Annotated in this window: 53 protein-coding genes, 1 pseudogene and 1 riboswitch (1 of these 55 running past the window's edge); of the genes and pseudogenes, 17 read left to right on the top strand and 37 right to left on the bottom strand. The window is 73.2% G+C overall.

The genetic code is table 11. From position 1 onward, the window contains the following. Positions 1-197 carry the 3' portion of a pyridoxamine 5'-phosphate oxidase family protein gene (locus ACFQ11_RS08810; protein WP_378297491.1) on the top strand. It extends 232 nt beyond the left edge of the window, so only the last 197 of its 429 coding nucleotides appear in the window; the start codon falls outside the window, past its left edge; the stop codon is at positions 195-197. A 29-nt stretch (positions 198-226) separates the two neighbouring features. Continuing rightward, positions 227-886, top strand: coding sequence for a response regulator transcription factor (locus ACFQ11_RS08805; RefSeq protein ID WP_378297490.1), 660 nt, complete (start codon positions 227-229; stop codon positions 884-886). Position 887: 1 nt separating this feature from the next. Here the strand turns inward: ACFQ11_RS08805 and ACFQ11_RS08800 are convergent, their stop codons facing one another. Further along, positions 888-2,405, bottom strand: coding sequence for an MDR family MFS transporter (locus tag ACFQ11_RS08800; RefSeq protein ID WP_378297489.1), 1,518 nt, complete (start codon positions 2,403-2,405; stop codon positions 888-890). Between the two features lie 90 nt (positions 2,406-2,495). Between ACFQ11_RS08800 and ACFQ11_RS08795 the strand changes: the two genes are divergently transcribed. Further along, entirely contained in the window at positions 2,496-2,951 is a 456-nt protein-coding gene (locus ACFQ11_RS08795; protein WP_378297488.1) for a MarR family winged helix-turn-helix transcriptional regulator, read from the top strand. Between the two features lie 18 nt (positions 2,952-2,969). On the opposite strand, the gene ACFQ11_RS08790 is transcribed toward ACFQ11_RS08795, so the two are convergent. From ACFQ11_RS08790 to ACFQ11_RS08775, 4 genes are read right to left on the bottom strand one after another with little or no spacing between them, the layout of a single operon-like run. Beyond that, positions 2,970-4,337 (bottom strand): acetyl-CoA carboxylase biotin carboxylase subunit, encoded by a 1,368-nt coding sequence (locus tag ACFQ11_RS08790; protein ID WP_378297487.1) that lies wholly within the window; start codon positions 4,335-4,337, stop codon positions 2,970-2,972. A 12-nt stretch (positions 4,338-4,349) separates the two neighbouring features. Further along, positions 4,350-4,850 carry an acetyl-CoA carboxylase biotin carboxyl carrier protein gene (locus ACFQ11_RS08785; RefSeq protein WP_378297486.1) on the bottom strand — a complete coding sequence of 167 codons (501 nt, stop codon included), beginning with the start codon at positions 4,848-4,850 and terminating at the stop codon, positions 4,350-4,352. Further along, positions 4,847-6,589 carry an acetyl-CoA carboxylase, carboxyltransferase subunit beta gene (gene accD / locus ACFQ11_RS08780; protein WP_378297546.1) on the bottom strand — a complete coding sequence of 581 codons (1,743 nt, stop codon included), beginning with the start codon at positions 6,587-6,589 and terminating at the stop codon, positions 4,847-4,849. Before accD ends, ACFQ11_RS08785 begins: the two co-directional genes overlap by 4 nt. 20 nt (positions 6,590-6,609) lie before the next feature. Then, complete coding sequence (locus ACFQ11_RS08775; protein WP_378297485.1) at positions 6,610-7,860, bottom strand: cytochrome P450; 1,251 nt, start codon at positions 7,858-7,860, stop codon at positions 6,610-6,612. Between the two features lie 268 nt (positions 7,861-8,128). On the opposite strand from ACFQ11_RS08775, the gene ACFQ11_RS08770 reads away from it, so the two are divergent. Next, positions 8,129-9,205, top strand: a complete 1,077-nt coding sequence (locus ACFQ11_RS08770; RefSeq protein WP_378297484.1) for an LLM class flavin-dependent oxidoreductase — start codon at positions 8,129-8,131, stop codon at positions 9,203-9,205. Between the two features lie 80 nt (positions 9,206-9,285). Here ACFQ11_RS08770 and ACFQ11_RS08765 read toward each other — a convergent pair whose 3' ends face one another. Both ACFQ11_RS08765 and ACFQ11_RS08760 read right to left on the bottom strand, forming a co-directional pair. After that, entirely contained in the window at positions 9,286-10,056 is a 771-nt protein-coding gene (locus ACFQ11_RS08765; RefSeq protein WP_378297483.1) for an SDR family NAD(P)-dependent oxidoreductase, read from the bottom strand. Positions 10,057-10,167: 111 nt separating this feature from the next. Next, a complete protein-coding gene (locus ACFQ11_RS08760; RefSeq protein ID WP_378297482.1) occupies positions 10,168-12,306 on the bottom strand; it encodes a HelD family protein in 2,139 nt (712 codons plus the stop codon). Positions 12,307-12,501: 195 nt separating this feature from the next. Between ACFQ11_RS08760 and ACFQ11_RS08755 the strand changes: the two genes are divergently transcribed. Then, on the top strand, positions 12,502-13,197 hold the full coding sequence (locus ACFQ11_RS08755; RefSeq protein WP_378297481.1) for a TetR/AcrR family transcriptional regulator: 696 nt from the start codon (positions 12,502-12,504) through the stop codon (positions 13,195-13,197). Positions 13,198-13,414: 217 nt separating this feature from the next. Here ACFQ11_RS08755 and ACFQ11_RS08750 read toward each other — a convergent pair whose 3' ends face one another. The 16 genes from ACFQ11_RS08750 to ACFQ11_RS08675 form a co-directional block, all read right to left on the bottom strand. Then, positions 13,415-14,395 carry an NAD-dependent epimerase/dehydratase family protein gene (locus tag ACFQ11_RS08750; protein ID WP_378297480.1) on the bottom strand — a complete coding sequence of 327 codons (981 nt, stop codon included), beginning with the start codon at positions 14,393-14,395 and terminating at the stop codon, positions 13,415-13,417. Continuing rightward, positions 14,383-15,765: a nucleotide sugar dehydrogenase gene (locus ACFQ11_RS08745; protein ID WP_378297479.1), complete on the bottom strand. Its 1,383-nt coding sequence runs from the start codon at positions 15,763-15,765 to the stop codon at positions 14,383-14,385. Before ACFQ11_RS08745 ends, ACFQ11_RS08750 begins: the two co-directional genes overlap by 13 nt. Next, a complete protein-coding gene (locus ACFQ11_RS08740; RefSeq protein WP_378297478.1) occupies positions 15,762-16,229 on the bottom strand; it encodes a nuclear transport factor 2 family protein in 468 nt (155 codons plus the stop codon). Before ACFQ11_RS08740 ends, ACFQ11_RS08745 begins: the two co-directional genes overlap by 4 nt. 33 nt (positions 16,230-16,262) lie before the next feature. Continuing rightward, positions 16,263-17,150: an MBL fold metallo-hydrolase gene (locus ACFQ11_RS08735; RefSeq protein ID WP_378297477.1), complete on the bottom strand. Its 888-nt coding sequence runs from the start codon at positions 17,148-17,150 to the stop codon at positions 16,263-16,265. 23 nt (positions 17,151-17,173) lie between these two features. Then, on the bottom strand, positions 17,174-18,262 hold the full coding sequence (locus ACFQ11_RS08730) for a methyltransferase (RefSeq protein WP_378297476.1): 1,089 nt from the start codon (positions 18,260-18,262) through the stop codon (positions 17,174-17,176). Positions 18,263-18,326: 64 nt separating this feature from the next. Continuing rightward, positions 18,327-18,617 carry an antibiotic biosynthesis monooxygenase family protein gene (locus ACFQ11_RS08725; protein WP_378297475.1) on the bottom strand — a complete coding sequence of 97 codons (291 nt, stop codon included), beginning with the start codon at positions 18,615-18,617 and terminating at the stop codon, positions 18,327-18,329. Between the two features lie 7 nt (positions 18,618-18,624). Next, positions 18,625-19,560 carry an aromatase/cyclase gene (locus ACFQ11_RS08720; RefSeq protein WP_378297474.1) on the bottom strand — a complete coding sequence of 312 codons (936 nt, stop codon included), beginning with the start codon at positions 19,558-19,560 and terminating at the stop codon, positions 18,625-18,627. 37 nt (positions 19,561-19,597) lie between these two features. Further along, the gene (gene fabG, locus ACFQ11_RS08715) at positions 19,598-20,377 is read right to left on the bottom strand and encodes a 3-oxoacyl-ACP reductase FabG (RefSeq protein ID WP_378297473.1); all 780 of its coding nucleotides are present in this window, start codon (positions 20,375-20,377) and stop codon (positions 19,598-19,600) included. Between the two features lie 26 nt (positions 20,378-20,403). Then, positions 20,404-20,652, bottom strand: coding sequence for an acyl carrier protein (locus ACFQ11_RS08710; protein ID WP_378297472.1), 249 nt, complete (start codon positions 20,650-20,652; stop codon positions 20,404-20,406). Positions 20,653-20,657: 5 nt separating this feature from the next. Next, complete coding sequence (locus ACFQ11_RS08705) at positions 20,658-21,875, bottom strand: ketosynthase chain-length factor (protein ID WP_378297471.1); 1,218 nt, start codon at positions 21,873-21,875, stop codon at positions 20,658-20,660. Further along, the gene (locus tag ACFQ11_RS08700) at positions 21,865-23,133 is read right to left on the bottom strand and encodes a beta-ketoacyl-[acyl-carrier-protein] synthase family protein (protein ID WP_378297470.1); all 1,269 of its coding nucleotides are present in this window, start codon (positions 23,131-23,133) and stop codon (positions 21,865-21,867) included. Before ACFQ11_RS08700 ends, ACFQ11_RS08705 begins: the two co-directional genes overlap by 11 nt. A 40-nt stretch (positions 23,134-23,173) precedes the next feature. Further along, the gene (locus ACFQ11_RS08695; protein WP_378297469.1) at positions 23,174-24,340 is read right to left on the bottom strand and encodes a hypothetical protein; all 1,167 of its coding nucleotides are present in this window, start codon (positions 24,338-24,340) and stop codon (positions 23,174-23,176) included. Between the two features lie 11 nt (positions 24,341-24,351). Then, on the bottom strand, positions 24,352-24,681 hold the full coding sequence (locus tag ACFQ11_RS08690; protein WP_378297468.1) for a muconolactone Delta-isomerase family protein: 330 nt from the start codon (positions 24,679-24,681) through the stop codon (positions 24,352-24,354). A gap of 70 nt (positions 24,682-24,751) precedes the next feature. Then, positions 24,752-26,014 (bottom strand): activator-dependent family glycosyltransferase, encoded by a 1,263-nt coding sequence (locus tag ACFQ11_RS08685; protein WP_378297467.1) that lies wholly within the window; start codon positions 26,012-26,014, stop codon positions 24,752-24,754. Position 26,015: 1 nt separating this feature from the next. After that, positions 26,016-27,107, bottom strand: a complete 1,092-nt coding sequence (locus tag ACFQ11_RS08680; RefSeq protein ID WP_378297466.1) for a cytochrome P450 family protein — start codon at positions 27,105-27,107, stop codon at positions 26,016-26,018. Further along, entirely contained in the window at positions 27,104-28,156 is a 1,053-nt protein-coding gene (locus ACFQ11_RS08675) for a methyltransferase (protein ID WP_378297465.1), read from the bottom strand. The genes ACFQ11_RS08680 and ACFQ11_RS08675 overlap by 4 nt, the downstream gene beginning before the upstream one ends. Before the next feature lie 956 nt (positions 28,157-29,112). Here ACFQ11_RS08675 and ACFQ11_RS08670 point away from each other — a divergent pair. Further along, a complete protein-coding gene (locus ACFQ11_RS08670; protein ID WP_378297464.1) occupies positions 29,113-30,183 on the top strand; it encodes a glucose-1-phosphate thymidylyltransferase in 1,071 nt (356 codons plus the stop codon). A 56-nt stretch (positions 30,184-30,239) separates the two neighbouring features. After that, positions 30,240-31,085: a dTDP-4-dehydrorhamnose reductase gene (rfbD, locus tag ACFQ11_RS08665; protein ID WP_378297463.1), complete on the top strand. Its 846-nt coding sequence runs from the start codon at positions 30,240-30,242 to the stop codon at positions 31,083-31,085. A 51-nt stretch (positions 31,086-31,136) separates the two neighbouring features. Here rfbD and ACFQ11_RS08660 read toward each other — a convergent pair whose 3' ends face one another. Beyond that, on the bottom strand, positions 31,137-31,736 hold the full coding sequence (locus tag ACFQ11_RS08660) for a dTDP-4-dehydrorhamnose 3,5-epimerase family protein (protein ID WP_378297462.1): 600 nt from the start codon (positions 31,734-31,736) through the stop codon (positions 31,137-31,139). A 1,288-nt stretch (positions 31,737-33,024) separates the two neighbouring features. Between ACFQ11_RS08660 and ACFQ11_RS08655 the strand changes: the two genes are divergently transcribed. Then, positions 33,025-33,786 (top strand): AfsR/SARP family transcriptional regulator, encoded by a 762-nt coding sequence (locus ACFQ11_RS08655; protein ID WP_378297461.1) that lies wholly within the window; start codon positions 33,025-33,027, stop codon positions 33,784-33,786. Between the two features lie 126 nt (positions 33,787-33,912). On the opposite strand, the gene ACFQ11_RS08650 is transcribed toward ACFQ11_RS08655, so the two are convergent. After that, positions 33,913-35,382, bottom strand: coding sequence for an MFS transporter (locus ACFQ11_RS08650; protein ID WP_378297460.1), 1,470 nt, complete (start codon positions 35,380-35,382; stop codon positions 33,913-33,915). A 180-nt stretch (positions 35,383-35,562) separates the two neighbouring features. Here ACFQ11_RS08650 and ACFQ11_RS08645 point away from each other — a divergent pair, with 180 nt between their 5' ends. The 6 genes from ACFQ11_RS08645 to ACFQ11_RS08620 all read left to right on the top strand — a co-directional run bounded on the left by ACFQ11_RS08645 (position 35,563) and on the right by ACFQ11_RS08620 (position 41,079). After that, positions 35,563-36,048: a MarR family winged helix-turn-helix transcriptional regulator gene (locus tag ACFQ11_RS08645; protein WP_378297459.1), complete on the top strand. Its 486-nt coding sequence runs from the start codon at positions 35,563-35,565 to the stop codon at positions 36,046-36,048. A 279-nt stretch (positions 36,049-36,327) separates the two neighbouring features. Next, positions 36,328-37,446 carry a sensor histidine kinase gene (locus ACFQ11_RS08640; protein WP_378297458.1) on the top strand — a complete coding sequence of 373 codons (1,119 nt, stop codon included), beginning with the start codon at positions 36,328-36,330 and terminating at the stop codon, positions 37,444-37,446. Continuing rightward, positions 37,443-38,126 carry a response regulator gene (locus ACFQ11_RS08635; RefSeq protein WP_378297457.1) on the top strand — a complete coding sequence of 228 codons (684 nt, stop codon included), beginning with the start codon at positions 37,443-37,445 and terminating at the stop codon, positions 38,124-38,126. Before ACFQ11_RS08640 ends, ACFQ11_RS08635 begins: the two co-directional genes overlap by 4 nt. A gap of 90 nt (positions 38,127-38,216) precedes the next feature. Next, the gene (locus ACFQ11_RS08630; RefSeq protein WP_378297456.1) at positions 38,217-38,459 is read left to right on the top strand and encodes a hypothetical protein; all 243 of its coding nucleotides are present in this window, start codon (positions 38,217-38,219) and stop codon (positions 38,457-38,459) included. Positions 38,460-38,464: 5 nt separating this feature from the next. Beyond that, positions 38,465-40,603, top strand: coding sequence for an MMPL family transporter (locus ACFQ11_RS08625; protein ID WP_378297455.1), 2,139 nt, complete (start codon positions 38,465-38,467; stop codon positions 40,601-40,603). Between the two features lie 62 nt (positions 40,604-40,665). Further along, entirely contained in the window at positions 40,666-41,079 is a 414-nt protein-coding gene (locus ACFQ11_RS08620) for a DUF3592 domain-containing protein (protein ID WP_378297454.1), read from the top strand. A gap of 33 nt (positions 41,080-41,112) precedes the next feature. Here ACFQ11_RS08620 and ACFQ11_RS08615 read toward each other — a convergent pair whose 3' ends face one another. Next, the gene (locus tag ACFQ11_RS08615; protein WP_378297453.1) at positions 41,113-42,063 is read right to left on the bottom strand and encodes an NADP-dependent oxidoreductase; all 951 of its coding nucleotides are present in this window, start codon (positions 42,061-42,063) and stop codon (positions 41,113-41,115) included. A 49-nt stretch (positions 42,064-42,112) separates the two neighbouring features. On the opposite strand from ACFQ11_RS08615, the gene ACFQ11_RS08610 reads away from it, so the two are divergent. Further along, positions 42,113-42,733, top strand: coding sequence for a TetR/AcrR family transcriptional regulator (locus tag ACFQ11_RS08610; RefSeq protein ID WP_378297452.1), 621 nt, complete (start codon positions 42,113-42,115; stop codon positions 42,731-42,733). A gap of 162 nt (positions 42,734-42,895) precedes the next feature. Here ACFQ11_RS08610 and ACFQ11_RS08605 read toward each other — a convergent pair whose 3' ends face one another. Together ACFQ11_RS08605 and ACFQ11_RS08600 are read right to left on the bottom strand one after the other, a co-directional pair. After that, complete coding sequence (locus tag ACFQ11_RS08605) at positions 42,896-43,489, bottom strand: GNAT family N-acetyltransferase (RefSeq protein WP_378297451.1); 594 nt, start codon at positions 43,487-43,489, stop codon at positions 42,896-42,898. After that, entirely contained in the window at positions 43,482-44,150 is a 669-nt protein-coding gene (locus ACFQ11_RS08600) for a carboxymuconolactone decarboxylase family protein (protein ID WP_378297450.1), read from the bottom strand. The genes ACFQ11_RS08605 and ACFQ11_RS08600 overlap by 8 nt, the downstream gene beginning before the upstream one ends. Positions 44,151-44,265: 115 nt before the next feature. Here ACFQ11_RS08600 and ACFQ11_RS08595 point away from each other — a divergent pair, with 115 nt between their 5' ends. Beyond that, positions 44,266-45,093, top strand: a complete 828-nt coding sequence (locus ACFQ11_RS08595; RefSeq protein ID WP_378297449.1) for a class I SAM-dependent methyltransferase — start codon at positions 44,266-44,268, stop codon at positions 45,091-45,093. On the opposite strand, the gene ACFQ11_RS08590 is transcribed toward ACFQ11_RS08595, so the two are convergent. From ACFQ11_RS08590 to ACFQ11_RS08580, 3 genes and pseudogenes are all read right to left on the bottom strand, one after another. Further along, positions 45,060-46,334: a serine hydroxymethyltransferase gene (locus ACFQ11_RS08590; protein WP_378297448.1), complete on the bottom strand. Its 1,275-nt coding sequence runs from the start codon at positions 46,332-46,334 to the stop codon at positions 45,060-45,062. The genes ACFQ11_RS08595 and ACFQ11_RS08590 overlap by 34 nt on opposite strands. 50 nt (positions 46,335-46,384) lie before the next feature. Further along, positions 46,385-46,471: riboswitch (ZMP/ZTP riboswitch) on the bottom strand. A 95-nt stretch (positions 46,472-46,566) separates the two neighbouring features. Continuing rightward, positions 46,567-47,364: pseudogene (locus ACFQ11_RS08585) on the bottom strand (DMT family transporter); the annotation flags it as partial. A gap of 110 nt (positions 47,365-47,474) precedes the next feature. Further along, the gene (locus ACFQ11_RS08580; protein ID WP_378297447.1) at positions 47,475-47,966 is read right to left on the bottom strand and encodes an Lrp/AsnC family transcriptional regulator; all 492 of its coding nucleotides are present in this window, start codon (positions 47,964-47,966) and stop codon (positions 47,475-47,477) included. Positions 47,967-48,435: 469 nt separating this feature from the next. Between ACFQ11_RS08580 and ACFQ11_RS08575 the strand changes: the two genes are divergently transcribed. Then, entirely contained in the window at positions 48,436-50,073 is a 1,638-nt protein-coding gene (locus ACFQ11_RS08575) for a substrate-binding and VWA domain-containing protein (protein WP_378297446.1), read from the top strand. A gap of 61 nt (positions 50,074-50,134) precedes the next feature. On the opposite strand, the gene ACFQ11_RS08570 is transcribed toward ACFQ11_RS08575, so the two are convergent. The 6 genes from ACFQ11_RS08570 to ACFQ11_RS08545 form a co-directional block, all read right to left on the bottom strand. After that, on the bottom strand, positions 50,135-50,509 hold the full coding sequence (locus tag ACFQ11_RS08570; protein ID WP_084551273.1) for an RNA polymerase-binding protein RbpA: 375 nt from the start codon (positions 50,507-50,509) through the stop codon (positions 50,135-50,137). An 81-nt stretch (positions 50,510-50,590) separates the two neighbouring features. After that, a complete protein-coding gene (gene secG, locus ACFQ11_RS08565) occupies positions 50,591-50,830 on the bottom strand; it encodes a preprotein translocase subunit SecG (RefSeq protein ID WP_378297445.1) in 240 nt (79 codons plus the stop codon). Positions 50,831-50,992: 162 nt separating this feature from the next. Next, the gene (gene tpiA / locus ACFQ11_RS08560; RefSeq protein WP_378297444.1) at positions 50,993-51,784 is read right to left on the bottom strand and encodes a triose-phosphate isomerase; all 792 of its coding nucleotides are present in this window, start codon (positions 51,782-51,784) and stop codon (positions 50,993-50,995) included. A gap of 5 nt (positions 51,785-51,789) precedes the next feature. Beyond that, positions 51,790-52,977 carry a phosphoglycerate kinase gene (locus ACFQ11_RS08555; protein WP_378297443.1) on the bottom strand — a complete coding sequence of 396 codons (1,188 nt, stop codon included), beginning with the start codon at positions 52,975-52,977 and terminating at the stop codon, positions 51,790-51,792. Between the two features lie 88 nt (positions 52,978-53,065). After that, positions 53,066-54,064, bottom strand: coding sequence for a type I glyceraldehyde-3-phosphate dehydrogenase (gene gap, locus ACFQ11_RS08550; RefSeq protein ID WP_378297442.1), 999 nt, complete (start codon positions 54,062-54,064; stop codon positions 53,066-53,068). A gap of 205 nt (positions 54,065-54,269) precedes the next feature. Next, on the bottom strand, positions 54,270-54,953 hold a 684-nt coding region (locus ACFQ11_RS08545), incomplete at its 5' end, for a hypothetical protein (protein ID WP_378297441.1).

Genomic DNA, 54,953 nt, shown 5'->3' with positions numbered 1-54,953 from the left:
TCGCCTTCGAGGTCGACCGGATCGACGAGGCCACGCAGCAGGGATGGAGCGTCCTGCTGCGCGGCGGCGCGCACCCGCTGTCGGAGGAGGAGCGCGAGAGCACCGCCCCGGTGGAGCCGTGGCCGGCGGGTCACCGCGGCGCCTGGTTCAGCCTGCACGCGACCGAGATCAGCGGCCGGCGCCTGCACCGTCGCTGAGTCCCCGCCCGGCCCCATAGGGTGACGGGATGGACTCCATCCGCGTGCTCATCGTGGACGACGACGCGCTCGTCCGGGCGGGGCTGTCGATGATGCTGGCGAACGCCGGCGACCTCGACGTGGTCGCGGACGTCGCCGACGGCGCCGAGGTGGTGCCCGCGGTGAACGAGCACCGCCCCGACGTGGTGCTGATGGACATCCGGATGCCGCGGCTGGACGGGCTGGCCGCGACGGAGCTGCTGCGGTCCCGCCGCGAGCCGCCGGAGATCATCATCCTGACGACGTTCGACACCGACGACCACATCGTGCGGGCGATGCGGGCGGGCGCGAGCGGGTTCCTGCTCAAGCACACCCCTCCCCCGGAGATCGTCCGCGCGATCCGGCAGGTCGCCGCCGGGGAGCCGATGATGTCCCCGACGGTGCTGCGGCGGCTCATGTCGTACGCGGCCGGGGCGGGCGTCGACCCGGCCCGCGACCGGGCCCGGGCGCTGCTCGGCCGGCTCAGCGACGGGGAGCGGGCGGTGGCGCTGCTGGTCGGCCGGGGCCGGACGAACGCCGAGATCGGCCGCGAGCTGTCGCTGAGCGTCGCGACGGTCAAGGCGTACGTCTCCCGGCTGCTGACCAAGCTCGAGCTGAACAACCGCGTGCAGATCGCCCTGCTCGTCCACGACGCCGACCTCGACGGGTAGCTCAGCCGCCCCCGCGCGGACTCAGCGGGACGTGCCGCAGCAGGAGCGCGGCCGCGAGCCCCGCGAGCAGCAGCGGCAGCGCGGACAGGAACACGCTCGAGAACGCGTGCGCGAACGCGTCGGCCACGCCGTCGCGGACGGGCGCGGGGAGCGCGTCGAGGACCTCGGGGCGGACGGCGTCCCGCAGCGGCGGCACGTCCCCGGGGACCCGCCCCGCCGCCTCCGCGGCGAACCGGTTCGTCACGATCGCGCCGAACACGGCCGTCCCGGCCGCCGTGCCGAGCATCCGCGTCGCGAACACCCCCGCGCCCGCCGCCCCGAGATCGCGGGGCGGCGCCGCGTTCTGCGCGATCAGCACCACGACCTGCTGCGACAGGCCGGCGCCGAAGCCCAGCACCGCCATGAACAGCCCGGCGGCGAGCATGCTCGTGCCCGCGTCCACGCTCGCCAGCAGCGCGACGCCCGCCGCGCTGACGGCCATGCTCGCGGCGGGCAGCCGGTGGTAGCGGCCGGTCCGCGCGATGTACCGCCCGGCGAGCAGTGAGGACGCGAGCAGGCCGAGCATCATCGGCAGCACGAGCAGCCCCGAGCGGGTGGCGTCCGCTCCCCCGACGACCTGGAAGAACATCGGCAGGTACGTCGCGAGCCCGAAGCCGGTGGCGCCGCCGACGGCCGCGACGGCACAGGCCACCGCGAACGAGCGGTCGCGGAACAGCCGCGGCGGGACGACCGGTTCGGCGGCCCGCCGTTCGGCGAGGAACCAGGCCGCGAACAGGACGGCCGCCCCGGCCCCGAGGGCCGGCACCGCCGGCGACGTCCACGCGTGGTGCGTCCCGGCCCGGCTCGTGAACAGGGTGAAGCAGGTGACGGCCGCGCCGAGCAGCACGATGCCGAGGTAGTCGACGCGCGGTTCGCGGTCCGGTTTCGGCAGCCGGAGGAACGCGACGATCACGATGGCCGCCGCGGCGCCCAGCGGCAGGTTCAGGTAGAACGCCCAGCGCCAGGACGCGTGGTCGGTGAGGAAGCCGCCGAGGAGCGGCCCCGCGACGGTCGCCACCGCGAAGTTGATCGCCGAGTAGCCCTGGTAGCGGGCCCTCTCCCGCGGCTCGAACAGGTCGCCGGTGAGCCCGAACATCGAGCCCGTCAGCAGACCCGCCCCGGCGCCCTGCACCGCCCGGAACGCGATCAGCCAGCCCATGGACGGCGCCGCGCCGCACGCCGCCGAACCGGCGAGGAACGCCAGCAGCCCGATCAGGCAGACGGGCTTGCGGCCGAACAGGTCGCCGAGCCGTCCCGACAGCGGCACCGTCACGCTCGTCGCGAGGATGTACGCGGTCGAGACCCACGCGAGCCGGTCGGCGCCGCCGAGGTCCCCGGCGATCGTGGGCAGCGCCGTCGCGAGCACCGTCGCGTCCAGCGAGGACATCAGGCCCGCGAGCATGAGCCCGCCGAACACCAGCACCCGGCGCCGCCGGGACATGCCCTCCCCCGGCGCCCGTTCGTCCGTCCTCACCGTCATGCGCGCACTCCTTCATTTATGTGCTTAAGTCAGCTAGATGCTAAACGCATATAGATGAGCGACGCAACGGCGGCGTTACACTGGCCTGCCATGGATCAGGAGGCCCTCAACGACGTCGAGCGGGGCATGGTGCGGCTGCGCCGCGGGATGTCCCGGCAGCGGCTCGGCAAGGCGGCGATCCGGGAGCACAACCTCCCCGTGGACGTGCAGGTCCTGCACGTGGTCGACATCGTCGACGAGGGCCCGGAGCGGCCCGGCCAGGAGGTCAGCGTCGGGCTCGTCGCCGCCCGCCTCGGGGTGGACGCCTCGCGCGGCAGCCGCATCGTCGCCGAGGCCGTCAAGTCCGGCTACGTCCGCCGGGTCGCCTCCCAGGAGGACGGGCGCCGCATCCACCTCGAGCTCACCGACGCGGGCCGCGCGGTCGTCGAGGCGACCCGCCGCACCCGCCGGGAGCACTTCGCGAAGGCGATGCGGAACTGGACCGACGCCGAACGCGCCGAGTTCGCCCGCCTGCTGTCCCGTTTCGTCGAGGGCTACGGCGACTGACCCGAGCGCCCGGCCGGGCTAGCCCGCGACGGAGGCCGGGTCGGGGCGCGTCATCTCGTCCACCAGCGTCGTGGAGTGCTCGGCGGCGCGGAACGCCGGATGGTCGAGGATCTCGCCGACGAACCGTTTCGTCGTCCGCACCCCGTCACCGGCGATGACGAACTCGTCCAGCGCGCGCCGCAGTCGCCGGATCGCGCCCGGCCGGTCGGGGGCCCACGCGATCAGCTTGGCGATCAGCGAGTCGTAGTGGGGCGGCACGGTGTGGCCCGGGTGGGCGTGCGTATCGACCCGCACGAAGGGACCGCCGGGCGGCACGAACTCCGCCAGGGTGCCCGGGGCGGGCAGGAAGCCGCGCTCCGGGTCCTCGGCGTTGATCCGGCACTCGATCGCCACCCCCCGCGGGCGGACGTCCTCGGGCCGCAGCGCCAGCCGCTCGCCCGCCGCCACCCTCAGCTGCTCGGCGACCAGATCGACGCCGGTGACCATCTCCGTCACCGGGTGCTCCACCTGGATCCGGCAGTTGACCTCCATGAAATGGTGGCGGCCGTCGGGATCGAGCAGGAACTCGAAGGTCCCCGCCCCGCGGTAGCCCACCGCGCGGGCACCGCGGACCGCGTCGCGCCCGATGCGCTCGGCCAGCTCCGCCGGGACGCCCGGTGCCGGCGCCTCCTCCACCAGCTTCTGGTGGCGGCGCTGCGCGCTGCAGTCGCGCAGCCCCAGATGCAGCGCCGTGCCGTGCTCGTCGCACAGCACCTGGACCTCGACGTGCCGGGCCGTCTCCAGGTACTTCTCCACGTAGACGCGGTCGTCACCGAACAGGGCCTGCGCGGTCGCCCGGGTCCTGCGGAGGGCGCCGTCGAAGTCCGCGCGGTCCCGCACCACCTCCATGCCGCGCCCGCCGCCGCCCGCCGAGGACTTGAGGATCACCGGATAGCCGATCTCGTCGGCCAGCGCGGCGGCCCGCCCGGCGGGCAGCGGGTCGAGCCCGCCGGGCAGCAGCGGCAACCCGGCGTCGGCCATCGCCCGCCGCGCGGATATCTTGCCGCCCAGCCGCGCCATCACCGCGGCGGGCGGCCCGATCAGCGGGGTTCCGGCGGCCCGGCAGGCGTCGGCGAAGTCGGGATCCTCGGACAGGAACCCGTAGCCGGGGTGGATCGCCTCGGCGCCGGTGCGGCGGGCGGCCTCCAGGATCGCCAGGCCGTTCAGGTAGCTTCCCTTCGCGCCCGGCGGCCCTATCTGGACCGCCTCGTCGGCCATCCGGACGACGGCCGAGTCGCGGTCGGCCGTCGAGTGGACCGCCACGACGCGGACGCCCAGCTCGCGGCAGGTCCGCGCCACCCGCAGCGCGATCTCGCCCCGGTTGGCGATGAGTATGGTGCCGAACACCCGTTCCTCCGCTCAGTCCCCCGGCGGGAGCAGCTCGATCAGCCGCTCGCCGTACTCGACCGTCTCGCCGTCCCGCTTGAGGATCGTCCCCACCCGGCCCCGCCGCCCGGCCTCGACCGGGAGCATGAGCTTCATGGCCTCGACGATCGCCACCTGCCGTCCGGGCTCGACCGCGTCGCCCTCCTCGACGAACGGCCGCGCGCCGGGCTCCGGGGCCCGGTAGAACACGCCGACGCTCGGGGCGCAGACCCATTCCGACGCCGTTCCGGTGCCGGCGCCCGGGTCCGCCGCGGAGTCCGCGTCCGCCTCCGGTGCCGGGTCCGCCGCCGGGTCGGATCCGGGGCCGTCCCCGGCCGGCCAGACCACCTCGACCTCGGCCGCGCCGACCCGTACCGAGATCCGTTCGGGGCGGTGCGGGAGCGCCGTGAGCAGGTCGCGGACCGCGGTGACGATCTCCTCCACCCGGCCGTGCCCGCCGCCCGCCGCGAGGTCGGGCTCTTCCAGCATCGTCATCGGATCGCCTCCTCGGGAACCGTCGTCTCCGCCGCGCCGAACCGGCGGAACCGGTCCCGCCGGTCCGCCACCAGCGCGTCCCCGGACAGCGGCGCCAGTTCGTCCAGCGTCTCGGCCAGCGCCGCGCGCAACCGCTCGGCGGCCGCGGCGGGATCCGCGCCCGCGCCGCCCGGGGGTTCGGGCACGACGCCGTCGAGGACCCCGTGCCGCAGCAGGCTCGCCGGGGTGAGGCCGAGCGCCCGCGCCGCGGCCGGAGCGGCGGCCGGGTCCTGCCACAGGATCGCCGCGCAGCCCTCCGGGCTGATCACCGAGTAGGTGGCGCCGGCCAGCCCGAGCACCCGGTTGGCGGTGGCCAGCGCCAGCGCGCCGCCGCTGCCGCCCTCGCCGGTGAGCACCGCGACCACCGGCACCGGCAGCGTGGTCATGTGCCGGATCGTCTCGGCGATCACGGCCGCCTGGCCCTGCTCCTCGGCCGCCGCGCCGGGGTAGGCGCCGGGGGTGTCCACCAGCGTGACCACCGGCAGCCCCAGCTTGGCGGCCAGCCCGGTCACGCGCCGGGCCTTCCGGTAGCCGGCGGGCGTGGCCATGCCGAAGTTGCGCCGGGCCAGCTCGTCCGGCCGGTGCCCCTTCTGCGTGCCGACGACGACGACCGGACGGCCGTCCAGCCGCGCCGTCCCGGCCACGATCGCGGGGCAGTCGCCGCCGGTGCGGTCGCCGTGCAGTTCCCGGAAGCCGGTGAAGACGCTCGCGAAGTAGTCCAGCGCGGTCGGCCGGTCGAGGGACCGTGCCCGCCGCACCAGGTCCCACGGGTCCTGCTCGGCGAGCCGCGCGGCGTCGCGGACCACCGGGCCGCCGTCCCGCCGCACGCCCGGTGACCGGCCCGCCGCCTGGATGCGCCGCACGGGCGCGGACGTCCGCCGCCCCGGGACCGGCCGGGCGCCCAGCGCGAGCAGCCCGGCCAGCACGGCGCGCTGCTCCGGCCGCCGGGCGATGATGTCGACGAAGCCGCGTTCGAAGAGGAACTCCGCCGTCTGGAACGACTCCGGCAGCCGCTGCCGGATGGTCTGCTCGATCACCCGCCGTCCGGCGAACCCCATCCGCGCGCCCGGCTCGGCGATGATCACGTCGGCGAGGCTCGCGAACGAGGCGGCGACCCCGCCGAAGGTCGGGTCGGTGACCAGGCAGACGCTGAGCACCCCGGCCTCGTCCAGCCGGGCCATCGCCGCGCCGGTCTTGGCCATCTGCATCAGCGAGTACGCGCCCTCCTGCATGCGGGCCCCGCCGGACGCCGTCACCAGCAGCAGCGGGACCCGCTCGGCCAGCGCCGCCTCGGCGGCCCGGGTGATCAGCTCGCCGACCGCGCAGCCGAGGCTGCCGCCCAGGAAGGCGAAGTCCATCACCGCCGCGACCACCGGGTGCCCCTCGATCGTCCCGCGCACGCAGCGCACCGCGTCGTCCGTCCCCGTACGCGCGCGGGCGTCGGCGAGGCGGTCGGGATAGGGCCTCCGGTCGACGAAGCCCAGGACGTCCCGGCTCCGCACGCCCTCCCCGATCGGGACCGCGCCGTCCGGGTCGAGCAGCGCCTCGATCCGGGCGCGCGCGCCCAGCGGGCCGTGCGCCCCGCAGTCCGCGCACACCCGCAGGTCGCGTTCCCACCTCTTGCCATAGACGGCGGCCCCGCAGGACGGGCACAGCACCCAGTCCGGGGTTTCCGTGGTGTTCTCGATCGCCGAGGTCATCGCGTCCACCCGTCCGCACCTCACCGCAGGCGTACCTGGAAGGAGGAGAAGTCCCTGAGCGGCAGCGAGCGCCGGCGGACGGGCTCGCCCGCGAGTTCCATGGCCGGCGCGTGCTCGGCGACGGCCATCAGCACCGCGGCGATCTCCAGGCGCGCGAGGTTGCGGCCGAGGCAGTGGTGGATGCCGGCGCCGAAGGCCAGCGACTTCGGCGACTCCCGGTACGGGTCGAACCGGTCGGGGTCGGGATTGGCCTCCGGGTCCCGGTTGGCCGCGCCGAACAGGACCCGGACCTGCGACCCCGCGGGCACCTCGTGGTCGCCGAACCGGACGTCCCGGGCGGCCATTCGGAAACCGGCCGACATCGGTCCGGACGGGTCCCAGCGCAGCACCTCGTCGGCGAAGCGCACGGCGCCCTCGCGGGTCGCCAGATCGGCCCGGTACTGCGGGTGGCGCAGCAGCGCGAGGACGCTCATGTCGATCGACGTCGCCGTCGTCTCGTACCCCGCGGTCAGCAGGGCGACGAGCATCGCCCGCAGCTCGTCGTCGCTGAGCCCGCCGTCCTCCTCCCGGCCGAGCGCGGCCAGTGCGGAGACGAGATCGTCGCGCGGGTCGGCGCGGCGGCGTTCCACCAGCTCCCACAGGTGGGCGGTGAGCCGCGCGAACGCCTCGTCCGCCTCCTTGATCGTCGCCGCGTCGGCCGTGGGGTCGATGATGTTCATGATGGGCGGGATCAGCTCGGCCAGCAGCCGGTCGTCGTCGAGGGGCAGGCCGAGCAGCTGGGCCAGCACCCGCAGCGGAACCGGGACCGACAGTTCCTCGTGCAGATCGACGGGCCGGCCGGCCGAACGGCCGGCGACCGCCCCGACGTGGTCGGCGGCGATGCGCACGACGTCGTCGGTCAGCCGCTCGACCCGGCGTGCGGTGAAGGCCTTGGACACCACCTGCCGCAGCCGGGTGTGCTTGGGCGGATTCGAGTTCACGAGCGATCGCACCAGCATGAGGAACGGGTCGACCCTGTTGGCCTCCGGCATCATCCCGATCAGCGTCTCCTCGTCCGGCGCCGGGAAGAGCTCGGGATTCCTCAACAGGTATTCGCAGTCGGCGAACCGCGTCAGCACGTAGGCGCCGAGCCGGTCACTGAAATGGACGGGCTCGTGCACGCGCAACCACGCGTAAAGCGGGTACGGATCCTCGAGTCCGGGAGCCAGCAGACGGCCCATGACCGTGCGCGCGTCCGGGTACTCCACGCGCGTTTCAACATGGGAGCTCACGACTTCACCCCTTGCCGGTTCATTCTTCCATGCGACCTTCTCCGCACCGTAGGAGCGCTCCCTACAAGAACGCTCAAGCCCTATTTGTGCTCCAGGACGGAAGCCCTCTGACCGGCCCCGCGGCCTTGCCCGGGAACCTCGGGGACAAGGACCGCCCAAGCGGAGTTCAAGCGGCCCTCAACGCCCACCGGCCAAGCTCGGCACCATGCCCCCTCGCGCTCTTCGGAGCCGCGGACACCGCTCACATTCCTGAAGTGCGGAGCTGACCATGCGTTTCGGCGTCAATTTCTTTCCCACGATCGGACCGGCGGACCGGCCCGCCGCCCAGTACTACGACGAGTGCCTCCGCCTGACCGAAATGGCCGACGAACTCGGATACCACCACGTCAAGACCGTCGAGCACTACTTCTTCCCCTACGGCGGTTACTCGCCGGACCCGGTCACCTTCCTCGCCGCGGCCGCGGCGCGCACGAGCCGGCTCCGGCTCGTCACCGGGGCCGCCATCCCGGCGTTCACCCATCCGGTGAAGCTGGCGGCCAAGCTGGCCATGCTCGACAACATCTCGCACGGGCGGCTCGACGCCGGCTTCGGCCGCGCCTTCCTGCCCGACGAGTTCGAGGCGTTCCAGATCCCCATGGACGAGAGCCGCGACCGCTTCGCGGACGGCGTCGAGGCGATCCGGCGCCTGTGGAGCGAGGAGGACACGGTGTGGGAGGGCCGCCACCACCGGTTCGGTCCGGTCACGCTGCTCCCCCGCCCGTTCCAGCGGCCGCACCCGCCGATCCTGGTGGCCGCCGCGTTCACCCCCGCCTCGTGCGAGCAGGCCGGACGCGACGGGCACGGGCTCCTGCTCGTCCCGTCCATCTCCTCCACGGAACACGTGCAGGAGATGCTGCGCCTCTACCGCGCGGCGCGGGCCGAGGCCGGGCACGATCCGCGTGGCGAGGTCCAGATGAGCTACATCGCCTCCGTCTCCGAGGACGGCGCGCGGGCCCGCGAGGCCGGCCGGCGGAACGCCGAGCACTATTCGGCGAGCCTCGCCGAGGCCGTCTCCTCCTGGGGCCGGACGCGCAGCGACGCCTACGCCGGGTACGAGAAGCTCGCAGACCGGGTCAAGAAGAGCGACTACGGGCGCCAGCTGGCGGAGAACAAGGTCCTCGCCGGCGACCCCGACGAGGTGGCGGCCCAGCTCGCCGTCATCCGCGACTGGTACGGCGACGTCACCGTGAGCCTCCAGGTGAACTCCGGCACCGCGACGTTCCAGGAGGCCGAGCGCGGGCTGCGCCTGTTCGCCGAGCACGTGCTGCCCCGCTTCGCGACCGCCGGCGAGCCCGTCGGCCGATGACCGTCCGGGGACGGGCAGCCCGGGCCCGCCCCCGGCGGCGAACGTACCGGCTGTGCGGTGACCCGCACAGCCGGTCGCGCTCACGTGACGCTGAGCCCGCCGTCGACCACGAGCACGGTTCCGGTGGCGAAGGCCGCCTCGGGCTGGACGAGCCGGGACACCCACCAGGCGATCTCGGCGGTCCGGCCGACGCGCCGCAACGGCGTCCGCTGCGCTATCGCGTCCAGGAACCGGCCGTACTCCTCGGCGTCGGCGCCCATCGGCCCGCCGGGACCGCGGTCGATCACGCCGGGCGCGACCGCGAGGACCCGGATGCCCATCGGCGCCAGCTCGACGGCCCACGTCCTGGTGAGAAAGTCGATCCCCGCCTTGGTCGCGCCGAACGCGGAGAAGCCGGGCCAGCCGCGCCGGCCCAGCGACCCGGCCGACGAGAGGTTGACGACGACGCCCCGGGAGGCGGCGAGGGCCTCGACGGCGCGCCCGGTGAGCAGCATCGGCGCGCGGAGGTTGACGGCGAGCTGGCGGTCGATCGAGCCGGCGTCGAGATCGCTCAGTGCGCTCGGCTCGGCGATGCCCGCGTTGTTGACGAGGACGTCGAGCCGGCCGAAACCCTCCAGCGCGGCGGAAACGACGGCCGACGGGCCGTCCTCGTGGGTGACGTCGATGACGAGCGGATGGATCGAGTCGTCTCCGGCCTTGGTCTCCTCCAGCGTCTCCTCGGTCCTGCCGACGATGAGCACCTCGTGGCCCTGGGCGGCGAGTTCCCTGGCGACGGCGCGCCCGATGCCGGTGCCGCCGCCGGTCACGATCGCGACGGGCCTGCCTTTGTCGTCCGAGTCAGTGTTGACCATGTGCCCAAGCCAATACATCGGCGCTTGAGCAACGTTTGACATCGGCTTCAGGGCCACGTCCCCGGCCCGTGCGCAGCGCAGGGCCCGCGGGCCGGAGCCGCCGGGGGCGCGTCACCCTTCGCCGAGCGGCTCGGGAAGCGGCTCGGCGTGGACGATGTGCATCGCGCTGACGGCGCGGGTGAGCACCACGTACAACCGGTGCAGACCGCGGGGTTCGGCGCGGACGATGCGTGCGGGCTCGGCCACGACGACCGTCTCGAACTCCAGCCCCTTCACCAGGGACGCGGGGACGCAGACCAGCCGCTCCGCCTCCATCGCGTCCTCGTCGCCGCCCAGCACGGCGGAGGGCAGCCCGGCGTCGGCGAGCGCGGCGTGCAGGCCGGGGACGTCGGCGTCGGCGGCGACGAGCCCCACCGACCCCTCCCGCACGAGCGCCTTCTCGCAGGCGGCCACCGTCGACGCCACGAGCTGGGCGGGGGCGGTCTCGGTCACCTGCAGCGCGTCGACGGACTGCCGGACCGACGCGGGCGTGCGCAGCCCCGGGGCGATCCGTGGGAGCAGGCGGGCCGCGTAGTCGATGATCTGCGCGGGCACCCGGTACCCGCGGTCCAGCTCGACGATCTCGCCGTCGGGCTTGCCGAGGTGGGCGAGGAGGGTCGCCCAGTCGCCGGGCGCCGCCGGGCCGGTGGCCTGGGCGAGGTCGCCCAGGACCGTGCAGGATCCGGCGGCACGGCGCGCGATGGCGCGGCACTGCATCGGGCTGAGGTCCTGCGCCTCGTCGATCACCACGTGGGCGAGGCCGCTCTGCCGCTCCAGCAGGTCGGCCGCCTCGTTGATGAGCGCGAGGTCGGCCAGCGACCAGCGGGCCGACTTGACGCTGCGCGGCCTGCCGGGCAGCAGCACGGCCTCCTGCTCCGCGGGGTCGAGCAGGCCGCCTGCGGCGCGGGCGAGCCGCGCGGGGTCGGTGAGCAGCCCGAGAACGAGCTTCGCCGCGTCGGCCTTCGGCCACATCGCGGCGACGGCCGCCTTGACCGCCGGGCACCGCCGCACCGTGCCGCGCGTCCGCCCGTCGCTGATCTTGCCCGACCGCTCCATCAGGCGGATGACGGCGGTCACGATCCGCTGCGTCAGCAGCTCGCGGCCGGCGCCGTAGGAGACGTCGCTCTCCCTGCACTCCCGGAGGATCTCGGCGAGGTCGTCCCGGTCCAGGCGCCAGCGGCGGCCGCCCACCTCGGCGACCAGGTCCTCGGCCGGCGGCCGGACGCCGGACCACAGGTCCCGCCGGATCACCTCGGCCATGCGGGCGTCGCCCTTGATCCGGGCGGCCGTCGGGTCGTCCTCGCGGCGCGCCCCGGTGCCGCCGGGATCGAGGAGCTCCTCCACGGTCGTCTGCGTGACGCCGACCTCGCCCAGCGCCGGGAGGACGTTGCGGATGTACGCGAGGAACGACCGGTTCGGCCCGATGATCACCGTGCCGCCCCGCTTCAGCCGTTCGCGGTCCGTGTAGAGCAGGTAGGCGAGCCGGTGCAGGCCGACCGCCGTCTTCCCGGTGCCGGGCGCGCCCTGGACGCACACGGTCCGGTCGAGCGGGGCGCGCACGATGTCGTCCTGCTCGGGCTGGATGGTGGTCACGATGTCGCGCATCGGACCGGAGCGGGGCCGCTCCAGCTCGGCGGTCAGCAGGGCGCTCGCCCCCGGGGCGCCCGCGTCCCGCGCCCCCTGGATGATCTCGTCCTCGTACGCCGTCAGCTCGCCGTTCCGGTCGAACCCGTAGCGGCGGCGCTTGCGCACGCGCATGGGGTTCTTCGGGCCGGCCTGGTAGAAGGCCGTCCCCATGGGAGCGCGCCAGTCCACCACCAGCGGGGTGCCGCCGGCGTCGCGGACGCCGCGGCGCCCGATGTACATCAGCGTGTCCCGGGCGCCGCCGTCCCCGCGCTCGCCTTCGCCGCGCCCGTCCCTCCCGGGCCGCACCCCCTCGAGGCCGTACTCCTCGAGCTCGCCGGGCGGATAGTCCAGCCGCCCGAAGAACAGGGGGACGTCGGGCAGGTCGAGGAGCTGCTCGGCGCGTTCGGCCCGCGCCTCCCGGATGATCGCGTTGTTGTACTTGTCGACGAAGGCGTCGCCCTGGGTGGTCTCGGTGGTGAGGACGTCCTCGCGCATGGCCCGCAGAGCCTCGCGGCACGTCCGCAGATAGGCGCGCTCGGCGAGGACCTCGGGGTCGGCGGAGTCCGCGGCCGGGTCGTGCGTCATCCAGATCACCTCGCATGCGTGGGACGCCGGTGGGAAAAAATCTGACTCGGTTAATATTATTACCGAGGCAGCATCTTACCTCGGATGCGGCACTCGGCAGATTGAGCGCAGGCCGTGCCCGTGCGCCGATTCGGGGGGCGCGGGACGCGGCCGGCGAAAAGATCGTCAGTAAGGTATGGGCAGGTACCTGCCAGTATGTTTCGAGAGGAGGAGGGGGAACGGTCCCGCGTCGGCACCGCGCCCCTGCCGCCGATGGCCGAGCCGGGGCTCAGGGAGCGCAAGAAGCGGCGCACGCGCGAAGCGATCTTGAAGGCCGCGTTCGCGATGTTCGCGGAGTCGGGCTTCGACCGGGTGCCCGTGGCCGACATCGCCGCCGCCGCCGAGGTGTCCAAGCCGACCCTCTTCGCGTACTTCCCCACCAAGGAGGACCTCGTCCTCCACCGGTTCGCCGAGCAGGAGGGCGAACCCGCCGACATCGTGCGGGACCGCGCGCCGGGAGTGTCGCCGATCGCCGCGCTCCGCCGGCGCTTCCTGGACGGGCTCGACCGGCGCGACATCCTCACCGGCCTCAACGACACGCCCGAGGCCCTCGTCTTCCACAACCTCCTGTACTCGACGCCGTCGCTGCTCGCCCGCCTGTCCGGCTACATGCTGCGGGCCGAGGCCGCGCTGGCCGATGCGCTCGCCGAGACCGGCGCCGCGGGCGAGGACATCGCGGTGCGCGTCGCCGCGGCCCACGTCTTCGGTACCCAGCGGGTCCTGGCGGACCGCAACGCCCGCGACATGCGCGCCGGGCTCCGGGCCGACGACGTCCTCCCGGAGGCGATCGCGCGCGCCGAGACCGCGTTCGACATGCTGGAACACGGTCTCGCGGACAGGTTCGGCTCCTGACGCCGGTCGCGGCCGCCGCGACCCCGGCCGCGTCCCCCAGAGGACGACGGCATGCACGGGAACGACGGCATGCACGGGAACGACGGCACGCAAGGGAACGACGGCACGCATGGGAACGACGGCGACGGCCCGGGGGGCCGCCGGGAGCCCGCGGTCGGAACCTCGGTCCTCCCGGCGCCGGGCCGTCTCGCCGCCGGCGTCCGTCCTGAAGGCGAAGTCAGGTGGCTCCGCTGTCCCTCATCGCGAGCCACTCGGGATGGTCGCGAGCCCATTCGATCGTCTTCGCCACCCCTTCGGGGAGACTCGTCGAGCACTCCCAGCCCAGGAGCTCCCGTGCCCGCGTCGTGTCCGGGACGCGGCGCGGCAGGTCCTCGTAGGCGGCCCCGAGCCGCTCGCCGGTGTCGACCGCCGTGGAGCCGCCCCCGAACCCCGTCATCCGCGCGACGAGGGCGACGGCCTCCGCGACCGTCGTCTCCTCCGTGCCGCCCAGGTTGAACGAGCCCCCGCCCGGCTGCGCGGCGGCCCGCAGGGTCCCCTCCACCGCGTCGTCGACGTAGGTGAAGCAGCGGGTCTGCCCTCCCCCGTCGTAGAGCGCGGGGGGCGTCCCGTTCAGCGCGCGGTGCACGGACCGGCTGATCACGTACGCGGGACGCTGCCGCGGCCCGTACACGTTGAAGTAGCGGACGATCGTGGCGTCGAGCCCGTGCTGGCGGATGAACGCGTAGGTCAGATGCTCGGCCAGGCTCTTGCTGGTGGAGTACGTCCAGCGGTCCGCGGAGGTCGCGCCGACGACCCGGTCGCCGTCCTCCGGCCACGGCACCGCCGGATTCTTGCCGAAGACCTCGCTCGTACTGGCCATCAGCACCCGTGCCCCCGCCTTCACCGCCGCTTCCAGCACGTTGCGGGTGCCGCCGAAGTTGACGTCGATGACGTCGAGCGGCCGGCTCAGGTAGCGGTCGACGCCCACCACCGACGCCAGGTGGAACACCGTGTCGATCCCCGGGTTGATCGCCTCGGCGACGGCCTCGGGATCGCGCACGTCGGCCTGGACGTACGCGGCGTGCCCGCGGATCGCGGCCGGCACCGCGGCCGGCGGGGCGCCGTCGACGATCACCACCTCGTCGCCGCGCCGGACGAGCGCCTCGGCGAGGTGCGAGCCGACGAACCCGCACCCGCCGGTCACCGCTACGCGGGACATGCCGGACGACCGATCGCGCGGTAGCGGAAGCCCTGCTCGCAGAGGGCGGAGATCTTCTCCTTCGGGAGGTAGGCGCGCCCGTCCACCAGGAGGCAGGACGGAGCGACCGGCATGGCGCCGAAGTCGACGCCGCGGAACTCCCGGTGGAACGCGAGGATCGCCACGCAGTCGGCGTCCCGGACCGCTTCGCGCAGGCTCTCGACCGGGCACAGGCCGAACATGTGCTCCGCCGCCGCGGGGTCGACCAGCGGATCGTGCAGGCGCACGTCCGCCCCGGCCTTGGCGAGCGTCTCCACGACCTCGCGGGCCGGGGTCTCCCGCAGGTCGCCCGTATCGTTCTTGAACGCCAGGCCGAGCACCGCGATCCGGGCGGCGGACGGGTCCTTGCCCGCGGCGACGAGCTCGCCGACGATCATCTGCGCGGTGTGTCCCGGCATGGCGGCGTTGACGGCGCGTCCCGCCGCCGCGGTGGTGATGTCCAGGCCGCGCCGCGCCGCCTCCGCGTGCACCATCCACGGATCCTTGGTCAGGCAGGAGCCGCCGACGCCGACGCTCGGCAGCAGGATGTTCACGCGGCCGGTCCCCTTGGGGATCGTGTTCGCGGCCGCGATGACGTCGAGGACGTCCACCCCGAAGAGCGAGCAGAACCTCGCGAGCTCGTTCGCGAGCGCGATGTTGAGGTCGATCCACCAGTTGTCCGCCAGCTTCACGATCTCGGCCGCCTCCAGCGAGTCCATCATGATCGTCTCCACGCCGAACGTCCGCCGCCAGAAGGCCGCGGCGTCCCGCGCGCTGCCGGCGTCCGCGCCGCCCACGACCACGGGGATCGTGCGCAGCTCGTGCAGCGCGGTCCCCTCGGCGAGCCGCTCGGGGACGAACGCGAGCCGGAGGTCCGCGCCGACGCGCAGGCCCGGCCGCTCCAGCAGGGGCAGCACGACGTCGCGCGTCGTGCCCGGCGGCACCGTGCTCTTGACCACCAGCAACTGCCCGGGGCGGAGATGGCCGGCGAGCGCCGAGCAGGCGGCCCGCAGCTGCCCGTCGGCCAGGGAGCCGTCGTCGCGCACCGGGGTGCCCACGGTGACGAGGACGACGTCCGCGCCCGCCGCCTCGGCGTGGTCGGTCGTGGCGCGCAGCCGCCCGGCGGCGACCGTCCTCCCGATCAGGTCCGCCAGCCGGTCCTCTTTGAACCGGCAACGGCCCTCGTTCAGTTCCTCGACGAGGCCGGCGTCGACGTCCACACCGGTGACCCGCAGGCCGAGCTCGGCCAGCGAGGCGGCGAGACAGGATCCCACGTATCCCAGCCCCACGACGGCGACCGCCGAGACGTCGGAGCCGGCTCGAGTGTTCTCGTCATCGGCCGACACGGTCATTCCGCCTCCGATGGCGAGGACGCGTCCAGGTCATCGCGGCTCACCGCGCGGCGGGCCACGTACCAGCGCCGCCCGTCCGAGACCAGCTGGTCGCGCATGACGGTGGACGTCGTGATCCGGGACTCGCCCGCGGCCGAGTCGACGATCAGCACGTACGCCGTCACCTGGGCGCCGCCCTCGACCAGGGCCACGAGGTTGAGGTTGGTCAGCACGTGCCGCCGGACGGTGCCGGCCTCCGCCAGCCGCGCGACGGTGGCCTCCGTGCCCGCCAGCAGGGCGGACCGGCCCTTCACCTCCGGCGCGCCGCCCGGCGGGACGAAGACTCCGTCGTCGACGAAGGTGTTCACCCAGCTCCCGGCGTCCCCTTCGTCCAGGAGCGCCATCTGTTCGGCGTAGAACTGCTCGATCTGGGACCGGACGACGTAGCGCCGCGCGATCTTCTCCATGGTCGACGTGTCCGACATCGGCTCACCTCTGTCCTTTCCGCGCGGTCGTCCCTACGCGTGGCACCGGGGCAACCGGCCGCCGTTGAAATCGATCATTTCCCGGAAGGAGTCGAGCACCGGCAGTTCCGCCGCGTACGGCAGCTCCGGTCTCGTGAGTTCGAGATAGGCGCGGTGGAGGTTGCCGACGATCCGCTCCGGATCCAGGAGCTTCGCGAACCTCCCCAGGTCGGCGCGGGACGCGGCCTCCAGAGGCGTCCGGCCCCGCGCGACGCCGTCCCGCGCGACGTCCAGCAGCCATCGCAGGTACTCCTCGTTGTCGTCGATCACCTCCGGGCCCGCGATGTCGCCGTGTCCGCACACGACCACCCGCGGGCCGAGGCCGCGGAGCCGGGCCAGTGCGCGCAGCGAGCCGTGCACCGAGCCCATCAGGACGAACGGCGTCACCCCGTGCATCACGACGTCGCCGGCGAACAGGACGCGCTCGTCCGGCAGCCACGCCACGACGTCGTTGGTGGTGTGCGCCGGCCCCGCGTACAGCAGCTCCGCCGCCCCGTTCTCGAGCCGGATCTCGAGCCGGTCGGGGAACGTGAGCGCCGGGGGGACCAGGGAGATCTCGCCCCAGTCGACGTCCGGCCAGAGCCGCCGCAGGCCCAGGCCGGCCTTCTCGATCTCCCCGGGGGCCGCGTCGTGGGCGATGACGGTCGCGGGCGGCGCGAACACGCAGTTCCCGAAGATGTGGTCTCCGTGGTGGTGCGTGTTCACGACGAACCGGACCGGCCCGCGGCCGAGGCCCGCCACCTCGTCGCGGAACGCGCGCGCCCGGCGCAGCGTCGCGGCGGTGTCGATCGCGACGAGACCGTCCCGGCCGCCGAGGACGCCGGCGTTGTTCACGCACCAGCCGCCCGGCGGCTGCACGTAGGCGTACGCGCCGTCGGCCACCTCAGTGAGCCGCCCGCGACCGGTCACGCCGGCGCGCCCGTCTTCGCCACCGCGATGCTGGAGGGCGCGGACAGGGCCACCGTCTCGGTGAGGCGCAGCCCCGCCCCGTCGAGGAGGTCGCGCAGTTCCCGCTCGGTGCGGTCCCGGCCGCGGGTGAGGGCCAGCATCGTGATGTCCATGAACTTGCCCGGATGCGGGACGTCACCCTCCGGCAGGACCGGGTCGATGATCACCAGCCGGGCGTCGGCGGACATCACGTCCCTGATGTTGCGCAGCACGATGAGCGCCTCGTCGTCGTCGAGCTGGTGGAGCACGTGGGACATCACGTACCCGTCGCCGCCCGCCGGCACGGAGTCGAAGTAGCTGCCGCCGACGAGCTCGATCCGGGACCGGTGGCCGGTGCCCTTCAGGAACTCCTCGGCGCCGGCCACCACGTGCGGCTGGTCGAACAAGACCGCGCTCATATCGGGGTGGCGGTCTAGGATCATCGCGATGAGATGGCCGTGCGCGCCGCCGATGTCGACGAGGCGCTCGATGCCGCCGAAGTCGTAGGCGGCGACGGCGGCCCGCTGGACCTGCCGCGCCCCGTTCCCCATCGCCCTGCTGAAGAGTTCGCTCATCTCCGGCCGGGCGGCCAGGTACTCGAAGAGCGTCGTGCCGTTGACGTGCTCGAAGGCAGGCTCGCCGGTCCTGATGGTGTGCTCGATCGCTCCGTAGGCGTCCCGCATGAACGGCTTGCCCTGCAGCCGGAAGACGTCCCGCATCGAGCGTTCGGCGTCCGAGCGGAGCGTCTCGGCCAGGGCCGTGAGGCCGAACGTGCGCGGGGAGACCTCGGTGAACACGCCCTTGCTGGCGAGCGCCCGCAGGACCCGGTAGAGCGCCTGGTCCTGCGTCTTCGTCCTGGCGGCCAGTTCCTCGACGCTCAGCGGGCCGTCCGCGAGCTGGTCGGCGACGCCCAGCTCGGCGACCGCGCTCAGCATGTGCCCGATCCTCAGGCCGCTGTGGAACTCCGTCATCGCCGCGATCACCGACGCCCCGTCCGTGGGCTGGGCGCCCGCGGACCGGGCATTCGTGGCCCGGGAGTCCGCGGGCCGGTCGACGCGCTTCGACATGTGCATTCCTCTTTCCGATTCGATGGTCCGCCCGCCACGGGCGGGGGGCCGGAGCGCGCCGGGCTCAGGCGCCGTACTCCTGGATGACCTCGCAGAGCAACGATTCCGACGACGCTCGCGCGCGGAGCGCCCGCGCATGCGGCTCGAAGCGGGGATCGGCGACCGCGGCGCGGAGCGCCTCCTCGCCGTCCCATTCCGCGATGTTGAGGTATCGGACGCCCTCGCCGTTCACCCTGACGAGCCGGTGCCGCCGGTACCCCTCCTTCTGCATCATGAATGCCGACGTGTCGGCGAAGCACTTCTCGAAGTCGCCGGGATCGGCGTGGACCTGGAACACGTTGACGAAGAGCAGCACTGCCGCCTCAGCCCCCGTCCTCTCCCTCGACGAAATCCTTCAGCAGGCGCAGCGTCGCCCGGCTGTTCGTGCTCAGCGCCCGGGTCACGAACTCCCGGGCGGCGCCGACGGAACGGGCGTGCTCGGGCAACCGGTCCAGCTCCGCCGGGTCGAGCACCACCGTGTGGCTCGACGTGACGACGGTCGAGCCCCCGTCCGCCTCGGCGAACGACCAGCGCCCCACGTGGCCGTCCAGGAACGGCGGGAAGGCGGTCTGCTTGTAGACGATCGCGCGATGCGGGAAGCAGACGCGGAAGGACGACGTCCGGTGCGTCGAACCGTCGCCGGCCACGGTGTCCATCTCCAGCAGCTGGACGTCGGGGGCGACGATCGTCAGGTCGACGCCGGCGACGTGCGGGAGCCTCTCCCGCCAGACGCCGGCCTCCTCGATGAACTCGTAGGCGGCCCGCACCGGCCCGGCGACCACGATGGTGTCGGAGAACTCGAACACGAGGTCCGCGGAGGCGGCCGCGCGCGTCGCCGCCCTATCGAGGGAGGCGAGCTCGCGGGCGCTGTTGGCCTCCACCGCCCGCTCGATCCACGAGAGGGCCGCCGGGTCGTCGTCCACCGCCGAGAACTCGTGGCCGAGGTCCACCTCGCAGCTCGCGGCGGAGAGGGGCCTGACCGTCCACCGGCCGCGCATCGCCGCCACCGGCTCCTGCGGTATCTCCTGGCCGAACTCGATGCTCAGGTCCGCGCGGTCGAGACGGCGGAGCGACGTCCACGTCTTGACCGTCTCGTTCGCGGTCGCCCAGAGCCGGATCCGCTGCTCGCGCCCGTCCAGGTCGACCTGCTCGGCGTGGATCGTGGGCGGGAAGATCACGGGCCACCCGCGTACGTCCGCCAGCAGGTCGTAGACCGTCGCCGCGGGAGCCTGGACGACCTTCGAATGCCGGGTTCGCACGGGGCTGATTCTGCTGCTCTCCACACTTTCTCCAGACTCAGTAGTTGCCGAGACCGCCGCATACGTTGATCGCCTGCGCCGTGACGGGCGTCGCGGCGTCGGAAACGAGATAGGCGGCCAAGCCGGCGACCTCGTGCGGCGTCGTATAACGTCCGAGCGGGATTTTCGCGCTGAACTGCTCCAGGATCGCCTCTTCGGTCTTGCCGTAGGCTTCCGCGTATCCCTTTCGCACGCGCTCCGCCATCGGCGTCTCCACGTATCCCGGGCAGACCGCGTTCACCGTGACGCCCGTCTTCGCCAATTCCAGCCCGAGGGCCTTGGTGAATCCGACCACCCCGTGCTTCGACGCGGAGTACGGCGCGCCCAGCACCACGCCCTGCTTGCCGCCGGTGGACGCGATATTGATGATCCGGCCCCAGCCCGATTCGAGCATGCCGCCGTTCTTGAGCACCTCGCGCGTCATGTAGAAGACGCTGTTCAGGTTCGTGTCGATCACGTCCAGCCACAGCTCGTCGGCGATCTCGGCCGTGACGCCTCCGCCGCTGCGGCCGGCGTTGTTCACGAGGACGTCGATCCGCCCGTATCTGTCGATCACGGCCCGCACGAGGTCGCGCACCTCGTCGACGTTCCGCACGTCGCACGGGCTTCCCGCCGCCTCGTGGCCCTTGTCCGTCAGGCGGGCGACGGCCTCGCCGACCGCGTCGGGGCGGCGGCCGCACACGTACACGCCGAGGCCGGACTCCGCGAGCTCCTCCGCGATGGCCAGGCCGATGCCGCTCGTCCCACCGGTGACGAGCGCTGTCCTGCCGACGGTCATCGACTTTTCTCCTCCCTTTGGCACGGCTATTCCTCGTTGATCAGGGTGACGATTTCGGACAACGTCGTCGCGGTCGCCAGCTTTTCGTCGTCCACCTTCACTCCGGTATCGCGTTCGATCTCCGCCATCGCCGCCAGGACGGCGATCGAGTCGTAGCCGAGTTCCTCGAGCGTGAATTCCGTGCCGTCGTCCATGGCGCCGGCGACGTCCGGTTCGCCCGCGACCTGGAACAGAATTTTCTGGAGCTCATCGACCGTGATCCGCTGTCCGGCCATCGACTTCACCTCTCCGTAGCTTTCACGACCATCGCCGAATTGAATCCGCCGTATCCCCGCGCCAGGACGAGCGCCGCGCCGAGGTCCTTCTCGCGCGCCTCTCCGACCACCAGATCCAGTGGGTGGTCCGGTTCGGGCGTGCTGTTGATCGTCGGCGGGATCACGCCGTCCCGGAGGGCCAGCAGCGCCAGCGCCAGGTCCAGGACCGGGCCGGCTGAGTAGAGCCGGCCGACCATCGTCTTGGGGACGGTCACGGGTACCCGCCGCGCGCCGAACACGCCCGCGATGGCCGCGGCCTCGTTGTCGTCGAACCGGCGGACGGCATGGCCGTCGGCGAACACCACGTCGATGTCCCCGGGGGCGAGGGAGGCGTCGGCCAGGGCCAGCTCGATGGCCTTGCGGAGCCCCGCGGAGCCGCCGACGGCCGTCCTGTGGTCGAAGGTCGCGGCGTATCCCGCGATCTCGCCGTACGGCTCGCGCGGGATCGGCGCGTCGCCGTCGCCGCGCTGGACGACGAGCATGGCGGCGCCCTCGCCGGGCGCGTAACCGCGGGCCCGGCGGTCGAACGGCAGGTACGCCCGGTCCGGTTCGGCCGCGCGGGTGATCCTGTCGCCGGCGAGCTGCGCGACCCAGGCCCAGGGGCACAGCGTGCTGTCCGCCCCTCCGGTGACCATCAGGCTCAGCCCCCGGCGCAGGTGGCGCCGGGCGTGCGCCACCGCGTCGAGCCCGCCCGCCTGGTCGCCGACGACGACTCCGGCCGGGCCCTTGAGCCGGTGCCGGATGGAGATCTGCCCGGTGTTGACGGCGTAGAACCAGGCGAACGACTGGTAGGGGCTGACGTGGTCGGGGCCCTTGCTCCACAGCTTCTCCAGCTCGCGCTGACCGAACTCGAAGCCGCCCGCGGTCGCGGCCGTGACGACTCCCGCGCCGAACTCGGAGAGGCTCGCCGGGTCGGCCTCGGCGTCGCGCAGCGCGTGCTCGGCGGCGGTCAGCGCCAGCCGTGTCATGTGGTCCGTCTGCGGAATCAGCCTGCTGGGAATGTGCTCTTCCGGGACGAACCCCGGCACTTCGCCCGCTATCCGTGCGGGATACCGGGACGCGTCGAACCGTTCGACCGCCGCCAGCCCGTTCCGTCCGCGCACGGTCTCCGGCCACACCGCGTCGGTGCCGAGCCCGTGGGCGTTCACCAGGCCGATCCCGGTGACGACCGCGCTACCGGTCATCGCCCCGCCCGGTGGTCAGCACCATGGCGCTCTGGAATCCGCCGAAGCCGCTGCCCACGGTGAGCACCACGTCCGTCTTGTGGTCGCGCGCGGTCCGCGGCACGTAGTCCAGGTCGCATTCCGGGTCGGCGTGGAAGAGGTTGGCGGTCGGCGGTACCACGTCGTGCTCCAGGGCGAGGAGCGACGCCGCGATCTCCAGCGATCCGATCGCGCCCAGCGAGTGCCCGATCATCGACTTGATCGAGCTCACCGGCACCTCGTACGCCGCCGGCCCCAGGCTCTTCTTGAACGCCGCCGTCTCGTGGCGGTCGTTCTGCTTCGTCCCCGAGCCGTGCGCGTTGACGTAGTCGACGCTCGCGGGGGCGATCCGCGCCTCGGCGAGCGCCGTCGTGATCGCGTGGGCCATCTCGCGGCCGTCCTTGCGCAGGCCCGTCATGTGGTGCGCGTTCGCCGTCGAGGCGAAGCCCGCCACCTCCCCGCGCAGGGGCGCGTCGCGGGAACGGGCACGGTGCATGTTCTCCAGGACGAAGACGGCCGCCCCCTCCCCCAGCACGAACCCGTTGCGGGTCCGGTCGAACGGGCGCGACGCCGCCTCCGGGGCGTCGTTGCGGGGCGTCGTCGCCTTGATCGCGTCGAAGCAGGCCATCGTGATCGGCGAGATCGGCGCGTCGCTCGCGCCGGCGATCACGAGGTCGGCGGTCCCCTCGCGGATCAGTTCCGCGCCGTACCCGACCGCGTCGAGGCCCGAGGTGCAGCCGGTGGACACGACGGTGACCGGGCCCTGCGCGTCCATCAGCCACGCGACCTCGGCGGCGATCGAGCTGGGCACGAACTGCTCGTACAGCCGGGGCGAGGCGTACTCGTGGTCCACCAGCCAGGTCCGGCCCTCGTCGCTGACGATCCGGTACTCCGAGTCCAGGGACATCGTCGCGCCGACGGCGCTTCCGATCACCACGGCGACGCGGTGGGGGTCGACGGCCGCGAAGTCGACGCCGCTCGAGGCCACCGCCTCCCGGGCGGCGACCACGCAGAGCTGGGCCACGCGGTCCATCCGGCGGATCTCCCGCGGGGTGAACCCGTGCGCGGCCGGATCGAAGTCGATCTCGGCGGCCACCTGGGACCGGAACGGGGACGGGTCGAAGAAGGTGATCCTCCGGGTTGCCGAACGTCCGTCGCTCAACAACGACCAGAAACTCTTCTCCCCGATCGCGCCCGGGGACATGACGCCGAGTCCTGTGACGGCGACTCGCTGAGACATTTTCACCTCTGGTGAGGACGGTCGGGTCGGGGCGGTTTCGTTACGTGAGTCCCTGGCGGGGGATGAACGGCGGGATGCCGCCATCGATGTTGAATCCCTTGTCGATGAACGCGAGGTTCCGGTACAGGTGGATTCCGTGCAGCATCGAGGCCGTGCCGTCCTCGGCGGCGCCCGCCGCATTCCGGTGCTCCTCGTGATGGAGGAGGTCCACCAGCGATTTCAGCAGCCCGATCGACGTCGACGGGCCGGCCGTGTCGGAGTCGTCGCCGCCATAGCCCGGGCAGTAGGACGTCCACATGTCCTCGATCACGTACGTGCCGCCGGTACGCAGATGCCGGAACAGGGCCGAGAACGAGTTCAGCACGTGCTGATTGACGTGGCTTCCGTCGTCGATGATGATGTCGAACGGCCCGTACTCCCGGTTGATCTCCGCGAGCCATTCCGCGTCGTTCTGGTCGCCTCGGAGGGTCTTGATCCTCGGCTGGTCGAGGCCGGACTTGTCGAATACGTCGATCCCGAAGATGAGCGCGCGGGGAAAGTACCGGCGCCACATGAGAAGCGATCCGCCGCCGGTGCTGCGCCCCTCGTACCCGCCGATACCGATCTCAAGAATTCTGAGGCGCTCGTGGCGTATCGCGCCGAAATGGCGTTCGTAATGCGGTGTGAACCAGTGCAGGCCACCCCACTTGTCGGAGAGGTAGCGGGTCGACAGCTCGCCGAGGTCCGGGGCGGGCGCGTCGATGCCGGACAGCACCGCGGCCGTCGCCCGCTGGGAGTACAGCACCGACTCCAGCAGCGGCCTGTCCGCCGACGGGTCGTGCGACTCCGCGAACCGCGAGCGGATCGTCCGCCGGGCGGGTTTGGGCGTCCGCGCGCACCCGAAGACGTCCCGCACCAGGTCGGCGCAGTCGTAGCCGATGACGTGCACCGCGGTCGCGCTCGTCCCCTCCGAGACCTCCGTCCGTCCGTCGGGGTGGACCTGGAAGACGTAGGAGATCGGTTCCGGCGGGCTCCCGCCGGTGATCTCCAGGGCGACGTCGAACGGGCGGTGGACGTTCGCGGGGGCGGCCCGGAAAACGATCTCCTCGGTCAGCAGCCGCGCCACCCGGACCGCGCCGATTCCGTTGATCGCCTCCCGCAACTCGTCGTCGCGGGCCTCCGCGGCCCTGATGAGCCATTCGATCTCGTCAAGCTTGAGGTCGTCCATTATCCGCTCTCTCAGGAATCGGTGGATCCGGTGTTCGATGAAGTCGCCTCCTCGCCCCACGTGCTCGGATCGAAACCCTCGCGGTTCGCGAGGGGAATGATCTCGAACTGCAGGTGGTGGCTGATGGGATTGGCGTAGAGCGCCTCCAGAAGCCGCTCGTGGGAGTCGACGTCGTAGACGTTGAGCCCGCCCTGGGCGCCGACGCGGATCCAGCTGTGCCGGATGACGCCCTCATCGATCAGTTTGCGATGGTAGGAGAACCCGTTCTGCAGCATTTGACGGAACTCGGGGAGTGCCTGGCTCGAGGGGAGCGGCGAAACGAGCACGGCGAACAGGGCCATGGAGAACCTCCGAGAGCGCGGCCAACAGGTGTCGAGGGATATCGGCAAGGCATGTTTTCCGGCCGCACGCTCAGCCGGGCGGGCCTTGCGGGGATTTCGCGAAATCCTCCAGTTGCGGGACGATTCCGCTGGGCGGGGGCTGCCGCCGCATGCTCTCCCGGACCGCCCGCGCGGCGGCCCGGTAGCCGTCGTCCGCCAGCATCGAGGCGACCGTCTCGCGAACGGCGGCCGGCGTCGCCTCGTCCGGCCGCAGGTAGACGCCCGCCCCCAGCTCGGCGAGCTGCCGGCCGCGGTACACGTTGTCCCACAGGCTCGTGGAGATCAGTTGCGGTACGCCCGCCTCGAGGGCACTGGCCCACGTGCCGGTGCCGCCGTGGTGGACGATCGCGTCGCAGGTCGGGAGCAGCACCCGGAGCGGCACGAAGTCGACGAACCTGACCCGGTCCGGCATCGGGCCGACCTCGGCCTGTTCCGCCTCGCCGAGGGTGGCCACCACCTCGACGTCCAGCTCCGCCAGCTCCTTCAGGACCCCCTTGACGTCGACCGGATCGGCGTAGTCGCCTCCGCGCGCCGTGATCCCCATCGTGAGCGCCACCCTGGGACGCCTCGGCGGCTCGCGCAGCCATGCGGGAACCACCGACGTCCCGTTGTAGGGCACGTAGCGGGCGGGGATGACGGGGCGGGGAGTCGGCAGCCGCATCTCGGGGGGCGAGAGCTCCACCTGGCACTGGCCGAAGAGCAGGTCGTCGTCGAACGCGCCGCCGTGCTCGGCGACGGCGGCCTCCAGCCAGTCCCGGAGCGCGTCGTCGCGCAGCCACGGCGGCCGGGTGTCGAGCGCGGCCGCCACCTTCCGCCGCATCCGGTAGAACAGGTCGGGACACCAGACCAGGCGGCAGTGCGGGACGTCCATGGCCGCGCCGACGACCGCCCCGGCGAAGGTGAACTGCTCCCAGACGATGAGGGACGGGCGCCAGAACGCGGCATAGTCCGCCAGCTCCCTGATGAAGCGGTCGTCGCTCACCAGCGCGTAGAAGGTTCCGGTGAGGACGTCGTTGTCGCTCAGCACCTTCTCGGCCGTCTCGTCGAGCTCTCCCGTGAAGTCGATGCCGGCGTAGTACTCCACGAGGTCGCCGCCGAGCCGCCCCAGCAGGGCCGCGTGCTCGTCGCCCGTGCCCACGGGGACGGCGGTGAGGCCGGCGGCCGTCACCCGGCCGACGAGCTTGGGCTTGACGGCGACGTGCACCTGGTGGCCCGCGGCCTGCAGCGCCCACGCGAGGGGAACGAGGGTGTTGAAGTGCGCCTCCACCGGCAGGCACGTCATGAGGACGCGCATGTCACGACACCCCCCGTCCCGCTGCTGCCACGGGCAACCGGACGACCGCCCGCGTCACCGGTGCCCGCAGCCGGCGGGCGATGCGCCCGGACGGCCGGAGGCGGTCCAGATGACCGCGGAGCGCCGCGACCGTCCGCACCGCGATCGCGGTCGCGGGGACGGCGGATCGCGGCAGGGCCGCGGCCGCGGAGGCGAGGGCCTCTTCAGGGCCGCGCTCCCCCGCCGGCGCGGTGTTCAAGACGAGGACGCGCGTGTTCTCCTCGATCCGGTCACCGTCGAGGTCGACGTCCTCCCAGGCGAACAACCTCTGGAGCCGCAGCGGAGGGTCCCGGAACAGGACGCCCGGCTCCGCCGCGTCCCCCGCATCGCCCGGCGGCCGCGCGGCACCGGCCGGCGCCGGCCGCCCGAGCGCGCGGAGCATCGCGTCGGCGGCCATGACGCAGGCGAGTTCGCCGCCGAGGACCGCGAGCGCGAGCCCGTCCGCACCGACCAGCTCCCGCAGCCGGCCCAGCGCCTCCGGCAGCCCGCGCGCCTCCGGCGGCCGGGGCGGGCAGACGGCCGCGTCCAGGGCGACGCCCGTCCGGCCCGTCAGGCGCCGGAAGTCGTCCCGCCGCCGCGCCGGGAGCCGCAGGGTGTCGCAGAGCACGCCGGCGACGACCGGCCTGATGACGTCGCCCACCAGGTCGAGCTCCGCCGCCCGGTCGCGCGCCCGCAGGGCGGCTTCCACGGCGGCGTCCACCTCGTCGTGCACGGCCGCCGGTCCGGGCGCGCCGGCGCCGCTCTCCGCGGCGATGACCGCGTCGACGCACGGCAGCGTGTACTGCCGCGCGGCGTCCGGCGCCTTCGGGACGCGGTGGAACCGCTCGTCCCGCAGGATGCGGCGGGCGGGTTCGCGCCCGGTCACCACGACCGAGCCGTCCCGTCCCCGGTACAGCGGTCCCTCCTCGCGCAGCCGCGCGGCGGGCGCCTCGTCGCCCTCCTCCGCCAGCAGCAGCCGCGCGAGCAGATCACCCCGGGACGCGTGGACCCGCTGGACCGCGCGTTCGATGAGCAGCGGCTCTGCGGCCTGCCCGCCGCCGCGGTGGACGGTCATCGCGCGCCCTCCGCGGACGGCCGCCCGCCGGGCACGGCCTCGATCAGGGAGATGTCGACGGGGTCGAGCCGCCCGACCCGGGCCACCTCGAAGCCGGCCGCCCGGCAGAGGTCCTCGAAGTCCTCCCGGGTGCGTTCCCGGCCGCCGAGCGCGTTCATCATGTTGAGGTCGCTGAGGCGCGAGTAGAGCGTGCCCGAGCCCGCGCCGGACGTGTCGAGGACCGGCTCGAAGATCAGCAGCCGGCCGTCGTCCGGGATCGCGGCGCGGCAGTTCCGCAGGATCTCGCGCGCCGCGGTGTCGTCCCAGTCGTGCAGGACGCTCTTCAGCATGTAGATCCGGGCCCCGCGGGGCACGGACTCGAAGAAGTCCCCCGCCGTGACGGTGCATCGGGACGCCACGTGGGCCTCACCGAGGGTCGCCTCCGCCTGGGCGACCCCGGCGGCGGTGTCGAAGAGCATCCCCTTGAGCCGGGGGTGCGCCGCGAGGATCGCGGACAGCAGCGTTCCGTCGCCGCCGCCGACGTCCATGACCGTCGCGCCCTCCGGGAAGTCGTAGGCCGCGGCGATCTCCTTGGCGATGACCTGCGAGCCGCTCCGCATCGCCAGGTTGAGGCTCCGGTAGAGCTCGGGGTGGGCGTTGAGGTACCCGAAGAAGTCCAGCCCGTTGCGTTCCTTGAACGCGCACCTGCCGGTCAGCACCGCGCTCTTCAGCTCGCGCCAGCCGACCAGGTCCGCGATGTGGACGGTGGTCAGCGCGGCCAGATCGGCGAGCGAGTGCGGGTGCGTCGTGCGCAGCAGTTCGCCGCTCCCGGTCAGGGTGAAATGCCCGTCCCCGTCCTCGGTGCACAAACCGAGCGCGGCGAGCGCCTTCAGCAGTCTGGTCAGATTGGTCTCGTCCGCTCCCAGACTTCGGGCCAGGTCGGCGGGATCCGTGCGCCCGGCGCCGATTTCATCCGGGATCTCGAGGTCGAGGGCGACAGCCAGCGCCTGCCCGGCGATATTGGAGTACAGCAGCGTGAATATGCGCTCGCGGTCGGCGCTCGAAGTCATTCTGAACCCTCTTTCCTGTTCTTTCTCCCGAAGAGTATGCACGGGTGCTCAATGGCGGCTTGAGACGCGGATGAGGGCGGACTGAGGCGTGGTCCCGAAGGTTTTCGCGAGGTGATGCCGCGCGTTCATCGAGTGTTGCGACCTCGGGATCGATGCGTTCCCGGGCCGTGCCGCCGCATCGCCGAAGGGGCCGCCGGGCGGGTTCCGGTACTCGGCGGAGGCGGCACGCGCGGTTCGTCCGGTGCCCCGCCGGCACCCGCTCTCCCCGATACGGCGACCGACATGCACCTCCGTGAACGACCTGGTCAGAGGCACGACGAACGCCGATGAGCACGACGATCGCCGGGCGCGCCGTCCGGGCGGCGCGGATCCGCACGAATCGGCGCGGCCGTACGCGGCACCACCGGCGCCCCGGGGAAGACCGGCCACCATGCCTCGTTCCCCTCGGCCGGACGCATGGGCGCCACCGGGGTCCGTCCACGGCTATTTCGCCACATCACCATGACATTCAGCCTCTCCAGACCCACTTGAGATCTCGGAATGCCCTCCGGCCCGTGACAATGAGGTCATCGACGTCGCGCACCCCGGAGAGGCCCTCGCCTGTGATCGCCGCCACTTTGCCATGTGTGGCGTGGTATAACATCGAGCGGCTACGTTCTTCCGTGGGTACGTTTCCACCACGAAGGTGGAGGCGTTCCATCGGCCACAGGTCGTTCCCCGCCCGCGGCCGATAGCCAACCGAACCCAACTGCGTATTCGCCGGGACGACCAAGTACGCATCGCGCTTCTGTCAATCAAACCGAGCCCTATTCGGGCTCTCGTCGGCATGGCCACGCCCTTATGCCGGCGAGAGCCGGACAAGGAGGGACCGTGAAGGACACTCGGCCGACGAACCCGCGCGCCGTGCGCCGCCGTGTCGACGCCGCGGCCACGGACGAGACCCGGCGGGGCCCCGGATGAAGGCGCTCGTCCTGGCGGGCGGGTCCGGCTCCCGGATGAGACCGTTCACCCACAGCTTCGCCAAGCAGCTGGTCCCGGTCGCCAACAAGCCGGTGCTGTTCTACGGCCTGGAGGCCATCCGGGACGCCGGCATCCACGAGGTCGGCATCGTCGTCGGCGCCACCGCACGCGAGATCAGGGACGCGGTCGGCGACGGATCGCGGTTCGGCCTGAAGGTGACCTACCTGCGCCAGGACGCCCCGCGCGGCCTCGCGCACGCCGTTCTCATCGCCCGCGAGTACCTCGGCGACGACGACTTCGTCATGTACCTGGGCGACAACTTCATCATGGGCGGCATCGAGGACTTCGTGGACCGGTTCCGGCGGGATCGGCCCCACGCGCAGATCCTGCTGACCGAGGTCCCCGACCCGCGGCCGTTCGGCGTGGCGGAGCTCGGCTCCGGCGGTCGCGTGGTCGGGCTGGAGGAGAAGCCCGAACGGCCGAAGAGCGACCTGATCCTCGTCGGGGTGTACCTGTTCGGGCCCGCGGTGCACGAGGCGGTGGCCGGGCTTCGCCCGTCCCGGCGCGGCGAGCTGGAGATCACCGACGCCGTTCAGCGGCTGATCGACCGCGGTCGCCGGGTGGAGTCCACGCGCCTCTCCGGCTACTGGAAGGACACCGGCAACGTCGACGACATGCTCGAGGTCAACCGGCTGGTCCTGGAGACCCTGGAGCCTTCGGCGGAGGCCGGCGAGGTGGACGGGACCGGCGAGCTGATCGGCCGGGTGGTGCTGGGCGCGGGAGCCCGCGTCCTCGGCTCGCGCGTCGTCGGCCCGGTCGTGATCGGGCCTGGTTCGGTCGTCCGCGACTCCTACGTGGGGCCGTTCACGTCCATCGACCGCGACTGCACCGTCACCGGCAGCGAGATCGAGCACTCGATCGTGCTGCGCGGCGCCCGGATCGACGGTGTCGGACGCATCCGTTCGTCGCTCATCGGCAGAGAGGCGCGGGTGGTGCCCGCGCCGCGCGTGCCCAACACGCACCGGCTCCTCCTGGGCGACCACAGCAGCGTGCAGATCAGCAGGTGACCTGACGGGACGGTGCCGGGCGGAGGGGCCGGCCCGAACGAGCCGAAGGGGTTCGGATGACGTGGATGGTGACGGGAGCCGCCGGAATGCTCGGCAGGGACCTGGTGGACCGGCTGCGGGCACGCGGCCTCGGTGTCCTCGCCGTCTCCCGCGGCGACCTGGACGTGTGCGCGGCGGACGACGTGCGGAACGCCGTACGGCGGGCCCGGCCGACGGTCGTGGTCAACTGCGCCGGATGGACGGCCGTCGACGATGCCGAGGCCCACGAGGACGCCGCTCTGGCGGTCAACGGCACCGCGGTGGGCGTCCTGGCGGAGGCGTGCGCGGACAACGGGGCCAGGCTGGTGCAGATATCCACCGACTACGTCTTCGACGGCCGCGGCGGCCGCCCCTACCCCGAGCACGCGGCCACGGCCCCGCTGAACGCCTACGGCCGCACCAAGCTCGCCGGTGAGCGGGCCGTGCTCGGCACCGGGGACGGCTACGTGGTGCGCACCGCGTGGCTGTACGGGGCGCACGGCCGCAACTTCGTCCGCACGATGATCCGGCTGGCCGCCGAGCGCGACACCGTGGAGGTGGTCGACGACCAGCACGGGCAGCCGACGTGGACCCGGGCGCTCGCCGAGCAGATCATCGCACTGGTCCACGCGGACGCGCCCGCAGGCGTGTACCACGGGACCAACGCGGGCCGCACCACCTGGTACGGCCTGGCGCGCGAGGTCTTCGCCCTGCTCGGGCTCGACCCCGGCCGGGTGCGCCCGACCACGAGCGCGAAGTTCCCGCGCCCGGCCGTCCGCCCCGCCTGCACCGTGCTGGGGCACGCCCGCTGGGCGGAGACCGGCCTGCCGCCGATGGCGCACTGGCGCGACGCGCTCCACGAGGCGTGGCCCGCCCTGCGATGAGCGAGGAGCGCCCGGAGCGCGGCCGGCCGGGCGCACCGGGCCGGCCGCCCCTCAGGCCGGGTCGGCGTTGCCGGCGTAGAAGTCCAGGCATTCCGCGTAGCCGGGGAGCACCCCCGATTCCCGCACGGCGGCGAGCGGCGGCGCGGCCGCGTCCCTGGCCGACAGGATCGGCTCGATGTCTTCGGGCCATCGGATGCCCAGTTCCGGATCCAGCGGATCGATCGTGTGCTCGCGCTCGGGCGCGTACGGCTCCGAGCACATGTACACCATCGTCGCGTCGTCGGTCAGCGCCATGAAGGCGCGGCCGAGCCCCTCGGCGAGGTAGAGGCAGCGGCGGTTCTCGTCGTCCAGCCGGACCGCCTCCCAGCGGCCGAAGCCGGGAGAACCGACGCGCAGATCGACCACGACCTCCAGGATCTCGCCGCGGACGCAGGCGATGTACTTGGCCTGACCGGGCGGCACCTCGGCGACGTGCAGGCCGCGCAGGACGCCCCGCGCGGAGACCGAGCAGTTGGTCTGCGACGGCCTCAGTGAACGGCCGGTGCGCTTGCGGAATTCCTCGGCCCGGAAGACCTCATGGAACGACCCGCGATGGTCGCTGTGAATTCGGGGAGTGTACAGAAACGCGCCTTGGATGCTGAGTTCCTCCACGGGAGGATAATCGCACACGTCATACCGGAGTGACAGGTGCGCCGGCGGAACGGCCGGGCCGCCCGGTCGATCCGGCGGCACGCGGCGGCCCTGCCGAACCGACCCGCACGCGTCGACGTCGCTGATCACCGGGGCGGGGCGGAGCGGGCTCCTCTCCCGTGATGCGAGTGGACGGCCGAAAGCGGTCTTGCCGATCCGGGATCGTGCAACCCTCGACGCGGAGGCCTTCCTGGCGACTTCGCCCAAGTAAAGATTTCCCCAAGTGAGGCGCGCGGGCCGCTCACGGGCTCGCACTTCAGAGGCACTGGCCTCTTGCGACCCTTGGACAACTCTACGAGGACGGTGAACTACGCCGGGTCAACACGGAGGTTGCCGACCGAGCCGGATTCGGCCGAAAATTGAAACTTCTACGAGCTTCTGAGTGCAGATTTCGGCCCTGCTCCGCCCCTCTGACATGGCCGCCGAAAGCAGGGAAGCGCTCCCCGGAGACACACCCATGGCTCTCATTAATCAAGAATGCCGTTACACAGGGACGATCTTCAGAAAGCTGCGAGCACGAACGGCCCGGGTCCTTCACCTGGAAGCTCCCGCCAGGCAGACCTCAACACCGCCCGCTCGGCCGACAGCATGCGCACTCCCCAGTTCCAGGAGCACGACCAGCACGTCTGCTGTGGCAGCACGGACGAGAACACGCCCCCCAACCCGCCCGTGCGGGGCGGCACGGGGGGCTGTCGACGACCATGTACGAAACTCGTAAGTGACGCATATCACGTAACCCTCGGATGGCTTCCATATCGATGGCCGCCAGGGTCGTCCGGTACGCGAAACGACACCTTCGGCCTTGATCGTTCACACCATGTGGAACGATCACACCGAATGTGAGAACGCTGCCGTCATACGGCCGTGATGGGCCGGGCACACCGGCCGAACCTTGCGGGGCAACGAGCGATGAATCATTCTGTAGCGGTGCACAGCGGCGCGGGGAGTTCCGCGCCGTCGGGCATTCCTCACCACCGGGTCGGCTCCCGACACGGCCCGGGGCATTGACACAGCGAACGGCTCCTCGCAGAGGACCGTGCCTAGACGTCCAGACGACCCCTCCTTGTCGCGCGGGCACGCGTCGACAATCACGACGCAGCGCCAGATCGAACGAACCCGCGAGCCTGGAAGATGACACCTTAAACACTACCCAAAGGAATCTTTACCAAGTATTGACTTGGTCGATATCGCGCGAATGCGTAGCATTTTCGGTTAGCACGAACACAGAAAGACACATATTTTCGGGGAGGTGTCATTCTTGTTGCGTTTTGAACTTCTAGGTCCACTCGAGATCCTCAACAAGGACACGGTGGTCACACCGTCAACACCGAAGTTGCGTCAGGTTCTCGCACTTCTGTCCATGCGCGCCAATCAGGTCGTCGGCATGGACGTGCTCGTCCAGGAACTGTGGGACGCCGACCCCCCGCGCAGCGCGATCACCACGTTGCAGACGTACGTCTGCCAGCTCAGACGATGGCTCGCCGAGAGCGATCCGGAGCTGCACCCGGAGGAGACCCTTCGCACCAGGCCGCGCGGGTACGTCCTGCAGGTGGACGACGACCGGCTCGACGTCCGCGTCTTCGAGAGGCTGGTCGAGGACGGCGAGCGGCTGTCGCGCGCCGGCAGGTCGGGGCTCGCGATGGAGCGCCTGGCGGAGGCGGCCGGCCTCTGGCGGGGCCCCGTCCTGGCCGACGTGACCTGCGGCGTCCTCCTCAAGACGCATGCCGCGCACCTCGAGGAGCTGCGGCTGCGCGCGATCGAGCTGCGGGTCCAGACGGGGATGGCGATGGGCCAGCATCGCCATCTGGTGGCGGAGCTGCAGTCGCTCACCGCGACCTACCCGCTCAACGAATGGCTGCACGCCCAGCTCATGCAGGCGCTCAACCGGTGCGGCCGTCGCGGCGACGCGCTGAAGGCCTACCACGGCCTGCGCGTCGTGCTCGCCGAGGAACTCGGCGTCGACCCGAGCCCCGAGCTGAAGCGGCTCCACGAGCAGCTCCTTCGCCTCTGACCCGGGTCGGCGGGCGGCGCCGTGCGCTCGTCCGGCACCGTGCCGGGCCGGGCACGGGGGGCACGGCGCTCGCCGGTGCGGGGGTCGACCGGGCATGACGGTTCCCTCGTCTCCTTGTTACGGCGGTCAGGCGGTCACCATCGCCTGCTCCGGCGACTCGTCCGGAGCGGGGTCCGGACGGTGATGGCGCGGTAGCAGGAAGCTGGCGGCCAGGGCGAGCGCGAGCAGGCCGATCCCCAGCCACAGTGACGTGGCCATGGCGTCTCCGAAGTCCCGGACGCGGGAGCCGTCCGGGCCCCCGTGCAGGCGGGCGAAGAAGACGGTGCCGATCACGGCGACGCCGATGGAGTTGCCGAGCTGGCCGGTGGTGTTGAACAGCCCGGAGCCGGTGCCCGCCTCGGCGGGCGGCACGTCGGTCAGGGTCAGTACGGCGATGGGCGAGGTCACCAGCCCCATGCCGGCGGCGCCGACGAGGACGCCGGGCAGGAAGGCCGTCCACCCGGTGGCGCCGGTGGCGCCGGCCGCGGCGAGCGCGAGCAGGGCGAAGCCGGCGGCGTTGAGGACCAGCCCGATCTGGATCGTCAGCCGCCCGATCTTGGGGAGCAGCACCCCGGCGGACACACCGGCGACGACGGCCACGACGATCGACCAGGGCAGCAGCATCAGCCCGGCGCGCATCGCGCCGTAGCCCAGCCCGAGCTGGAGGAACTGCATGAACACGAGGAAGAATCCGACGATCGGGGCCAGGTAGGTCAACTGCACGACCAGGCCCGCGGACAACGTCCGGATGCGCAGGAGCCCCATGCGCAGCAGCGGTTCGCCGCCGCGCAAGGCCAGGCGGCGCTGATGCGCGACGAATCCGGCCAGGACCGCGAGACCGGCGAGGACGGAGGCGGTGGCCCAGCCGGACCACCGCGGCCGCTCGGCGGCGGTGATCAGCGGGTAGAGCACCAGCACGAGCCCGACCGTGGAGATGCCGACCCCGGCCAGGTCGAGGCGGGCGGCGCGGCTCCTCCCGCCTTCCGGCAGCAGCCGCCAGGCGACCGGCATGGTGACGGCGCCCACCACGACGTTGACGAAGAACACCATCCGCCACCCGGTGCCGAACAGGTCCCAGTTCACCAGCAGGGGGCCGAAGACCATGCCCAGCGCCGCGGCCAGCGGCGTGAGCGCGGAGTACGCCGCCAGCGCCGCTCCCCGCTCCGCGGGGGCGTACATCACCTGGATCTGTGACAGCACCTGCGGGATCATCGCGGCGGCGAACACGCCCTGCACCACCCGCGCGCCCACCAGCATGCCCGGAGCGACGGAGAGCCCGCACAGGACCGAGGCCGCGAGGAACCCGCCCATCCCGGCCAGGAACACCCGCTTGTGCCCGAGCCGGTCTCCGATGCGCGCACCCGTGATCAGGCCGAGGGCCAGCGCCAGCGTGTAGCCGGAGGACATCCACACCACCGAGGCGGGACTGGCGTGCAGATCGGTCTCCAACGGCGGCAGGACGACGTAGAGGATCGTGACGTCCATCAGGTCCATGAACGCCGCCAGAAGGATCGCCAGCAGGGCGATCGTGCGCCGCCGTCCCGAAATCGTCGGCACGGCGGCGGAGATATGCGCCACGGGTTCTCGTCCCCCTCGATACGACGGCTCACCATGAAAGATCTCTGCGTGACGCAGTCATTGTGCCACACAACCACTGTGTCGCGCAGTAATTGGGTGACGCAGGAGGACCGGCTATGGTTGGCGTGGACAAAGCAGCAGGAAAGGGCGGGCTCGCGCATGGGCGATGAGCAGTCGAGGACGGCGGCCGAGCGCGTGCTGGCGGCCATGCCGGACTGGGGGCACGCCGTAGCCCAGCTCAACGCCCTCATCGCCGAGCGGATGGGCGTGACGACCAGCGACCTGGACTGCCTGGACGCGCTGAACAAGCACGGTCCCGCCACGGCGAGCACGCTGGTCGGCCGGGTGGGGCTCACGTCGGGGTCGGTGTCGCGGATGCTCGACCGGCTCGACGCGGCCGGATGCATCAGGCGCCGCCCCGATCCCGCGGACCGGCGCCGGGTGCTGATCGAGCCGACCGCCGAGGGCCTGGAACAGGTCCGGTCCTACTACGCCGGCCTGGCCGCCTGCACGCTCGACGACCTGGCCGAGTTCACCGACGAGGAGCTCGCCGTGGTGCAGCGCTTCATCGACAAGGCCCGCAGGAGCACGACCGACGAACTGGCCCGGCTGCGGCGGACCCCGCCCGCAGGCGCCCGGCCGTAGCCGCACGGCGCGCACCCGGTCACGGCGAGTCCCGCCGTCCGTCTCCGCGGGCGGTTCGGGGACGGGCGGAGCGCCCCAGGGACCGATCGGGGCGGCACGGAGGGCACGTTCGGCGGCGTCACGTTCGATTGCGTCGGCGGCGGACTTCATCGAGCGACCGCCGGTGGGCGGCTACCGCGCCGGTTGCGGGTGCGGGCGTGCACGTACCCCCACGGTTGCGGGTACGGTCGCACCTCCGTGCCGAGCCGCCGCGGCGGGCCCGCCGTCTAGGCTGACCGCATGCGTGCTCGATGGCGGGTGACGGACGAGGCGCTCGCCGTCGCGGTCCTGGTGGTGGTGGCCCTCGGCAGCCTGCGGTCGCTCATCGGCGCGCGCGAGGAGCCGTGGGCGCAGACCGCGGTCGGCTGGGTGCTGATCTTCGTGGCGTGCGGGGTCCTGTTCGCCCGCCGGGCGCGGCTCGCCGCCGCGCTCGTCTGCACGGTCGCGACGGGCGTCTACTACATCTTCAGCACCTACGACGGGCCGCTGATGATCGCGCCGATCCTGTCGCTGTACCTGCTCGCGTCCCGGGGACGGCTGCAGGCGGCGTCCGGCATCGCGGCGCTGATCGTCATCGGCACCGCGCTCGGTACGCTGTCCGGCAACGGCGACGTCAACGGCGTCGCGCTGTTCATGCTGGCGGGCTGGGTGGTGGCGATGGTGGCGCTGGGCTGGGTGCGGCACAGCCGCCGCGCCTTCCTCGCCGAGGCGGAGCGCCGCGCGGCGGGCGACGAGCGGCTGCGCATCGCCCGGGAGCTGCACGACGTCACCGGGCACCACATCTCGCTGATCAACGTGCAGGCGGGCACCGCGCTGCACCGCTTCCACCGCGACCCGGCGCAGGCCGAAGCGGCGCTGGCGGCGATCAAGGAGACGAGCCGGGAGGCGCTGCGGGAGCTGCGGGCGACGCTCGGCGTGCTGCGGCAGGCCGACGAGGACGCGCCCACCGCGCCCGTCCCGGGCCTGGACCGGATCGGGGAGCTGGTCGAGCCGGCGCGGGCCGCGGGCCTGGACGTCCGCGTCCGCGCCGGCGGCGAGGACCGTCCGGTGCCCACCGAGGTCGGGCTGGCCGCCTACCGGATCGTCCAGGAGTCCCTCACGAACGTGGTGCGGCACGCGGGCGCCGCGCACGTGACCGTCCGCGTGGAGCGGGGCGCCCGGGAGGTGCTGGTCGAGGTCGCCGACGACGGCCGCGGCCCCGGCGCGGCCGGGGAGGACGCCGCCGTCCCCGGCAGCGGCATCCTCGGAATGCGCGAGCGCGCCCGCGCGCTCGGCGGCGACCTCACCGCGGGCCCCGGCCCGGACGGCGGTCACCTCGTCCGCGCCCGCCTCCCGTACCGGAACGGAGACGAACGATGATCAAGGTTCTGCTGGCGGACGACCAGCGGCTGGTGCGCGCCGGGTTCGGCTCCATCCTCGACGACGAGGAGGACATCACGGTCGTCGGCGAGGCCGCCGACGGGGAGCGGGCCCTCGCCGCGTGCCGGGAGCTGCGCCCCGACGTGGTCCTGATGGACATCCGGATGCCCGGGATGGACGGCCTGGAGGCGGCCCGCCTGATCGCGCGGGACCGGCGGCTGGACGACGTCCGCGTCGTCATCCTCACGACCTTCGACCTCGACGAGTACGTCTACGGCGCGCTGCGCGCGGGCGCCAGCGGGTTCCTGCTCAAGGACACCGAGCCCGAGGAGCTGATCCACGCCGTCCGGGTCGCGGCGCGGGGCGACGCGCTGATCACCCCGTCGGTCACCCGGCGGCTGATCGCGGAGTTCGCCGGGCGGGTCACCGCGCCCGCGCCCGGGCCGCGGCTGAACGCGCTCACCGAGCGGGAGCGCGAGGTGATGCTGCTGGTCGCGGCCGGGCTGAGCAACGACGAGATCGCCGCGAAGCTCGTGCTGAGCCCCGCGACGGCCAAGACGCACGTGAGCCGGATCATGTCGAAGCTGGACGTGCGGGACCGGTCGCAGCTCGTCGTCATGGCGTACGAGTCGGCGATGGTCAGCCCACGCTGGATGAGCGAGCGGCAACCGGGGCGGTAGTCCGGCGGGACGACCGCAACCCGCGTGGTAGCGCGGATGCCCGCCGCAGGCCGATGCCGCGGGGGACGCCGCGCCCCGACCGTGGGTCCCATGACATCGACTGCGAGCAAGAAGGCCGGCGCCGCGCTCGTCGGCTTCCTCGTCGGCGGGGCCGCGGGGTTCGTGCTGACCGAGACCATCGCCATCTTCTTCCACTTCGTGCTGGACACCACCCTCGACGTCGAGGGCGACGCCGCGCTGCTCGCCCTGTTCGCCGGCCTGCCGCTCGTCGGCGCGGTCGTCGGCGCGGTCGTCGGCGCCCGGGTCGCGGGCCGCGGCGGGACGGGGCGGTGAGCCGGATGCACACGAACACCACCGGAACCCGCGCGGACTCGACGGACGCGCGTCCGGGCGTCTTCGGGCGGCTGGCGTCCTGGTCGCAGCGCCACCGCTGGGTCGCACTGCTGCTGTGGGTCGCGGTCGTCGCCGGGATCACCGTCGGCTCCCAGGCGGCGGGCAGCGCCTACCACAACGACTTCTCGCTGCCCGGAACCGATTCGCAGGCCGCGTCCGACCTGATGGAGCGGCACGGGTCCGTGCAGGGCGGCGCGACCGTCCAGATCGTCATGCAGGACGAGCGGGGCCTGCGCGGCGACCGAGCGGTCATCGCACCGATGCTGGACGAGGTGCGGGGACTTCCGGGCGTCGCCGCGGTCGGCGGTCCGTTCGATCCGCGCGGCGGCGGCGGACTGGCGGAGGACGGCACGATCGGGTACGCCACCGTCACCCTCGACGGCTCCGCCGAGGACGTGCCGAAGGAGCACGTCACCGAGATCATGGAGACCGCGCAGGGCGCCGAGGGCGACGGGTTGCGGGTGGAGCTGGGCGGCGACCCCGTCCGGAACGCCGAGGAGGGCGGGGGCGGCGCCGCCGAGGGCGCCGGGATGCTCGCCGCCCTGGTCATCCTCGTGTTCCTGTTCGGTTCCCTCGTCGCGGCGGCGCTGCCGCTGGTCACCGCCCTGTTCGCGGTCGGCGGCGCGGTCGGGCTGATCGCGCTGGCCTCGCACGCGTTCACCGTCGCCGACTTCACCCCGCCGATCATGATGCTGATCGGGCTCGGCGTCGGAGTCGACTACGCGCTGCTGATCTTCTACCGGTTCCGGCACGAGCTGATCCGCGGCGCCGACCCCGCCGGGGCGGCCCGCGCCGCCCTCGACGCGGCCGGACGCACCGTCTTCTTCGCCGGCTGCACGGTGATCATCGCGCTGCTCGGCCTGGTCGTCCTCGGCCTCGGCTCCCTGCAGGGCGTCGCGCTCGCCGTCGCGCTGACCGTCCTGATGACGATGGCGGCCGCGCTGACCCTGCTGCCCGCGCTGCTGGCGGTCTTCGGCGGCCGCATCCACCGGAACGTCCGCAAGCGCGCCCACAAGGTGCGGGACGAGCGGTGGCGGCGGCTCGGGGCGGCCGTGCAGCGCCGCCCGTGGCCCGCGCTGCTGATCCCGGTCGCCGCGCTGCTGGCGCTGTCGGCGCCCGCGCTCGACATGCGGCTCGGCTTCGCCGACGCGGGCAACGAGGCCCCGTCGTCCACCAGCCGGCAGGCGTACGATCTGCTCGCCGAGGGCTTCGGCCCCGGGTTCAACGGGCCCCTGATCGTGGTGACCGAGGGCGCGCCCGCGGGCCTGAGCGAGACCCTCCGGGACGCGCCCGGCATCGCCTCCGCGAGCCCCGCGTTTCCGTCGTCCGACGGCGGGGCGCACACCGTGATCGCCTACCCGGAGACGTCGCCGCAGGACGAGGAGACCGCCGAGCTCGTCCGCACGCTGCGCCAGGACGTCCTGCCGTCCCTCGCGGAGCGGACCGGCGCCGAGTACCTCGTCGGCGGCCCGACGGCCGCCGCGCAGGACTTCGCCGACTCCGTCGCCGACCGGATACCGCTGTTCGTCGCCGTCGTGGTCGGGCTGTCGGCCCTCCTGCTCATGGTGGTGTTCCGGTCGCTGCTGATCCCGCTCAAGGCGGCGGTGCTGAACCTGCTGTCGATCGCCGCCGCGCTCGGTGCGATCACGCTCGTGTTCCAGGACGGCCGGTTCGGCGTCCCGCCGGGCCCGATCGAGTCGTTCATCCCGGTGATGATCTTCGCGATCGTGTTCGGGCTGTCGATGGACTACGAGGTGTTCCTCGTGTCCCGGATGCACGAGGAGTGGGAGCGGACCCGCGACTCGGCGCACGCCGTCCGCGAGGGCCTCGCCGCCACGGGCAAGGTCATCACGGCCGCCGCGGCGATCATGATCGTGGTGTTCGGCGCGTTCGTCCTCAGCCCCGACCGGATGCTCCAGCAGTTCGGCCTGGGCCTGGCCGTCGCCGTCCTCCTGGACGCCGTGGTGATCCGCTGCCTGATCGTCCCGGCGATCATGCGTCTGCTCGGCGACCGCGCCTGGTGGCTGCCCGCCCCCCTGGCCCGCGTACTCCCCCGGGTCGCCCTCGAGCGCCCGGAGCACTGACGTCCCGTCCCGGGCGGGCGCCCGCGATGGCCGCGGGCGCCCGCCCGTACTACGCTCGGCCGGTGGACCTCTCCAGCGGCCCCGGGCTCGTCGCGCTCCGCCTGGTCGGCGTCGCCGGGCTGCTGACCGCGGCCTGGCTCCTGCTGCGCCCGTGGACGCGCCTGCGCCGCACCGGCCGCCGGACGACCGGCACCGTCGTCGGGCACCGGACGACCGGCCCGCCCCGCGAACCCGTGCACGCCCCCGTCTTCCGCTTCACGACCGGCGACGGGCGGACCGTCGAGGCGGTCGCGTCGGTGTCCGCCGCGCGGGCGACGCGGGTCGGGCGGGAGATCCGGGTCGTCTACGATCCGAGCGATCCCGAGGGGACGGCCGAACCCGTCGGGAGCCATCGCCAGAGCGTCGCCGTCGGCCTGCTGTGCGCGGTGGTCGGGACGGGCCTGCTCGTCCACACCGTGACCGAGGCCCTGTCCTGAGCACCGGCGTGCCCCGCCGCCCGTCCGGCGGCGTCAGTTCACCAGGACGATCCTCCCGCGGGCGTGGCGGGTCTCGCTCAGTTCGTGGGCGGCCGCGGCCTCGGTGAGCGGGAACGCCGCCGCGACCGGCACCCGCAGCCGTCCCGCGGCGGCGAGGCCGACCGCGATCCGGAGGCCGTGCGTCGCCTGCGGGTCGGCGCTCCCCAGGGGCCCGTCCGCGCCGCCGACCGGCGCGGTGTGCGACATGTGGACCCCGTGGGCCGCCGCGGCGGGATCGGGGACGATCGTCACCACGCGCGCCGGGTCCCCGGCGAGGGCGACCAGGTCGGGCAGCGCCCCGCCGGCGCAGTCGAGCACCGCGTCGATCCCCTCCGGCGCGAGCGCCCGGATCCGCTCGACCAGGCCGGGCCCGTACGTCGCGGGCTCCGCGCCGAGCGAGCGCAGGAAGCCGTGGTTGCGTGCGCCGGCCGTCCCGATGACGCGGGCCCCGCGGGCGGCCGCCATCTGGACGGCGACCGTGCCCACGCCCCCGGCCGCGCCCTGCACCAGCACCGTGTGCCCCGCGCGGACCGCGAGCCGGTCGAGGACCCGGGTGGCGGTCTCGACGCCGCCCGCCGCGCCGCCCGCCTCCGCCCAGCTCCACGCGGCGGGCTTGGGCGCCCAGGCGGCCAGGACGGCGTGGTCGGCGTTGGCGCCGCGGACCGCCATGGGCGCCAGGCCGAACACCTCGTCGCCGACGGCGGCTCCGGTGACGCCGTCGCCGAGCTCGTCCACGACGCCCGCGGCGTCGGCTCCGGTGCGCCACGGGAACGCCGCCGGCACCGCGTCGCGCAGCGTCCCGGAGCGGAGGGAGACCTCGCCCGTCGCGAGACCGGACGCCCGGACGGCGATACGGACCTCCCCCGGCCCCGGGTGCGGCGCCTCGACCTCGGCCACGTGCACGACGCCGGGCGGTCCGTACTGGGAAAACTGAACAGCTCTCATGAGCCGAACCGTAAAGAGCCCTCCGGTCCGGCTGACTAAAGTGAGAGCCGTGACGGCCGAAGTGACTCGGAAACTGCGCTCGGACGCCGTCGACAACCGGGTCCGCATCCTCGCGGCGGCCCGCGCGGCCTTCGCCGCGGAGGGCTTCGACGTGCCGGTCCGGGAGATCGCCCGGCGCGCGGGGGTGAGCGCCGCGACCGTGTACCGGCGCTTTCCGACCAAGGAGGCGCTCTTCGCCGAGGCGTTCGCCGAGCAGCTCGCCGTGTGCTCGGCCATCGTCGAGGAGGGCCTGGCCGCGGACGATCCGTGGCGCGGCTTCAGCCTGGTGGTCGAGAAGATCCTGGAAGCGAACGCCGTGGACCGCGGGTTCCACGCGTTCGTCTCACGGCTCCCCCGGGCGGTCGACTTCACCGCCGACCGTGACCGCGCGCTCCGGGGGCTGTTCGCGCTCGTCCGCCGCGCGAAGGAGGCGGGCGAGCTGCGCGACGACTTCGTCCTGGAGGACCTGGTCCTCGCGAGGATGGCGAACGACGGCATCCGCGCCGATTCGCCCGCGATGCGGGCGGCCGCGTCCCGCCGCTTCGCGGCCCTGATGCTCCAGTCGTTTCGGGCGAAGCCCGTCCCGGCGCCGCTGCCTCCGGCCGTCCGGCTGCCGACGCCCCCGCGGTAGAGCGCACGGCCCCCGGCCGACGCGCGGCCCGCTTCCGCGGGCTCCGGCTTCCGAACGGCTCTCACCGGCCGGCTCGGTCTTTTCCTGGTTCGCCGGCATGACCGTTCTCGCGCAGGTCGGCGACCTGCGTCCGGACGGCGGGGCGCGCCGGCCTGGACGGCCTCACCCCGCCGACGTCACCGCCGGCGTGACCGGGCGGACGGCGTCCACGCCGTCCGCCGGGATCCGCGCGGCGGTCCAGCCGGCCCGGTCGGCCGCGTAGAACGACGCGCCGTCCGGCCCGGCCGCGCCGTCCGGCACCGGGCGCATCCCGAGCCGCTCGGCGACCCGCACCGACACCGCGCTGTCCGGATCGATCTCGGCGGCGACCCGGCGCAGGCCCACCACCCCGAACGCGTAGTCGAGCACCGCGCGGGACGCCTCCGCGGCCAGGCCCTCGCCCCACCGCTCCGGCTCCAGGCTGTAGACGATCTCGACGCCCGCGCCCGGCCCGTCCCGTCCGGTCAGCCCGGCGACGCCGATCAGCGGCTCGTCCGCCCGCCGCGCGGGCCGCAGCGTCCACAGCCCGTAACCGTGGGCGGCGAAGTCCCGGCGGCTCGCCGCGATGATCTCGGTGACCTGCACGGCCGACACCGCCGCGTCGCCGAACACGTGGCGGCGGACCGGCGGGCGCGTCCAGTGCGCCAGCAGCGGCCGGTGGTCGCGCATGCTGACCGGGCGCAGCGCCAGCCGCTCGGTGCGCAGCAGCTCACGCATGCCCGTCCCCGTCCTGCGGCCACTCCGGCGCGGGCTCCCCCTCCGGCACCCCGACCCGGAACACGCGCAGCTGCATCGCCAGCGCCGTGTAGTACCCGACGAGCGTCACCAGCTCGACCATCGCGGACCGGCCGAGCGTCGCGACCGCCTCGGCGTACACCGCGTCCGACACGTCCTGCTCGGCGGCGAGCTGCCGGGCCGCCTCGTACACCACCCGCTCCCGGACGTCGCCGAGCATCGGCGCGCGCCCCGCGCGCAGGGCGTCCATCTCCTCCTGCTCCAGGCCCGCGCACAGCCCGATCCGCTCGTGCGCGTACCACTCGAAGTCCGAGCGCAGGTGCGCCGCGACGACCAGCGTCGCGATCTCCCGCTCGCGTCTGGTGAACGCGGTGCGGAACCGCAGCGCGGCGCCGAGGTCCTGGAGGGGCAGCCCGACCGACGGGCTGTACAGCATCGCGTTGAAGGGGCCGAGCAGCCGCCCGTGCTCGTCGGTCATGCGGAACGCGGGCGCCCGGCCGGAGCGCGGCCCGCCCGTCACCGCCTCGTACACGGCCCGCTGCTCGTCGGCGAGCGCGCCGGGCGACAGCAGGGGCAGCCGTGACGCGAACGGTTCGCGCCGCAGATGGTCGTCAACGTGCTCACCGCTCACGGGGTCGATCACGTACCGCACGGTAGGCGGTCGGCGCGGGCCGCTCAAGACCCGTCCGGAATATGGAACCGTGACGCGGTGCCGACCTGTCGGCGGCGGCAGGGACCCGCGCTGGCAGGATGGCGGGGTGACCGGCATCTACGACGACCCCTGGGCCTACGAGCTGGCGTGCTCCTTCCGCGACGTGCCCGCGGAGACCGACGTGCTGCTGGCGTGGTGCGCACGGCACCGCGCGCCTGGCGCCCCGCCCGTCCGGACGGTCCTGGAGCTCGCCGCCGGGCCCGCCGAGCACTCCCGGGAGTTCGCCCGGCGCGGCCTCGCCGCGACCGCGCTCGACCTGAACGCCGCGATGTGCGCGTACGCGGCGGAGTCGGCCGCGCGGGACGGCGTCGAACTCGAGGTCGTCCGGGACGACATGACCGCGTTCGACCTGCACCGCCGGTTCGACCTGATCGTCACCATGCTCGACTCGACGTCGCACCTGATGACGCTCGACGCGTTCGTCGCGCACTTCCGCCGCGTCGCCGCCCACCTGGCGCCCGGCGGCCTGTACATCGTCGAGATGTCGCACCCCCGGGACCGGCTGGGCGACGACGAGCCGAGCGTCGGCACCGCCTGGACGGTCGAGCGCGGCGGTGTGCGCGCGTCCGTCCGGTGGGGCGAGCCCGGCGACCGGCTCGACCCGGTCACCCAGATCGCCGACGACCGCGTCACGATCACGATCGACGGGCCGGACGGCGCCCGCACCGTCCGCGACGTCGTGCCCTACCGGTTCTGGACGGCCGGGGAGCTCGACGCCGCGATCCGCCTCGCGGGCGGCCTCACGACCGCGGCGCGGTACGGCGACTTCGGGGACGGCGCGGACGCGGTCGCCCTCACCGCCCCCGAAGCCTGGCGCATGATCACGGTCCTGCGGGCGGGTCAGCCCGCGGGCGCCCAGCCGGGCATCGGGTAACCGGCGAGCAGCTCGCGGATCTCGGCCGCGACCCGCTCGGCGACCGCGTCCTCGTCGCCCTTCGCCACGGCCTGGACGACCTCGTCGAGCCACGCCGCGATCTGCGGCATCCGCTCCTCGGTGAGGCCGCGCGTGGTGATCGCGGCGGTGCCGAGGCGCAGCCCCGACGGGTCGAACGGCTTGCGCGGGTCGAACGGGACGGCGTTGTGGTTCAGCTCGATGCCCGCCCGGTCGAGGGCCTTCGCGGCGGGCTTGCCCGCGACGCCCTTGTTCGTCAGGTCGATCAGGATCAGATGGTTGTCGGTGCCGCCCGAGACCAGGTCGTACCCGCGCTCGACCAGCGCCGCGGCGAGCGCCTTCGCGTTCGCGACGATCCGCCGGGCGTACGCCCCGAAGTCCGGCTGCGCCGCCTCCCGCAGCGCGACCGCGATCGCCGCCGTCGTGTGGTTGTGCGGGCCGCCCTGCAGCCCCGGGAAGACGGCCTTGTCGATCGCCTTCGCGTGCTCGGCCGTCGACATGATCATCGCGCCGCGCGGGCCCCGCAGCGTCTTGTGCGTGGTCGTGGTGATCACGTCGGCGTGCCCGGCCGGCGACGGGTGCGCACCGCCCGCGATCAGCCCCGCGATGTGCGCGACGTCCGCCGCGAGCACCGCGCCGGCCTCCCGCGCGATCTCCGCGAACGCCGGGAAGTCGATCGTCCGGGGCACGGCCGTCCCGCCGCACCAGATCAGCTTCGGGCGCTCCTTCAGGGCGAGGTCGCGCACCTGGTCCATGTCGACCCGCCCGGTGTCGGCGCGCACCTCGTACCGGACGGGCCGGAACCAGGCGCCGGTCGCCGACACCGACCAGCCGTGCGTCAGGTGGCCGCCCATCGGCAGCGACAGGCCCATCACGGTGTCGCCCGGCCGCAGGAACGCCATGTACACGGCCAGGTTCGCGGGCGACCCGGAGTACGGCTGGACGTTCGCGTGCTCGACGCCGAACAGGGTCTTCGCCCGGTCGATCGCCAGTTCCTCCAGCGGGTCGACGTTCTGCTGGCCCTCGTAGTAGCGGCGGCCCGCATAGCCCTCGGAGTACTTGTTCGTCAGGACGGACCCGGTCGCCTCGAGCACCGCGGGCGAGACGTAGTTCTCGGACGCGATCAGCCGGACCTTCTCGAACTGGCGGCGCGCCTCGTCCTCGACGAGCCGGGCGATGTCGGGGTCGCCGCCCCGCAGGTGGGGTACTCGGGGTTCGTGCATGTCGCTCTCCGCGCTGTCGGCCGGGGCGGCGGGCGCCCCGGTGAAGGGGGCCCGAACACCCAGGCGCGCGGTGCGCGGACTACGGTCGCTCCCCGGTGGTCGTCTCCACCTTGACTGCGCCAGTCGCGTAGACGTCATCATACCGATCGGCCCGCCGTCGCGGCGCCGGTACGGACACGGCGGCGAGCCCGCCGAGCAGCAGCGCCGTCCCGGCGATCACCGCGCCGGACATGGGTTCGCCCAGCACGAGCACCGCGAGGACGACCGCGACCAGCGGCTCCACGAGGCTCAGCGTCCCCGCGGTCGCGGCGCTGACCCGTCCCAATCCGGTCACGAAGCACATGTAGGCGACCGCGGTCGCCGCGATGCCCAGCCAGCCGACGAGCCACGCCGCGCGCGGCTCCGCGAGCGCCGGCAGGGCGGCGATCGTCCAGGGCGCCAGGACCGCGCCGCCGGCCAGGAGGGTCACCGACACGGCCGCCGCCATGCCGGCGCCGCGCCCGGTCATCCGCTTGGCGGCGACCGTGTAGACGCCGAAGCAGCATCCCGCCACCAGGCTCAGCGCGATGCCCACCGGGTCGACGCGCACCGCGGCCTGCGGCGCCATCAGCACCGCGACGCCGCCCACCGCGCACACCGTCCCGGCCCACCATCCGCGCCCGGGGCGGACGCCCAGCACCAGCCGCTCGCACACGCCCGTCGACACCGGAACCAGCCCGAACACCACGGCCGTCGCGACGGCCGCGCCGGTGCGGTCCACCGCGCCGAAGAACGCCGCCTGGAACGTCCCGGTGGCCGCGGCGGCGGCGATCAGCGGCCGCCACGCGTCCCGCCGGATCGCGAACGAGCCGCGGTCCCTCACCAGGACCAGCGCGGCGAGGATCGCCCCGCCGAAGAGGATCCGGGCTCCCCCGACCGCGACCGGGCTCGCGTCCGTCTCCGCCAGCACCCGGGCCGGTCCCACCGTCCCCCACAGGACGCCCGCCGCCAGCACCAGCAGCGTCCCGGATGTGTCACTCCATCGGTACATGGGGCCGAAGCTAGGAGAACATGCGGCCCTTTTGCGGTTCGACCATTCGTAAGTTCGGTTGCAATGGTCTCACCCGTTGTTCCTTCGGCCGAGCGCGGCCGCGCCCGAGGTCACGCATACGGTGTTCGGCGGGCGCGCTCGTCCGCCGCCGGAAGTTCGGACTGCTCGACCGGCTGGACGTAGTCGTAGACGACCGTGGTGCGCACGTCCACGAACTCCTTGCGCCGCGCCAGCCGGTCGAGCACGAAGTCGCGCAGGTACGCGGTGCTGGGCACCGCCACGTGGACGAGCAGGTCCTCGTTCCCGGTCACGACGAACACCCCGACGGCCTCGGGCATCGCCGCCATGCCGTCCCGCGCGGATTCGATCGCCTCCCGCGACTGCGGCCGGATCCGGATCGAGATGAGCGCCTGCACGCCCCGTCCGAGCCGCTCCAGGTCGACGGCCGCGTGCACCCCGGTGACGACGCCCCGCGCGCGCAGCGCCCGCGTCCGCTCCAGCGCCGTCGACGGCGCGACCCCCACCGCCTCGGCGAGCTCCCGGTTCGTCTGCCGTCCGTCCCGCTGCAAGCGCCGCAGGATCGCCTGGTCGACCGCGTCCATGTCGCACCCCTCGTTCCGCTCTCCGATGCCGAACCCTCGCACGCGGTTCCGCGCCCGAAGGCCCACGCCTCCGAAGAATATTCGGACGCCGCTTCGAGCATCCCGGGGGCCGCGAGACGAGCATCGCGGCGTGACGCGGCGGGGACGCGGCGCATGGAGCGGCATCGCCGCCGCGCGGGCTCGGCAGGCCGCCGTCGAGCGGCGGGGAGGTTCGCCGATGCGCGGCGAAGCGGGCGGGGCGATGGACGGCGGGCGGCGGAGTCCGCGGGTCCGTGCGGGAGCGCGCCCCGTGGCCGGTCCGGCGGGACGGACGGGCGCGAGGCCGGTGATTTCGCCGATGCGGCGCGCGGCGCGCGTCCGCAGAATGTCCGCCCGAGGCACAGGCGGCAGCGTGGCCGTCCGGGGATCGAGGGTGAACGTGAGCGGAGCTCATCGTGCGGGGGGTCCGCGTGGCGGCCGTGCCCGCCGGGTGCGGCAGGCGCTGGTCGTCGCGGGGGCGGCCCTCGCGGTGGCGGCGGGGACGGCCGTGTACGCCGTGTCGGCGGGCGGCGGGTGCGGCGGGAGCGCGGTCGGGCTGGACGTGGCGGTGGCGCCGGAGCTGGTGCCGGCCGTGACGCGGGCCGCCGACGACTTCAACGGGCGGGAGCGCCGCGTCGGCGGCAGGTGTGTGCGCGTCGCGGTGCGCGCCGCCGGTCCGGCGGGGGTGGCGGCGCTGCTGTCGGGCCGCATCCCGCCGGACGCGGGGGTCCGCCGGCCGGACGTGTGGGTGCCGGACTCGTCGCTGTGGCTCCGGACGCTCGACGATCCGCCGGAGACGGTCGGGGGGCCGGTCGCGCGGTCGCCGCTGGTGGCGGCGGTGCCGCGGCGGCGGGCCGGGGACGTCACCGCGCCGACGTGGGACGGGGTGCTCCAGGCGTCGATGCCCGGGCCGGGGGACGCGCGGTCGACCCGGCTGACCCTGGCCGACCCCGCCCGGACGGGCGCCGGGCTGACCGCGCTGCTGCTCGTGCACGCACGTCTGCACAAGGCGGAGGCGTCGTTCGCGACGTTCGCGCGGGCGGCGCAGGAGAACATGGCGCCGGACGCGCGCGGAGTGTTCGAGTACCTCGCGGGGGGCGGGGAGAGCGTGCTTCCCGTGCTGCTCGCACCGGAGCAAAGCGTGTGGGCGTACAACCGGACGGGCCCGGAAGCGCCCGCGGAGGCGGTGTACCCGCGGGAGGGCACGCTGTCGCTCGACTACCCGTTCGTGCTCGTCGATCCGGAACGGGACGAGGCCGCACGGCTGTTCGAGGGGGCGCTGCGCACGCCGGAGGCGCGGGACGCGCTGCGGGCGCTGGGCTTCCGCGACACGGGGGGCGCGCCGCCGCCGGACTTCCGGAGCACCGCGGGCGTGCGGGCGCAGCGGCCCGCGGAGCTGGCCGCGCCGACGCCGCAGGAGGTGCGGGACGTCGTGCAGGCGTGGGCGCGGCTCGCGCTGGGGTCGCGGATGCTGTCGTTGATCGACGTGTCGGGGTCGATGGCCGCGAAGGTGCCGGGCACGGACCTGACGCGGCTGCAGGCGATCGCGCAGGCGGCCCAGCAGGGACTGACGCTGCAGCCGGACGGCACGGAGCTGGGCCAGTGGATCTTCTCGACGCGGATGGACGGGCGGCGCGACTGGCGCGAGACCGTGCCGATCGGGCCGCTCGGGGAGCGGATCGGGTCGGCGACGCGGCGGCAGCGGATACTCGGCACGCTCACGGCGCTGCGGCCGAAACCGGACGGCGACACGGGCCTCTACGACACGCTGCTGGCGGCCATGGAGTTCATGCGCCGCACCTACAAGCCCGAGATGATCAACACCGTGCTGGTGTACACCGACGGCCGCAACGACGATCCCGACGGGCCGTCCCTGGACGAGACCATCGACCGGCTGCGCGACGGGAACGACCCGCGGCGGCCGGTGCAGATCGTCGTGGTCGGGTTCGGGCCGGAGGTCGACACGGACGAGCTGGAGAGGCTCGCGGACGCCACGCGCGGCAGCGTCTACACGGCGCACCGGCCCTCGGACGTCCTGCGGATCTTCGGGGAGGCGATGGCCCGCAGGCTGTGCGCCCCCGACTGCTGAGCGTCCGGACGCGCCGCGGCCCGGCACCCGCTCGGGTGCCGGGCCGCGCTGCGGAACCGCGTCAGCCGCGGGCCGCGGCCTCCATGTGCTGCTTGACCGCGGCGCGCTTCTCCCGGAGCTTCGCGAGCGCCTCCTCGAGGATGGCCTCGCCGTCCTCGTCGCTGCGACGCTCCTTCACGTAGGCGAGGTGCGTCTTGTACGGCTCGGTCTTCGGCGGCGCCGGCGGGTTGTCCGCGTCCTGCCCGGCCGGGAACCCGCACCGCGGGCAGTCCCACGTCTCGGGGACCGCGACGTCGGTCGCGAAGCTGGGGCGGGTCTCGTGCCGGTTCGCACAGTAGAAGGTCACCCAGACGCGGGGGGCGGCGTCGCCGCGCTCCGCCTCTCCCATCGGACCGGCCCCGACGCGGCTGCCCCGAATCGCGTTGCCACTACCCACGGACTACTCCTCGTTCACTCTGCCGTGGCCGCCCGTGACCTCGGGAGGACGGCACGGCGCTCGTACGGTGGATCAGGCGGCTCAGCCCGCGTCGCCCTTGAACAGCAGCGCCAGCACGATGATCGAGGCGAACCAGATCACCCCGACGCCGACGGTCAGCCGGTCCAGGTTGCGTTCGACCACCGACGACCCGCCGAGGGACGACGAGATGCCGCCGCCGAACATGTCGGACAGGCCGCCGCCCTTGCCCTTGTGCATCAGGACGAGGACGATCATCAGGAGGCTCGAGAGGATGAGCACGGCGGACGTTGCGATGATCACGGTTCAAGCGCCTTCTCTGGCCGGACCCGCGTGAGCGGGACGTGTCTGCGTTCAAGGTCGGGGGTCGAGCCGGGCGGTTTACCCGTCCGCCTGAAAGGGTACGACGAACTACCCGCTGGTTCGGCAAGAACCCCCATGTCACGAGGAATTGATCACTTTTGATCAGGCCGGAAGGTCCCGGTACCGGCAGATCTTGACGAATTCACCGGGGTCCAGGCTGGCACCTCCCACCAGCGCGCCGTCCACGTCGGCCTCCTGCATGAGCTTGGCGACGTTGCTTCCCTTCACCGAGCCGCCGTACAGGATGCGCACCTTGCCGGCGAGGTCCCCGTCGTACAGCTCCGCGAGCCGGGCGCGGATCGCGGCGCAGACCTCCTGCGCGTCCCGCGGGGTGGCGACCTCGCCCGTGCCGATCGCCCAGACCGGCTCGTAGGCGATCACGACCTTCTCGGCCTGCTCGGCGGGGATCTTCTCCAGGCCCCCGTCGACCTGCGCGAGGACGTGCGCGACGTGCTCGCCCGCCTTGCGGACGTCCAGGCCCTCCCCCACGCACAGGATCGGCGTGAGCTCGGCGGCCAGCGCCGCCTTGACCTTGGCGTTGACGATCGCGTCGTCCTCGTGGTGGTACTGCCGCCGCTCGGAGTGCCCGACGACCGCGTAGGTGCAGCCGAGCTTGGCCAGCATCGCCCCGGAGATCTCCCCGGTGTAGGCGCCGGACGCGTGCTGCGACACGTCCTGGGCCCCGTAGGCGATCCCGAGCTTGTCGGCGTCGACGAGGGTCTGCACCGACCGGATGGCGGTGAACGGCGGAACGACCGCGACGTCGACGGCGTCGTAGTCGGCCTCCTTGAGCGCGAACGCCATCTTCTGGACGAGCGCGATCGCCTCGAGGTGGTTGTTGTTCATCTTCCAGTTGCCCGCCATGAGCGGCTTACGGGAAGGTGCGGCTGCCATCGGGGTCAGTCCTCCAGTGCCTGCAGGCCGGGGAGCGTCTTGCCCTCGAGGTACTCGAGGCTCGCGCCGCCGCCGGTCGAGATGTGGGAGAAGGCGTTCTCGTCGAAGCCGAGCCGCCGGACGGCCGCGGCGGAGTCGCCGCCGCCGACCACGGTGAACGCGCCGGAGTCGAGGAGGCCCTGGGCGACGGCGCGGGTGCCGTGCGCGTAGGGCTCCATCTCGAACACGCCCATGGGGCCGTTCCAGAAGACCGTCCCGGCGCCCTCCAGCCGGGACGCGAACAGCTTGCCGGACTCGGGACCGATGTCGAGGCCGAGCCGGTCGGCGGGGATCGCGTCGGCGGGGACGACGTCGTGGTCGGCGTCCGCGGCGAACGCGGTCGCGGCGACGACGTCCACCGGCAGGACGAACTCCACGCCGTTCGCCTCGGCGCGCCGCAGGTACTCGCGGACGGTGTCGAGCTGGTCCTCCTCGAGGAGGCTCCGGCCGACCTCGTGGCCCTGCGCCTTGAGGAAGGTGAACACCATGCCGCCGCCGATGAGGATGCGGTCGGCCTTGCCGAGGAGGTTGTCGATCACGCCGAGCTTGTCGGAGACCTTGGAGCCGCCGAGGACGACCGCGTACGGCCGGGCGACGTCCTCGGTGAGCCGGCGCAGCACGGAGACCTCGGCGTCGATCAGCTCGCCGGCGGCGTGCGGGAGCCGCGCCGGGACGTCGAAGACGCTGGCGTGCCTGCGGTGCACGGCGCCGAACCCGTCGCCGACGTAGCAGTCGGCGAGGGCGGCGAGCCTGCCGGCGAACGCGCCGCGCTCGGCGTCGTCCTTGCTGGTCTCGCCGGGCTCGAAGCGCAGGTTCTCCAGCAGCGCGACGTCGCCTTCGCCGAGGCCGCCCACGGCGGCGTGGGCGGACGGGCCGACGACGTCGTCGGCGAACACGACGCGGGTGCCGAGCAGCTCGCCGAGCCGGATCGCGACGGGGCGCAGCGAGAACTCGGGCTTGACCTCGCCCTTCGGGCGGCCGAGGTGGGCGCAGACGACGACGCGGGCGCCGCGGGACCGCAGCCGCATGATCGTCGGCAGCGCCGCCCGGATCCGCCCGTCGTCGGTGATCTTCCCGTCCTCCAGCGGGACGTTCAGGTCCGCGCGGACGAGCACGCGCCGTCCGTCGACGTCGAGATCGTCAATGGTGCGCATCGGGATGCGGTGTCCTTCCGGATACGGCCCCGCCGTGGCCGCGCGCGTCGCGCGGCCACGGCGGGAAAGACGGGCTCGGAGACGCGTGTCAGAGCTGCGCGCCGACGAGCTTGACGAGGTCGACGAGGCGGTTGGAGTAGCCCCACTCGTTGTCGTACCAGCCGACGACCTTGACCTGGTCGCCGATGATCTTCGTCAGGCCGGCGTCGAAGATGCAGGACGCCGGGTCGGTGACGATGTCGGCCGAGACGATCGGGTCCTCGGTGTAGGTCAGGTAGCCCTTGAGCGGGCCCTCGGCGGCGGCCTTGAACGCGGCGTTGACCTCTTCGACGGTCGTGTCGCGGGACACCTTCGCGGTGAGGTCGGTGGCCGAGCCGGTCGGCACCGGGACGCGCAGCGCGTAGCCGTCCAGCTTGCCGTTCAGCTCCGGCAGCACCAGGCCGATCGCCTTGGCGGCGCCGGTGGAGGTCGGGACGACGTTCAGCGCGGCGGCGCGGGCGCGGCGCAGGTCCTTGTGCGGCGCGTCCTGCAGGTTCTGGTCCTGCGTGTAGGCGTGGATCGTCGTCATCAGGCCCTTCTCGATGACGAAGTTGTCGTGCAGGACCTTCGCCAGCGGGGCCAGGCAGTTGGTGGTGCAGGACGCGTTCGAGATGACGGTGTGGGCCGCCGGGTCGTACTTGTCCTCGTTCACGCCCAGCACGACGGTGAGGTCCTCGTTCTTGGCGGGCGCCGAGATGATGACCTTCTTCGCGCCGTTGTCGGCGTGCACCTTGGCCTTGGTGGCGTCGGTGAAGAAACCGGTGGACTCGACCACGACGTCGACGTCGCCCCACTTGATGTTGGCGGGGTCGCGCTCGGCGAACGCCTTGATCGTCTTGCCGCCGACGACGATCTCGTCGGCCGTGGCGTGCACGTCCTCGGGGAAACGGCCGAGGATGCTGTCGTACTTCAGCAGGTGGGCGAGCGTGGCGTTGTCGGTCAGGTCGTTGACCGCCACGATCTCGATGTCGGCCCCGCTGGCCTTCACGGCGCGGAAGAAGTTACGGCCGATCCGGCCGAACCCGTTGATGCCTACTCGGATGGTCACGGAACGGCTCTCCTCGTACGTCAATCGCCCGGCGCGTCGTCCAGGACGGTTACGGTCGGTGCAGGGATCTCCCCGGGGGTCTCCCCGCCTCCGACCCTATCCAATGACCCGCCGGTAGCTTGACACCGGTCGCGTGGGAAACGCCGGGTGACGCGCCCTCCCCCAGGCGGGGGAGGCACCGGCTCAGGGCACGAAGGTCATCGGCTCAGGGCGCGAAGGTCATCGAATCGACCACCCGGCCGTTCTCGTCAAGGGCCCGGACCACGCCCGGACGGGGCTCGCCGCGCTCACCGGAGGGCGCCGGGCGCGGGCGCGTGGCGAACATCAGGGCTTCCCGGCCTCCCGCCGACCACCGGTGGCAGTTCGCCTCGGCCGCGCGGTCGCGACTCCCGCACTCGAACTCCAGGGCGCCGCCGGCGTGCTCCACCAGGAAGGACCGGGCGGCCGGGACGGTGGTGCCCACCCACGCGACCGCGCCGTCGCCCGTCGTCCAGCGCATCGCGGCGGTCGAGCGCGGCAGGAAGCCCTCCCGGCGGCACTCCCTTTCCCCGGGCGCGCGTCGCATCACCGCGAGCACGAGCCCGTCGGCGCCGCCGTCCACGGCCGCCGCGGTCCCGCCGCCGGGGATGTCGATCGACATGCCGCCTTCCCGCGCCGTCGCCCATCCGTCGGTGGCGGCGTCCAGGCACGCGTTCCCGTCCGCGGCGCTCACCCGGCGCGACGCGTCCGCACCGGTGGCGGAACCGGACGGGCGGGCGGCCCGCCCGGCGGCCGGTCCCGGATCGGCGAGGACGTCGGCGAGGACCGTGCCCCCGAGCACCGCGATCGCGGCCGCCGCGGCGGCGACGGCGGGGGCGGCGCGGCGACGGCGGCGGCGCCGCTCCACGCG

Source organism: Actinomadura sediminis (assembly GCF_042675525.1).
Lineage (GTDB): Bacteria > Actinomycetota > Actinomycetes > Streptosporangiales > Streptosporangiaceae > Spirillospora > Spirillospora sediminis.
The sequence above is the reverse complement of the archived record's forward strand: the minus strand, read 5'-3'. Positions and strand labels throughout refer to the sequence as shown.

Excerpts from the sequence above, each read along its gene's own strand:
- rfbD (WP_378297463.1), top strand. The coding sequence starts at position 30,240 with ATGACGTGGATGGTGACGGGAGCCGCCGGAATGCTCGGCAGGGACCTG.
- ACFQ11_RS08750 (WP_378297480.1), bottom strand. The coding sequence starts at position 14,395 with ATGTCCCGCGTAGCGGTGACCGGCGGGTGCGGGTTCGTCGGCTCGCAC.
- ACFQ11_RS08625 (WP_378297455.1), top strand. The coding sequence starts at position 38,465 with ATGCACACGAACACCACCGGAACCCGCGCGGACTCGACGGACGCGCGT.
- tpiA (WP_378297444.1), bottom strand. The coding sequence starts at position 51,784 with ATGGCAGCCGCACCTTCCCGTAAGCCGCTCATGGCGGGCAACTGGAAG.
- ACFQ11_RS08630 (WP_378297456.1), top strand. The coding sequence starts at position 38,217 with ATGACATCGACTGCGAGCAAGAAGGCCGGCGCCGCGCTCGTCGGCTTC.
- ACFQ11_RS08760 (WP_378297482.1), bottom strand. The coding sequence starts at position 12,306 with ATGACGCACGACCCGGCCGCGGACTCCGCCGACCCCGAGGTCCTCGCC.
- ACFQ11_RS08795 (WP_378297488.1), top strand. The coding sequence starts at position 2,496 with ATGGATCAGGAGGCCCTCAACGACGTCGAGCGGGGCATGGTGCGGCTG.
- ACFQ11_RS08635 (WP_378297457.1), top strand. The coding sequence starts at position 37,443 with ATGATCAAGGTTCTGCTGGCGGACGACCAGCGGCTGGTGCGCGCCGGG.
- ACFQ11_RS08685 (WP_378297467.1), bottom strand. The coding sequence starts at position 26,014 with ATGCGCGTCCTCATGACGTGCCTGCCGGTGGAGGCGCACTTCAACACC.
- ACFQ11_RS08765 (WP_378297483.1), bottom strand. The coding sequence starts at position 10,056 with ATGGTCAACACTGACTCGGACGACAAAGGCAGGCCCGTCGCGATCGTG.
- ACFQ11_RS08675 (WP_378297465.1), bottom strand. The coding sequence starts at position 28,156 with ATGACTTCGAGCGCCGACCGCGAGCGCATATTCACGCTGCTGTACTCC.
- ACFQ11_RS08805 (WP_378297490.1), top strand. The coding sequence starts at position 227 with ATGGACTCCATCCGCGTGCTCATCGTGGACGACGACGCGCTCGTCCGG.
- ACFQ11_RS08745 (WP_378297479.1), bottom strand. The coding sequence starts at position 15,765 with ATGACCGTGTCGGCCGATGACGAGAACACTCGAGCCGGCTCCGACGTC.
- ACFQ11_RS08800 (WP_378297489.1), bottom strand. The coding sequence starts at position 2,405 with ATGACGGTGAGGACGGACGAACGGGCGCCGGGGGAGGGCATGTCCCGG.
- fabG (WP_378297473.1), bottom strand. The coding sequence starts at position 20,377 with ATGACCGTCGGCAGGACAGCGCTCGTCACCGGTGGGACGAGCGGCATC.
- ACFQ11_RS08645 (WP_378297459.1), top strand. The coding sequence starts at position 35,563 with ATGGGCGATGAGCAGTCGAGGACGGCGGCCGAGCGCGTGCTGGCGGCC.
- ACFQ11_RS08670 (WP_378297464.1), top strand. The coding sequence starts at position 29,113 with ATGAAGGCGCTCGTCCTGGCGGGCGGGTCCGGCTCCCGGATGAGACCG.
- ACFQ11_RS08705 (WP_378297471.1), bottom strand. The coding sequence starts at position 21,875 with ATGACCGGTAGCGCGGTCGTCACCGGGATCGGCCTGGTGAACGCCCAC.
- ACFQ11_RS08695 (WP_378297469.1), bottom strand. The coding sequence starts at position 24,340 with ATGGACGACCTCAAGCTTGACGAGATCGAATGGCTCATCAGGGCCGCG.
- ACFQ11_RS08680 (WP_378297466.1), bottom strand. The coding sequence starts at position 27,107 with ATGACCGTCCACCGCGGCGGCGGGCAGGCCGCAGAGCCGCTGCTCATC.
- ACFQ11_RS08770 (WP_378297484.1), top strand. The coding sequence starts at position 8,129 with ATGCGTTTCGGCGTCAATTTCTTTCCCACGATCGGACCGGCGGACCGG.
- ACFQ11_RS08640 (WP_378297458.1), top strand. The coding sequence starts at position 36,328 with ATGCGTGCTCGATGGCGGGTGACGGACGAGGCGCTCGCCGTCGCGGTC.
- ACFQ11_RS08580 (WP_378297447.1), bottom strand. The coding sequence starts at position 47,966 with ATGGACGCGGTCGACCAGGCGATCCTGCGGCGCTTGCAGCGGGACGGA.
- ACFQ11_RS08615 (WP_378297453.1), bottom strand. The coding sequence starts at position 42,063 with ATGAGAGCTGTTCAGTTTTCCCAGTACGGACCGCCCGGCGTCGTGCAC.
- ACFQ11_RS08785 (WP_378297486.1), bottom strand. The coding sequence starts at position 4,850 with ATGACGATGCTGGAAGAGCCCGACCTCGCGGCGGGCGGCGGGCACGGC.
- ACFQ11_RS08755 (WP_378297481.1), top strand. The coding sequence starts at position 12,502 with ATGTTTCGAGAGGAGGAGGGGGAACGGTCCCGCGTCGGCACCGCGCCC.
- ACFQ11_RS08710 (WP_378297472.1), bottom strand. The coding sequence starts at position 20,652 with ATGGCCGGACAGCGGATCACGGTCGATGAGCTCCAGAAAATTCTGTTC.
- accD (WP_378297546.1), bottom strand. The coding sequence starts at position 6,589 with ATGACCTCGGCGATCGAGAACACCACGGAAACCCCGGACTGGGTGCTG.
- ACFQ11_RS08555 (WP_378297443.1), bottom strand. The coding sequence starts at position 52,977 with ATGCGCACCATTGACGATCTCGACGTCGACGGACGGCGCGTGCTCGTC.
- ACFQ11_RS08690 (WP_378297468.1), bottom strand. The coding sequence starts at position 24,681 with ATGGCCCTGTTCGCCGTGCTCGTTTCGCCGCTCCCCTCGAGCCAGGCA.
- ACFQ11_RS08740 (WP_378297478.1), bottom strand. The coding sequence starts at position 16,229 with ATGTCGGACACGTCGACCATGGAGAAGATCGCGCGGCGCTACGTCGTC.
- ACFQ11_RS08700 (WP_378297470.1), bottom strand. The coding sequence starts at position 23,133 with ATGTCTCAGCGAGTCGCCGTCACAGGACTCGGCGTCATGTCCCCGGGC.
- ACFQ11_RS08590 (WP_378297448.1), bottom strand. The coding sequence starts at position 46,334 with ATGCACGAACCCCGAGTACCCCACCTGCGGGGCGGCGACCCCGACATC.
- ACFQ11_RS08605 (WP_378297451.1), bottom strand. The coding sequence starts at position 43,489 with ATGCGTGAGCTGCTGCGCACCGAGCGGCTGGCGCTGCGCCCGGTCAGC.
- ACFQ11_RS08730 (WP_378297476.1), bottom strand. The coding sequence starts at position 18,262 with ATGTCGAAGCGCGTCGACCGGCCCGCGGACTCCCGGGCCACGAATGCC.